The organism is Actinomycetota bacterium (genome assembly GCA_035765775.1).
Lineage (GTDB): Bacteria > Actinomycetota > CADDZG01 > JAHWKV01 > JAOPZY01 > DASTWV01.
The window spans coordinates 1-55,957 of sequence record DASTWV010000062.1 but is presented as its reverse complement, the minus strand read 5'-3'; the positions used below and the strand labels follow the sequence as shown (position 1 = coordinate 55,957).

Here is a 55,957-nt window from a genome sequence, read left to right as displayed (position 1 = left end):
TCTCGGGGTCGGCCTCGAAGGCGCTCAGGCAGTCGATGAAGCTGGTGCCGGGTACCGGGTCGCCGCCGATGCCCACGCAGGTGGACTGCCCGATGCCGATCGCGGTGAGCTCGTGGACGATCTGGTACGTGAGGGTGCCCGAGCGGGAGACGAGGCCCACCGGGCCGGGGGTGCAGATCTCGCCCGGGATGATGCCCAGGTTGGTCTGGCCGGGGGTGATGAGCCCCGGGCAGTTGGGTCCGATGAGCCGCACGCCGGTACTCCGGCGGAGCTGGGCGCGCACCCGGGCGGTGTCGGCGATGGGGATGCCCTCGGTGATGCACACGATGAGCGTCACCCCGGCGTCGGCCGCCTCCAGGATGGCGTCGGCGGCCCCCCGGGCGGGCACGAAGATCACGGAGGCGCCGGCCCGGGTGGCGGCGACCGCCTCGGCCACGGTGTCGAAGACCGGGATCCCCTCCACGGCACTGCCCCCCTTGCCCGGCGTCACCCCGGCCACCACCGAGGTCCCGTAGGCCCGGTTGCGCAGGGCGTGGAAGGACCCCTCCCGGCCGGTCAGGCCCTGGACGAGGACCTGGGTGGAGCGGTCGGCGAAGATGGGCATCGGTGGGGTGGCGGGTGGCGCCGCTCAGGCGAAGGCGACGCTCGCCAGGTCGTCCAGGCCCTCAGCCACCCGGTCGAAGGACTCGCCGCCGTCGTTGGAGTACCACAGCTCGCCGGTGGTGGTGCCGAAGGCCGCCTCGGAGGGCACCCGGGGGTTGATCACCAGCGCCCGGCGGCGCACCGCCCCCTTGAGGTCCTTGACGACGGTCCGGAAGCGCCGGCCGGCATCGGTGGACAGGTAGACGTCGCAGTGGGCGTGCGCCTTCCAGGTCCCCGGCGGGCCCCCGGTGGCCGAGATGATCACCCGGTCGGGCTCCGTGGGATGGGCGGCGAGGCCCATGGTGTACTGCCGCCGGTTCGCCTCCCCCATCGCCCGCCAGGAGATCCCCTCGTCGTCCGAGCAGAAGGCCCCGCACCCGGTGGGCTGGCAACCCCCGGTGGTGATGTACACCCTCTCCGGGCGGGCGGTGGAGAGCTGGATCGAGTGGACGTCGGCGCTGGGGATGCCGAGGTTGAACCAGCTCTTGCCCCCGTCCCGGGAGCGGTACACACCGCCGATGTTGATCCCGACGTAGAGCGTCTTGGCGTCTTTGTGATGCGCCCCGACGGCGCTGACCGAGGCCGGGAGCTTGCCGGCCTGGGCACCATCGCGCTCGGGGGCGCCCCACCAGGTCTCTGCGCCCGGGCTCGTCGCCAGGCTCCGGAACTCGGTCCACGATTCGCCCAGGTCCTTGGCCCGCCACGCCGCCACCGGCAGGCACCCGGCCAGCAGCCGGCCGTTGCGGGCCAGCGCCAACGCGGTCACCGACTCGCCCAGGTCCTTGGCCAGTACCTTGGCCTCGCCCGAGCCCGACCACGACACGATGGTGCCCGACTGGGTCCCGGCCAGGACGTCCCCGTCGGCGGCCCGCACCAGGCACAGCACGCCGGCGATGTCGAGCCGGGTAACGTCGCCGTCCTCATAGAGCGCCAGGCCGTCTGCCCCACCCAGGAAGAGCCTCATGCCGCCGCCCGCTCCCGGGCCGCCTGCACCGCGCCCGCCGCCGCCTCCATCATCCCGGCGGCCGTGCGGATCCGGGGGTGGTTGGCCTCCGCCAGGATGGCCCGCCCCTCGGCGGCGTTGGTGCCTTCCAGCCGGATCACGATGGGGACCTCGGTGGGCGTGCGGGCCAGCGCCTCGAGGATCCCCCGGGCGACGAGGTCGCAGCGGGTGATACCGCCGAAGATGTTGACCAGCACGGCATGCACCGCCCCCGGGGGCCCCGCCAGCACCACCCCGAGTGCCCGGGCGAGTTGTTCGGCGCTGGCCCCACCGCCGACATCGAGGAAGTTGGCCGGTGCCCCGCCCGCCTGCGCCACCACGTCCAGGGTGGACATCACCAGCCCGGCGCCGTTGCCGATGATGCCGACGTCGCCGTCCAGCTTGACGAAGTTGAGGCCCGCCTCAGCGGCCAGCGCCTCCTGCCGGTCCGGGCGGTCCCCCTGGTAGGCGGCAAGGTCCGGGTGGCGGAAGAGCGCCGAGTCGTCGATGGTGACCTTGGCGTCCAGCGCCACCAGCCCGCCGGGCGTCAGCGCCAGGGGGTTGACCTCCACCAGGGTGGCGTCGCTCTCGGCGAACACCCGGTAGAGCTTGGGCAGCAGCGCCAGGGCGCCCCCCCGGGCCCGAGGATCGATCCCGGCGCCGAACACCAGGGCGCGCACCTGGAAGTCCGCGAGGCCCAGCAGGGGGTCGATGCGGGCCCCAGCCATCGACGCCTCGCCGCCGGCCTCCACCTCCACGCCACCGCGGGCCGAGAGGAGGAACAGGGCGCCTCCCGAGCGCCGGTCGAACGTGATAGCGGTGTAGTACTCGGCCTCGATCGTGGCGGCGGGTTCGATGAGCAGGCGCTCCACCACCTCAGAGCCGATCGTCATCCCGAGGATCGTGCCCGCCGCCGCCCGGGCGTCGGGGCCGCCTGACACCACCTTGACCCCGCCCGCCTTGCCCCGGCCGCCGGTGCGAACCTGGGCCTTGATCGCCACCCGGCCCCCGAGAACCTCCGCCGCTTCTGCCGCCTCGTCGGGCGACGTCACCACGCGGCCCGCCGGGACGGGGATCCCGGCTCGGGCAAATAGCTCCTTGCCTTGGTGCTCCAAGAGGTCCACTCAGTTGACCCGCGAGGTGCCGCGCCGGTCCGGCCCCAGCGTGCGGTCGATCCACGCAATGATTTCGGCGGTGTTGGTCCCCGGGGTGAAGATCTCGGCAATCCCCGCCGCCTTGAGCGGCTCGACGTCCTCCCGCGGGATGATGCCTCCGCCGAACACCGGCACGTCACCGAATCCCTTCTCCTTGAGGAGCTCCACCACCCGGGGGAACAGCACCATGTGGGCACCGGACAGGCAGGAAAGGCCCACAGCGTCAGCATCCTCCTGAATGGCCGCCTCGGCGATCTGCTCAGGCGTTTGGTGCAGCCCGGTGTAGATGACCTCGATGCCCGCATCCCGCAACGCCCTGGCGACCACCTTCACCCCCCGGTCGTGCCCGTCTAGCCCCGGCTTGGCCAGAACGATGCGGATCCGATCCTCCACTCCTGGCACGGCTGCCCAGCCCCTCCCTGCCGAGACCGCTAGGGTAGTCGAATCAAGGTTGGGGCGCCGCTGGGCGCAGGCGGTACCCGGGCCGGACCGAGCGGGGGGATCAGTCTGCCGCCTTGATAGGGGCATACGCCAACAGGAGGCGCTTCTCCCCGATCCCGGAGAACCAGATGCTCGCCTCGGCCTTGGCGCCTGCCCCGGCCAGGGCCGTAATGACGCCGGCCCCCCAGCGCTCGTGCTCGACGGCCTGGCCCACCCGCCAGCCCGCCTGCGCCCGCACGACATCGGGGAACTGCGGGTTGCGGGAGGAGGACGACACCACTGCGTCGCCCAGCACCCGTATCACCTCGGGCGGGATTTCGCCCAGGAACTTCGACGGCGTGTTGTAGCCGAAGTGCCCCGACAGGTTGCGCTGCCGGGCGTAAACCAGGTAGAGGCGCTCCTTGGCCCGGGTGATGCCCACGTAGGCCAGACGGCGCTCCTCCTCCAGCTCGTCGGGGCTGCCGAGTGAGCGCATGTGCGGGAAGACGCCCTCCTCGAGCCCGGTGATGAACACGACGGGGAACTCCAGCCCCTTGGCGTTGTGCAGCGTCATCAGCGACACAGTGGACGACTCGTCGTCGTACTCGTCCTGCTCGCTCACCAGGCTCACCGAGGCCAGGAAGTCGGCCAGGGTCGCCTCCGGGACGGTCAGCTCGTACTGCCCGGCGGCGACGGCCAGCTCCTTGAGGTTCTCCACCCGGCCGAGGGCCTCGATGGAGCGGTCGGCCTCCAGTTCGGCCAGGTACCCGCTGCGCGCCCAGGCGGCCTCGATCACCCGGGTCGCCCCGGCCCCCTCGTGGATCAGGTCGCGCACCTCGCCGATCACCGCCAGGAAATCCCGCAGGCCCCCCAGGGCCCGGGTGGACAGCCCCTCGATGGCCCCGTTGGCGGCGTCCTCGAGGGCCTCGTACAGGGTGATGCCCTGGAAGGTGGCGTGGGCGTCCACCGCCTGCACGGTCTTGTCCCCCACCCCCCGGCGGGGCACGTTGATCACCCGCCGGATGCTGGCCGAGTCCGCCGTGTTCACCGCCACCCGCAGGTAGGCCAGGATGTCCTTGATCTCCCGGCGCTCGTAGAAGCGCAGCCCGCCGAGCACCCGGTACGGGATGCCGAACCGGGTGAACACCTCCTCGATGACCCGGGACTGGGCATTGGTCCGGTAGAAAACCGCCATGTCCCGGTAGCGGTACCCCTCGGTCTCCCGGAGGCGGTCCACCTCGACCGCCACAAAAGCGGCCTCATCGTGCTCGTCGGTGGCCAGGTACTGCCCGATCAGGTCCCCGGCGCCCAGGTCGGTCCACAGGTTCTTGGGTTTGCGCTGGCGGTTGTTCTCGATGAGGGCGTTGGCGGCCGAGAGGATATTCTGCGTGGAGCGGTAGTTGCGGTCCAGCGTGATGATGCGGGCCGTGGGGAAGGCCTGCTCGAAGGCCAGCAGGTTGCGGTAGTCGGCCCCCCGGAAGGCGTAGATGGACTGGTCCATGTCCCCGACGACGCAGATGTTGCCGTCCGGCGCCTTGAGTAGCGACACCAGCTCGAACTGGGCGGCGTTGGTGTCCTGGAACTCGTCCACCAGCACGTGCGCCCAGCGGGAGCGGTACACCGTCCGGACGTCGTCCATGCGCAGGACCCGCACGGCGTTGCCGATGAGGTCGTCGAAGTCCATCGCACTGGCCTGGGCCAGCTGGCGCTGGTACTCCCGGAACACCGGCGCCATCACCTGGAGCTGCCACTCGGAGCTGGCCTCCCAGTCGTCCGGGCCCAGGAGCTGGTCTTTGGCCCGGGAGATCCGATGGCGGATCTGGGAGGGCTTGAAGCGCCCGGCCCCCAGGGCGGACTCCTTCAGGATGTGGGTGACCAGGCGGTCGGAGTCCGCCGAGTCGTAGATCGTGAAGGAGGAGGCATAGCCCAGCCGGGGCGCCTCCCGGCGCAGCAGCCGGGCGCACATGGCGTGGAACGTGCCCACCCACATCGTCTTCACCACCGGGCCGATGAGCCCCTCCACCCGCTCCCGCATCTGCCCGGCGGCCTTGTTGGTGAACGTGATGGCCAGGATGGCGAACGGGTGGACGTCCCGGTCCCGGACCAGATGGGCGATGCGCCGGGTGAGGACTGCGGTCTTGCCGCTCCCCGCCCCGGCCACGATGAGCAGCGGGCCGTCTCCATGGGCGGCCGCCTCCCGCTGGGCGGGGTTGAGCCCGGCCAGGAGGTCCGGTCGGTCCGGGCGGTCCGGATGGCCGGCGTCGAGGGCGAGCCCGAGCTGGGCGGATTCCATCTATGGAATTATGCCGCGGGGGTGTGACAGCCGGAGCCCGAGACGGGGGCCGCGGGGGCGACCGTGGACTCCCACGCCGATGCCGTGGCGGACCTCACCCGGGATCGTTTGGATGTTCACGGGGATTGCGGCCCCGCCTGCGAGTGTCACCGCGATTCTGTGTACATCGGCCGCCACCTAGGACCCCTGGGTGTAGACAGAAACCGAGGCCTCTCCCGGCGGGCGCCTACTCCCACTCGATGGTGGCCGGGGGCTTCGACGAGATGTCGTACACCACCCGGTTCACCCCCGGCACCTCGGCCACGATCCGGCCCGCGATGACGTCGAGCACCTCGGGGGGGACCCGGGCCCAGTCGGCGGTCATGGCGTCCTCGGACTCCACCGCCCGCACCGCCACCACGTTGCCGTAGGTGCGCTCGTCGCCCATCACGCCCACCGTCCGCACCGGCAGCAGCACGGCGAAGGACTGCCAGATCTGGCGGGACAGCCCCGCCCGGTGCAGCTCGCCCACCACGATGGCGTCCGCCGCCCGCACCATCGCCAGGCGTTCGGGGGTGACCTCGCCCAGGATGCGCACCGCCAGGCCCGGCCCGGGGAAGGGCTGGCGCCACACGATCTCCTCCGGGAGGCCCAGCTCCTCGCCCACCTTGCGGACCTCGTCCTTGAACAGGTCCCGCAGCGGTTCGACCAGCTCGAAGGCCATGTCGTCGGGCAGGCCCCCGACATTGTGGTGGGTCTTGATCCGGGCGGCCACACCGCTGGCACCACCGGACTCGATCACGTCGGGGTACAGCGTGCCCTGGACCAGGAACGGGGCAGCGGCCTCGGAGCCGGCAATGTCGCGGGCCGCCTCCTCGAAGACCCGGATGAACTCGACACCGATCACCTTGCGTTTCTGTTCGGGATCGGTGACCCCGGCGAGGCGCTCCTGGAAACGGTCGGCCGCCTTCACGTGCACCAGGTCGATGTTGAGGTGGCCGCCGAAAGTGTCCACCACCTGCTCGGCCTCGCCCGCCCGGAGCAGGCCGTGGTCCACGAAGATGCAGGTGAGGCGATCGCCCACCGCCCGGTGGACCAGGGCGGCGGCCACGGCGGAGTCCACCCCGCCGGACAGGCCGCACACCACCCGGTGGTCCCCGACCCGGGCCCGCACCGCTTCCAGCTGCGCCTCGATCACGCCGGTGGCGGTCCACGAGGGCAGGCAGTCGCACGCCTTGTAGAGGAAGTTCTTCAGCACCTCGGTGCCGTTGGGCGTGTGGGCCACCTCGGGATGGAACTGCACGCCGAAGAGGCCCCGGGCCGGGTCCTCCATGGCCGCCACGGCCGCGCCCGGGCTGGAAGCGGTGGCCCGGAATCCCTCCGGCGGGGTGACCACGCCGTCGTTGTGGCTCATCCATGCGGTCTGGGCCTCCGCCAGGCCCTCGAACAGCAGACCGCCGGTGAGCGACACCGACGTCCGGCCGTACTCGCCCGCCTGGCCCCGGGCCACCTCGCCGCCCAGGGTGGCGGCCATCAGCTGGTGCCCGTAGCAGATGCCCAGGACCGGGATGCCCAGGTCGAAGAGGCCGGGGTCGGCCTGGTAGGCACCGGGCTCGTAGACGCTCTTGGGCCCCCCGGAGAAGATCAGGCCCTTGGGCGCCCGGCGGCGGACCTCGGCGGGGGAGATCGAGGCGGGCACGATCTCGGAGCGCACCCGGCACTCCCGCACCCGGCGGGCGATGAGCTGGGCGTACTGCGCGCCGAAATCGACGACCAGGACGGTGTCGAAGGCTTCGGGCGCCATCTCAGGCGCCCTGGCCCACTCCCTGCTGGCGCTGCAGGAACTTGCCCTCGCTGGTGATGGCCGGGGCGATCACGATCTCGGCCTTCTGGAACTCCTTGATGGAGGCGTAGCCGCAGGTGGCCATGGAGAACTTGAGGGCGCCGAAGAGGTTCATGGTGCCGTCATTGACCTTGGCCGGGCCGTAGAGGATCTCCTCGAGGCTCCCCGCCATGCCCGACTCCACCCGCACCCCGCGGGGTAGCGAGGAGTGGAAGCTCGCCATCCCCCAGTGGTAGCCGCGCCCCGGGGCCTCGGCGGCCCGGGTGAGCGGGGAGCCGATCATGACCGCATCGGCGCCGCACGCGATGGCTTTGGCGATGTCGCCGCCGGTGCGCATGCCGCCGTCGGCGATCACCTGCACGTAGCGTCCGCTCTCGTCCAGGTGGCGCATCCGGGCGGCGGCCACGTCGGCGATGGCGGTGGCCTGCGGTACCCCGATGCCCAGGACCTGGCGGGAGGTGCACGCGGCACCGGGGCCGACGCCCACGAGGACGCCGACCGCTCCGGTGCGCATCAGGTGCAGCCCGGCCTGGTACGAGGCGCATCCGCCGACGATCACCGGCAGGTCGTAGGTGGCGATGAACTTCTTCAGGTCCAGGGGCTCGGTGTGCGCCGAGAGGTGCTCGGCCGACACCACGGTGCCCTGGATGATGAGGATGTCCAGGTCGGCCTCGGTCACCAGCGAGGCGTACTTCGTCACCGCCTGGGGCGTGAGGCTGGCGGCGGCGATGACGCCCGCCTCTTTGATCTGGCCGATGCGCTTGTGGATCAGCTCAGGCTTGATCGGCTCGGTGTAGAGCTCCTGCATGCGGGCAGTCGCCGTTTCCTTGGGGGCGGCGGCGATCTCTTCCAGGACGGTGTCCACGTCCTCGTAGCGGGTCTGCAGGCCCTCGAGGTTCAGCACGGCGAGCCCGCCCAGCCGGCCGATCTCGGCGGCCGAGGAGGGCGACACGACGGCGTCCATGGCGGCGGCCATGAGCGGGAGGGTGAAGCGGTAGGCGTCGATCTCCCAGCTCAGGTCCACGTCGTCGGGATCCCGGGTCCGCCGTGAGGGCACGATGGCGATGTCGTCGAATCCGTAGGCCCGCCGGGCCGTCTTGCCAATGCCGATCTCGAGATCCATGTGTGGTGGCTCCTGTAGTGGTCGGTGGGCTCTTTTATACCAGGTGTGGTAGGTCAGACTGCGCCTTACCGGACTGCGCCCTACCCCATGCCGATGCCCGTCATGTAGCCCCGGATCAGCAAGCCGGTGACGAAGAGGGACGCGACGCCGAACACCGCCCACTCGACGCCGGTGAACCTCTTGGCCACCCGGTGGGCGACATAGAGCACCAGCACCGTGAAGCCGCCGTAGGAGTAGTGCAGCCAGGGCCGGCGGTTGCCCAGGAGCAGCAGAATGATCCCGGCCACCACCTGGATCCCGATGGCCACCTGGCCCACCGCCAGCAGGCCCCAGAAGCCGGGGCCGGGGTCCTTGTTGCGGATCCAGAACAGGGTGCCCCACACGAACAGAACGAAGAAGATCGCAATGAGGGCCCCGCCGATCAGCTTGTGGAATGTGGGCACGCGCAGACCACCTGACGGGAAGCGCTGACTGAGGCCGGGGAGGCTATCACCTTGACAGGGCTCGCGGCGCGCCGCTACCGTGGCTCCCGCATGCAGCCCCACGGCGTTTTCGCGCGCCCATCTGGGCGCCTTCCCGGGCCCACGCGGGCATTCCTCCGGACGTTGACGACCTGGTCGGTCGCCATTGCCCTGCTCGGCCTGGTTGTGGTGGCTGCGCCCGCGGGCGCCAGCAGCGGCAGTGACCAGAGCCAGCTGGACCAGACTCGGGCGCAGCTCGCCGCGATCGAAAAGAAGCTGGCGGCGTCCAAAGGCAAGCAGTCGGTGATCCAGTCGCAGGTCGCGGCCCTGAACAAGCAGATCGACACCCTGAACCGCCAGCTGGGGGTCAACACCCAGTCGGTGTACAACCTGAAAAGCGACATCGCCACTGACAACGCCCAGATCGCCCAGCTCCAGTCCCAGGAGCAGAGCGCGCAGGCGGCGGCTGACACGCGTGCCCGCAGCATCTACGAGGCGGGCCCGGCCCAGACGCTCACCTCATTGCTGTCCGCCCGCTCGATCGGCCAGCTGGAGCGCCAGACCGTGGTGTGGCAGATCGCCTCGCAGATCGATGCCAAGGTGATGATCCAGACCCGGCGCCTGAAGGACGCCATCGGCGTGGAGCAGGCCGATCTGCAGGCATCCGAGAGCGCCCTGCAGGCGAAGGAGGGCGCCCTCAGTGCCCGGGGCGACCTGTTGAACGGTGCCAAGGCCCAGCGCCAGGCCGCCCTGGACGCGGTCAACGCCGAGATCACCCAGGAGTTGAAGGACGAGCAGGAGCTCACCCAGGAGTCGGTCGACCTGACCAACGCCCTGGAGAACGACGCCTCGCTCTCGCACGGCTCGGGCGCCGTCTCCGGGGCCGGCCTGGCCTGGCCGGTGCACGGGCCGATCACCTCGCCCTTCGGCCCCCGCCGGGGCGGCTTCCACTACGGGATCGACATCGGCGCGTCCACCGGCACGCCCATCCATGCGGCCAAGGACGGGACGGTGCTGAGCATCTCGTGCGGGACCGGATACGGGATCTGCTCGATCATCGACAACGGCAATGGGGTATCGACCCTGTACGCCCACATGAGCCGCAAGATCATCGACGGTGGCCACGTCAGCCAGGGCGAGGTGATCGGCGACGTGGGCTGCACCGGCTACTGCACCGGGCCGCACCTCCACTTCGAGGTCCGCATCAACGGCGTGCCCAACAACCCGATGAACTACCTGCCGTAAGGCGGCCCGGCCGCCGGGCCGGCCCCACCGACGCTCCGGGGCCGGCCGGCGACCGCCCGTGCGCTACCCGGGCAGATCCACGCAGAGGATGGGCTGGAACACCAGCGTCGGCTGCCCGTTGGGCGTGGTTATGGCGGCGCCCGACCCCATGTGCACGTTGACGTACCAGCCGGTGGCCGGCGGGGCGGTCATGACGCCGGTCACCGTGGAGCTGCCCGTGGCGTTGCCCGTGGCGTCCGCCATCAGGTCACTCAGCATGTAGACCACCGGGCCCTGGGCGGCGCACGATCCGGAGTGGACGTGGGCGGCGTGGGCCGTGCTGGTGGGCAGCCCGGTGGCGTTGATGTTCACGGTGAGCGTGTGGGCAGTGGCGTCGTAGTGGTCACTGACGGTGCCCTGGGGGTGCTGGCCGGGCTGGGGGAGGGCCTGCATCGTGAGCGTGATGGGTCCGGTCTTGGAGCTGGTCGACGCCGTGCTGGTAGGCCTGGCCGTGCTGGTAGGCGTGGCCGTGGAGGTCGAGGACGAGGTGGAGGTCGGGGTCGCCGTGCCCGTGGCCCCCGTGGCCCCCGTGGCCCCTGTGGCCCCTGTGGCGGTGCTGGTCGGCAGGTCGGCGCAGGCGATGGGCGTGAAGCTCGTCGAGCCCGGGCTCCCCAACTGGGCGCCGGGCGCCAGGTGGACGTTCAGGTAGCCGCTGGCGGGGATCCCGCCGGCCACCGCGGTGGACTTCACCGTCTCGCTCACTGCCCCGGCTGCATTCGCCGTCAGGTCGGGGAAGGGGATCACCGGCGGGTTCACCTGGTTGAGGCAGCTCCCGGTGTGGATGTGCATGGCGTGGGCGCTGCCGGGCGTGAAGCCGACCATGTTGACCGTTGCGCTGATCACCTTGGTGGTCGGGTCCCAGGTCAGGGTGGCGGTGCCGGTGGGCATCTGCTGTAGCGTGAGCGAGGCGGCGGTGGGCGTCGGGCTCGGGGGCGGGGCGCTGGAACTCCCCGGTGAATTGTTCGTCGAGGTCGTGGACTTCGAACAGCCAGCCAGTACCATCCCCACCACCACGAAGAGCACCAGACGATGCCGCACAGGCCCACTCCTTTCACCCGGGGGCCGCGACCCGGCCCCTCCGTTGCGGCGTGGCTGTGCTCGCGCGCGACCACGCCTGATGAGCGATATTCCCATCCGCTGAAGAGTTCAATCTCGGCGCATTGCGCGGGCGAGGCAGACCGGGCCGCACCGGAGACGCGAAAAGGCCCCGCCGGAGCGGGGCCTTCAACCGAGCAGCTGGGTCGTGACGGTTAGCTGATCACCCCGAGGATGTCCCGCTCGGACAGGATCAGCAGGTCCTCGCCATCCACTTTCACCTCGGTGCCGCCGTACTTGGAGAAGATGACCTTGTCGCCTTCCTTGACGTCCAGCGGGATCCGCGTGCCCTCGTGGTAGGCGCCCGGACCGGCCGCGACGATGACGCCCTCCTGGGGCTTCTCCTTGGCGGTGTCTGGGATGACCAGCCCGGAGGGCAAGGCCTGCTCGGTGTCCTCGACCCGGACCAGTACCCGGTCGCCTAGTGGCCGCAGCTTCATTCCGTACCTCCTCTTGGTATTCGAACCCTGTGGTGTCGGTTAGCACTCAAACCTCCAGAGTGCTAATGGCATGCTACCGGAGGCACCCCCGAGCGTCAAACCCGACCTCAGAAGGGCGCGGAGCGCGAGCGGAGCTCAGACGATGGGCAGGTTGGGGTCCGGGCTGACGTCCAGCGAGGCCCGCACCCCCCGGCGGTAGCGATGGTACCCGCAGCCGGCCACCATGGCGGCGTTGTCCGTGCAGAGCCCGGGCGACGGGTAGAACAGGCGCAGGTTGGCCTGCTCGCAGCCCACGCCGATGGCCTCCCGCAGCCGGGAGTTGGCCGCCACGCCGCCGGCGATCACCACCGTGGGGACCTCCCGCTCCCGGGCCGCCTTCAGGGTCTTGGTGACCAGGCAGTCCACCAGGGCCTCCTGGAACGAGGCGCACAGGTCGGCGGTGTCGGGCTCGTTGCCCGCCCGGCGCTGGCCCTCGACGTAGGTGAGCACCGCAGTCTTGAGGCCGGAGAAGGAGAAGTCGTAGCCCTCCCGGAGCATCGGGCGGGGGAAGGCGATGGCGATCGGGTTCCCGCTGGCCGCCATCTTGTCCACCACCGGCCCGCCCGGGTAGCCGAGGGCCAGGTAGCGGGCCACCTTGTCGAAGGCCTCGCCGGCGGCATCGTCCAGCGTCTCGCCCAGCAGCTCGTACTCGCCGTGGGCGGGCATGTGGACCAGCATGGTGTGGCCCCCGGAGACGATGAGGGCGATGAGCGGCGGCTCGCACGCCGGGTGCTCCAGGAAGTTGGCGTAGATGTGGGCCTCCAGGTGGTTGACCCCGACGAGAGGCACCTCCAGGAGGGCGGCGAGCGACTTGGCCGCCGCCACACCGACCACCAGGGACCCGATGAGGCCGGGGCCTATGGTGACCGCGACGGCGTCGAGGTCCCAGAAGGTGACATCGGCCTGGCGCAACGCCTCGGCCAGGGCCGGGTTGATCGCCTGGACGTGCGCCCGGGAGGCCAGCTCGGGCACGATGCCGCCGTAGCGCTCGTGGAGAGCCGACTGCGAGGACACGACATTGGCCAGGAGCTTGCTCTCGCCCTGGAGCACCGCCACCGAGGTTTCGTCGCACGAGGTCTCGATGGCCAGGATCAGGGTCTCCTGTTGGAGGTCGCCCAATACCTGGCGCTCGGGCAGGGGCTCGACCCCCAGGCCTTCGGGGTCATCCGGCCCCAGGTCGAGGTCGCTGCGCAGATCCTCCCGCACCGGGACCTCGACGATCCCGGCCACCGCGGACTCGGAGGAGCGGCTAGGAGGCACCGGCATCACCCCCGCCGACGTGGGTGATCGTGGCCCGGTGGCGGTCGAGGACCTCGCCGTACTTCGGCAGGTCCACCCCTTCCACCCACATGACAATGGCGTCCTCGCCGGTCTCGACGTAGTAGCCCCGGCGCACGCCCACCGGGCGGAACCCGAAGGCTTCGTACATCTTCTGGGCCCCGAGATTGGACTTGCGGACCTCGAGCGACACCGAGCGGCACCCCCGGTTCGTGGCGGAGTCGATGAGGCCCAGCATGAGCTTGGTCCCGATGTGGTTGCGGTGGTAGCCGGGATCGACCGCGATCGTGGTGATGTGGGCTTCCGGCGGGGCGATCATGACGCCCCCGTACCCGATCACCTGGGCGTCGTAACGGGCTACCAGGTAGGCCCGGTCGGTCTTGCGGCTCATCTCCTGCAGGAAGAGGGCTGCGCTCCACGGCCGGGGGTACACCTGTGACTCGATGCGCAGCACCTGGCGCAGGTGGCGGCGGCGCATGACCACCAGCTCGACGGCCTGCGGGTCGATCTGGGGCGGGTGGGGAAGGGCGCTCATCGGGAGGTCACCGGAGGCTGCGGGCGTCCCAGTTGATTTCGGCCTGGGTGCGCCGCATGTACATGGGCTCGATATCGAACAGGCGGTCGAAGTCCTCCCGGACGAGGCGGGGCAGGGCGAGATCGATCAGTGCGGCCGACCGGGGGAATGCATGCGTCATCGTGCCCAACTCCACTCTCTCCGCCACCTCCAGCTTAGCCCGGTACAGCAGGGCCCCATTCCCGATGGCGAGGACCTCGGACCCCTGGGCGTCGAACTCGGCGGCGAGGCGCTCGGGCGAGCCGACCTGGTACTCGCTGACCCGGGTGATGCCTCCCGGGACCTGGCGGTAGAAGGCGAAGAACACCTCGCCCCGCTTGGCGTCCAGCACCGGGCAGATCACCTTGGCGGTGTAGCGGGCGTCGAAGGCGAGCAGATCAAGGGAGGGCACCCCGACGATGGGCACCGAGAGCGCCTGGGCCAGGGTCTTGGCGGTGGCGACGCCCACCCGCATGCCGGTGAAGAGCCCCGGCCCCAGGCCGATCGCCAGGGCGGAGAGCTGGCGGTAGGTGAGCCCCGACTGGCGCATGAGGAACTCGACCGCGGGCAGCAGGAACTCGCCGTAGGCCGCCCCTCGGGAGATCGTGCAGGAGCCGATGATGCCCTGCTCGGAGCCGATGGTGACCGACGCCTGGGGGGTGGAGGTCTCGATGCCCAGCACCAGCATCTAGCGGCCCTCCCCGCGCGGGTGGTCGGGGCCGTCATCGGGGCCCGGACTGGGTGAGACCACGCCCTCGACGAGCACCTGGGCGGTCTGCATGCGCTTCTCCCACAGCGCCCCGTGGGGCCGGAGCGAGATCTGGCGCACGGTGTCCCGGGACGGGCCGAACGGATCGCCCGCCGCGCCGTAGCGCATGTGGATGCTGAGGTGCTCCTTGGGCAGCAGCGGCTCCACCATGTCCCCCCACTCGACCACGACGATGTGGCCCGGGTCCAGGAATTCGTCGTAGCCCAGGTCCACCACCTCCTGCATCCGCTCCAGGCGGTAGACATCCATGTGGATCAATGGGTACCGGCCCCCAAGGTACTCGCGCATCAGGATGAAGGTCGGGCTCGTCACCCGGTCCGGGATCCCCAGCCCGGCCGCCAGGCCCTGGACGAAGGTGGTCTTGCCGGCGCCCAGGTCCCCACCCAGCGCCACAACGTCGCCCGGGTGCAGCAGCGGGCTGAGCGACATCGCCAGGCGCCGGGTCTGCTCAGGCGACCCGGACTCCAGCTCCAGAGACCGGTGGTTGGACGAGGCGCCGGGGAAGCGGCCCGGGAGATGCCCGGGTGGGAAGGGCGGCATCAGAAGAGGGCGTCCTGCTCGTAGGGCTCGAGCTCCGCCGCCTCACTCCCGTCGGCCCGCCGGGCGGGCGCCTCGGGGGGCTCAGGCGGGGCGGGCGGGGCGGGGGGCGGCTCGGCCAGGATGGCTGCGATCAGGGCGAAGTCGTCCCGCAGGGCGGTCATCTGCGGGGAGGCGCCGCCGCCCCCGTGCAACACGGCGGCGGGGTGGAACGTGGGCACGACGGTGGCTCCGCCGATGGTGAAGCGCTGCCCGCGCACCCGGGAGATCGACACCTGGCGGTCCAGGACGAACCGGGTGGCGAAGTTGCCCAGCGTGACGATCACCCGGGGCTTGATGAAGCCCAGCTGCGCCGAAAGGTAGGGGCGGCAGGCGTCGATCTCGTCCGGCATCGGGTCCCGGTTACCCGGCGGCCGGCACTTGAGGACATTGCAGATGCAGCACCCGGTGCGGTCCAGGCCGATGGTGGCGAGCATGCTGTCCAGCAGCTGCCCGGCGGCGCCGACGAAGGGCAGCCCCTGGCGGTCCTCATGGAACCCGGGGGCCTCCCCGACGAACATGAGCGACGAGTCAGGGTTGCCGTCCATCCAGACCACCTGGGTGCGGCCGGCTGACAGGCGGCACCGGGTGCAGCCGAGCGCCTCGGCGCGAACCTCGGCCAGCGTCTCCCAGGTCACCGCCCCTCCCCTCGCCGAGATGGCGCTCCGCCTCCGGCTCCGCCGTTTGCCGAGCCCGTGCACCGCTCGCCCCACCCGGCTCTGGGCGGCACGCGCGGGCAGTCCCTGTGGTGCTTCCTCACGGTCATGATACCGGCGGGGGGGGTTGACGAACCCAGTGCGGGGACGGGCTCTAGGAGTCCACGTAAAGCCGCGGAACCCGGGCGCTGAGGCCGCAGACCACCTCATAGGGGATGGTCCCCAGCCGGGTGGCCACCTCCTGGGCGGTGATCGCGTCGCCCTCCTGCCGGCCCAGAATGGTGACCTCGTCCCCCGGGGCCAGCTCGTCCTCACCGGCGTCCACCATCAGGTGGTCCATGGTCACGGTGCCCGCCACCCGGTAGCGCCGCCCCCGGATCAGCACCTCGCCCTGATTGGTGAGTGCCCGGCGGAACCCGTCGGCGTAGCCGCACGGGATGCTGGCCACGTGGCCCTCGGCCGGCATCACGTAGCGCTGGCCATAGGACACGGACTCCCCGGCGGCCAGGGTCTTGGTGAACCCCACCCGGGTACGGAACGACATCGCCGGCTCCAGCTCCAGGCGGTCGGCGAGGCCGGGGTCCGGGTGGATGCCGTACACCGCGATGCCGGAGCGCACCATGTCGAGGTGCGCCTCGGGGAAGCTCAGCGTGGCGGCCGAGTTGGCCATGTGGCGGATCAGCCCGTCAGCCCGGCGCCCCAGGCCCTCGAGGACATCGGAGAAGGCCTCGAACTGGGCCTTGGTGTAGGGGTTGAGGACATCCTCGGCCACAGCGAAGTGCGACCAGATCCCCTGTAGATCGAGAGCGGGCTCATCCCGGAGGCCCTCCAGGAACCCGGGGACGGCGTGGGGCGGCACTCCGTAGCGGTGCATGCCGGTGTCCACCTTCACGTGCACAGGCAGCTTCGTCCCGGCCTGGCGGGCGGCGGCGGCGATCCGGCGGGCACTTTCCGCGGTGTACAGCGTGGGCGTCAGCCCCAGTGCCACCGCCTTGGCGGTGGCGCCCGCCACCGGCTCGGCCAGCAGCAGGATGGGAGCGGTGATCCCGGCTTCCCGCAGGGCCTCACCCTCGTGGACCCGGGCGACGCCCAGCCAGCCGGCACCCCCGGCCAGGGCAGCGCGGGCGACCGCGATCGCTCCGTGGCCGTAGCCGTCCGCCTTGACCACCGCCAACAGTTCGGTGCCCGGGCTGAGCAGGCCGCGCAGGCGCTCGGTGTTGCGCCGGATGGCGCCGACGTCCACCTCGGCCCAGACGGTGAGCTCGTCGCGGTCCAGGTTCACGGCCGCCTCCCCCTCGGAAGTTGTCTGTGAGTGCCTGGGGGTGCCATGCGGGCCTCAGCACTCACAGACTCGCCGCAGGCCCAGCCGGCGGGGCGGTCATAGCGCATGCACACAGCATTCCCCTCCCTGGTCACCATGCCCCCTCCAGCTCGCGCAGCACCCCTGCCACCGCGTCGGGCAGGTCGCCGGCGAGCGTACCCCGGACGCCGATGCGCTGGGCGAGGACGTCGCCCGCCCGGCCGTGCACCCAGGCCGCCGCCCAGGCCGCAGTGAACGGGGCGAGCCCGGCGGCGAGGAAGGCCACGGTCACGCCGGTCAGCACATCGCCGGTCCCGCCGGTGGCGAGGGCCGGGCCGCCGGTGGTCACCACCGCCACCTCGCCCCCCGGGGAGGCCACGATGCTGCGGTAGCCCTTCAGCACCACGACCGCATGCAGGAGGCGGGCCGCCGTGGTGGCCGAGCCGAGGCGGTCGGCCTGGATGGCGGCGGTGGAGGTCTGCAGGAGGCGGCTGAGCTCCCCGGGGTGCGGGGTCACGACGGTGGGGGCCAGGCGGGCGGCGAGGATGTCGGTGTCGCCGGCAATCGCATTGAGCCCGTCGGCGTCGAGGACGAGCGGGCGGCCGAGCTGCTGCGCCAGCGCCCGGACGGCCTCCGCCGTCTGCGGTGCGGCGGTGAGCCCGGGGCCGATGGCCACGGCCGACACCCCCTCTGCCCGGGCCAGCACCGGTGCGACGGACCCCGCCCCCAGCGTCCCTTCTGCGGTCTCGGGCAGGCCGAGGGTGGTGGCCTCCAGCACACCGAGGTCCTGAGCCGAGGCCACCGAGCGGATCGTCGCCAGCGCCGCCAGCCCGGCCCCCGCCCGCAGGGCTGCCCGGGTGGCGAGCGCGGCGGCGCCCATCATGCCCCGGGACCCGGCTACCACCAAGACGGTGCCCACGCTGCGCTTGTGGGCGTCGAGCGGGCGGGGGCCGAGGGCGGCGGCCACGTCGCCCTCCTCCGGCATGCCCGCCACCGCGGGCGGGGACGGCATGGCGATGCCGATGTCCACCACCTCGATCCGCCCCGCAGCAGCCGATCCCGGGTACAAGAGCAGGCCCAGCTTGCGGGCCGCCATGGTGACGGTGACATCGGCGTGGATCGCGGGGCCGGCGATCTCGCCGGTGGCGCCGTTCACGCCGCTGGGGATATCGACCGCCAGGACGGGGCGGCGTCGGGCGTTGATGGCGTTGACGGCGTCGGCGGCCGGCCCGGTCAGCGACCCCCGGAAGCCGGTCCCGAAGAGGGCATCGACCACGAGATCGCACTGGGCCAGCTCACGGGCGAACCTGATGGGCTCGGAGCGGAAGCGGCGGATGTTCTTGAGCTTGTGGAAGTTGGTGAGGGCGTCGCCCGAGAGCTCGTCGGGGCCGTGGAGGCAGGCGACCACGGGATAGGCCCCCCAGTCCGCCAGCAGGCGGGCGGACACGAAGCCGTCCCCGGCGTTGTTGCCCCGCCCGCAGACCACGAGGATGCGGCGCCCGTAGGCTCCACCGGCCATCCCCACGGCCACCTGGGCCACTGCCCGCCCGGCGCGCTCCATGAGGGAATGGGAAGGGGTACCGGCGGCAATCGTGGCCCGGTCGGCCGCCCCCATCTCTTCCGGGGTCAGGACAGGCTGCACCGGGCCATTCTAGGCGCCGCACGGCTGGCGCCAGCCCCCAGCCCGCGCCGAGCCGAGCGGTCCTGGCCTTACTCGGCCGCCGGTCCGCCGGTCTCGGCGGGCTCATCGGCCCGCTGCTCGGCCCGCTCCACCTCCCGGACTGCCGCCCGGGGCGTCCGGGCCCGCGTGTCCTTCAACGACCCGCCCCACGGCACCCGGCGGGCCCCGTCGGGGTCATCCGGGGTCCGGTCCAGCAGGCGGACCGGCGGGATGGGATCGGTGGGGTAGCGGCGGGGCCCCGACCACAGGGACGGGGGGGCATCGATCCCGTAGGCGAGGGCGTAGACAATGGACTCGTAGTTCACCCGCCACCCCTGGAAATGGACCCACACCTCGTCCACCGGCCGGTTGATCGGGTACCCGTAGGCCTGCATGCGGGCGATGCCCACATCGAACTCCTCCCGGGTCAGCCGGATGCCGTCGTCAGGCCGGGGGTCGGGGTTGTAGGGGATCCCGACCGTCGAAGCCAGCTGCTGCAGGCAGCCGAACCCCATGCGCAGGAAGAGGCGGGCCTGCAGGGCCACCTCGCCCGAGATGGCGGCCTGCAGGGCGGCGGCATCCAGGGTGGCCAGCAGGGCGATCAGCCAGGAGGTGAGCGGCCTGGGGGACTGGAAACGCATGAGGACGGGGTAGCTGGAGTGGCTCTCGGACAGCTCGGCCGCCCAGCGCTCCCAGGTGGCGTACAGGGCGGGGAGCTCGGGCAGCCCCCCCATGAGCTGCGCCCGGGCAAGGAGCTCGGGACCCCAGGCCGGCGAGCCCGCCCGCACGGCGAGCAGGGTCACCTCGGCCTCCCGGCGGTTGAAGGCGGTGTACAGCGTGGGCAGGTAGGCGATCTGCAGGGCGATGACGATCAGCCCGGTGGCCCCGGCCGCCAGGTCCAGCGTCGTCGCCGGCCCGCCCCGGCTGGCGGCGAACCCCATCGTGAGCAACGATGACCCCGACTCGCGCAGCGCCGCACCAAACCCGTGGAGGACCGGCCAGAGCAGCAGGGCGAAGGCGAGGCCATAGAGCGCCAGCCAGGTCCACAGCTGGGTGGCCAGGATCAGGGGGGCATGGACGGCCCGGAACCGGCTGCGCCGCTCGTGGCCTTCCACGAAGTGGGCGATGCCACGGAAGATCCGGTCGGTGGCGTCGTCGATCCAACGCAGCAGCAGCCCCGCCCGGCTGCCCGGCATCAACAGCGTGCGGGCCACGCTGCGGGAGGTCAGCACGATGAGCGCGCCGCCCGCCAGGTCGGCAGCCCAGGTCTCCGCGCCGGTCATGCGTCCACCGCGCCCGAGCGTACCCCCAGAGGGATCGTCGCAGGGCGGCCTGAGGTCAACATCAGCATTCCCTGTGATCTGCCTGTGGAACCCCGCCTGGATGCCATCGCCGCCACTTCCGGAGCTTCCTGTGACGCTGAGCCACCTATATACGGTGGTTCATGCTCCCAAGAATGCGGCTGGTGGCCCAATCTCCGCACCCACTCTGGGCGGGGCCGGCGGCACGTTCATCGGCACCGCCCGCATGCCATGCTCGATCTTGGCCAGGGCCGAGGCGAGGGCCTCGCCGTCGCCGATGAGCGGTTACTCCACCGTGACGGACTTCGCCAGGTTCCTCGGCCGGTCGGGGTCCAGCCCCCGCTGGGTGGCCACGTAGTAGGCCAGGAGCTGCAACGGCAGCAGGTCCAGCATGGGCGAGAGGAGTTCGGCGGTCTGGGGCACCACGAAGACCTCCTCGGCCACGCCCAGCACGCGCTCGTCACCCTCCTGGGCGATGCACACCACGGCCGCCCCCCGGGCCCGTGCCTCCTCCACGTTGGAGATCAGCTTGCCCAGCACCCGGCTGTGGGTGGCGATGGCCACGACGGGCACCCCTTTGTCGATCAGGGCGATGGGGCCGTGCTTCATCTCACCTGCGGCGAAGCCCTCGGCGTGCAGGTAGGAGATCTCCTTGAGCTTCAGGGCCCCCTCCAGCGCCAGCGGGTACCCGACCCCCCGCCCGATGAACAGCCACCCGGTGGCGGAGGCGAAGCGCTCGGCCACGGCCCGCACCCGGGAGTCGTCCACCAGCACCGCCTCCATAAGCTCGGGGATGCGCCACAGCTCGCGCACCACCTCGGCGGCGTCGTCGCCGGCCATCGACCCGATGGCCTGGGCGAACCACAGGCCGAGCAGCCAGAGGGCCACGATCTGCGTGGTGAGCGTCTTGGTGGCGGCCACTCCGATCTCCGGCCCGGCGTGGGTGTAGAGCACCCCCTCGGCCTCCCGGGACAGGCTGGAGCCCACGACGTTGGTGATCACCACGGTGCGGGCGCCCTGCCGGCGGGCGTAGCGCACCGCGGCCAGGGTGTCGGCGGTCTCCCCGGACTGCGAGATCCCCACCACCAGCGTCTTGGTGTTCAACACCGGGTCCCGGTAGCGGAACTCGCTGGCGACGTCGATCTCCACCGGGATGCGGGCCCAGCGCTCGAAGGCGTACTTGGCCACCAGCCCGGCGTGGTAGGAGGACCCGCAGGCGACGATGAAGATCTTGTCCACCCCCGCCACATCCTCCGGGCTCAGGGCCAGCTCGGTGAGGCTCAGCTCGCCGGTGGGCTCCGCCCGGCCCCGCAGCGTGTCCCGCAGGGCGCCGGGCTGCTCGTGGATCTCCTTCAGCATGAAGGTGTCGTAGCCCGCCTTCTCGGCCGCCTCCCGGTCCCAGGCCACCTCGGTGGAGGTAGGGGGATGCTCGGCGCCGTCGATACCCACGATGCGCACCCCGCTCGGGGAGAGCTGGGCCACCTCGCCGTCGGCCAGCCAGACCACCTTGCGGGTGTAGCGCAGCAGCGGGGCGACGTCGGAGGCCAGGAAGTACTCGCCGTCGCCCAGCCCCAGCACCAGCGGGGCATCGACCCGGGCACCGACGATGGTGCCCGGCTGGCGGGCGTCGATGGCCACGATGGCGTACGACCCGTGCAGCTGGGCGGCGGCCCGGCGGACCGCCTCCAGGAGGCTGCCGGCTTCGGCCAACCGGGACTCGACCAGGTGGGCCACCACTTCGGAGTCGGTGGCCGATCCGAAGGTGTGCCCGGCGGCGATGAGCTCGGCCCGCAGCTGGAGGTGGTTCTCGATGATGCCGTTGTGGACGATGGCGAGGTTGCCGCTGCAGTCCCGGTGCGGGTGGGCGTTGGACTCACTGGGCTCGCCGCAGGTGGCCCAGCGGGTGTGACCGATGCCCGAGTGTTGGCCATTGGCCAGCCCGGTCGTGGCGGCCACCAGCTCATCCACCTTGCCGGCGCGGCGCACCACCTCGAGGCCTGGCCCGCCCCCGTGGGCGGGCAGCGCCACCCCGGCCGAGTCGTAGCCCCGGTACTCCAATGATTTCAGGCCCTCGAGCAGTACCGGGAGGGCAGACCGGTCACCTACATAGCCGACAATGCCGCACATAGCGGAGACACACTCCTTTACCTACGCAAGAGAGCACACGTGGGTCCGCGCGGCGAAGTTGCGCTACGTCGGTGCCGGTTTGTCACGTGGGATCGCTCCCACGGTTTGTCGGCACCGTTACGACCGTAGCCAGCCGGAGGTCACCCGCCGAATGTTTCGAGATCCCTCTCCTCGTCAACTCGGGGCCGCTGTGCTACCGGCCGGCCGAGTCCAGGCGCTGGTTGTGTTGCTCCAGCAACGCTCGCCGCTGGTTCCGGGTCAGAGTCCCCCAGTCGCATCCCCCCTTCCTTGCTACCTGCTAAGTATCGGATACGAGGGCTGAAACTTGAGCTTACGCCCCCGGCTCCCCCAGCTCCCGGAGGACGACGTTGACGATGGTGGACGCCGCCTCGTTGGCGGTGACCGAGTCGGCCGCCTCCACCATGACCCGCACCAGGGCCTCGGTCCCCGACGGGCGCACCAGCACCCGGCCCAGGTCGCCCAGCTCGAGGCGGATCTGGGCGACGGCCTCCCACACGCCGATGGCCTCGGGCAGCGCGTCCCGGTCCTTCACCGGCACGTTGACCAGCACCTGCGGGTAGCGCTCCACCACCTTGGCCAGCTCGGCCAGCGGGGCGCCGCTGGACGCCATCCGCCCCAGCAGCCGGAGGCCGGTGATCAGCCCGTCGCCGGTGGTGGAGCAGTCGGCGAGGATCACGTGGCCGGACTGCTCCCCGCCGATGCCGGCGCCGTGGCGGCGCATCGCCTCGATCACGTAGCGGTCGCCCACCGCAGTCTCCACCAGGTCCATCCCGGCGTTGGTCATCGCCAGCCGGAAGCCCAGGTTGGCCATCACCGTGGTGACGACGGCGTTGCCCGGCAGGCGGCCCTGCTCCCGCAGCTCCAGGGCGAGGATGGCGATGATGGCGTCGCCGTCCACGGCATTGCCCCGGGCATCCACCGCCAGCACCCGGTCGGCGTCGCCGTCGTGGGCCAGGCCCACATCGGCCTGGTGGCGCACCACGGCCTCGGCCACCGCCTCCAGGTAGGTGGAGCCGCACTCGACGTTGATGTTCATGCCATCCGGCTGGACGTTGATCGCGATGACCTCCGCCCCCGCCTCGGCGAGCGCCCGCGGGCTGGTCTGGTAGGCCGCCCCGTGGGCGCAGTCCACCACCACCTTCAGGCCCTCCAGGCGCCGTCCCTCGAGCGAGCGCAGCGCATGTGCCACGTAGCGGTCCTGGGCATCGGGCTCGGTGGTGACCCGGCCGATCGCCCCGCCGATGACCCCCTCGCCCTCCTGGCCCACGAGGGCCTCGATGGCATCTTCCTCGGCATCGGTCAGCTTGTAGCCGTCCCGGCCGAAGAACTTGATCCCGTTGTGCTCCGCCGGGTTGTGGGAGGCCGACACCACCGCCCCGGCATCGGCCCGGAGGTCGGTGGCCAGGAAGGCGGCCGCCGGGGTGGGGAGTACGCCGCACAGGGTGACATCCGCCCCGGCGGAGAGCAGTCCGGCGGACAGGGCAGCCTCCAGGAGGTCACCCGAGCGCCGGGTGTCCCGCACGATCAGCACGCTGGGGCGCTGGTGGCGGGCGCCCAGCGCGGCGGCCGCCGCCCGGCCGAGCGCCAAGGCGATCTCCGGGGTCAGCTCGACGTTGGCGATGCCCCGGACGCCGTCGGTCCCGAACAGCCGGCCCATGGCGGGCTAGCGCTTGGAGTACTGCGGGGCCTTGCGCGCCTTCTTCAGACCGTACTTGCGCCGTTCCTTGGCCCGTGCGTCCCGGGTCAGCATGCCGGCCCGCTTGAGCGGCACCCGCAGCTCCGGGTCCAGCTCCACCAGCGCCCGGGCGATCCCGTGGCGGATGGCGCCCGCCTGGCCGGTGGTGCCGCCGCCCTCGAGGAGCGCGAACACGGTGTAGGCCTTCTCCCGGCCGACCACCCGCAACGGCTCCAGGATGGTCATGCGCACCGCCAGGTTGGGGAAGTAGTCCTCGAGGCTGCGACCACGGTTGATGTCGAAGTTGCCGTCGCCGGGCGCCAGGCGCACCCGGGCCACCGCTTCCTTGCGTCGCCCGGTCGCCCGGGCCAGTTCGCTTACCGCCATGGTCGCTCTATCCCTTGTGCTTGCCGGACGCCGGCTTGGTGGGCTTGATCGCCAGCGGCTGCGGCTGCTGGGCGGCGTGGGGGTGGGTGGGGCCGGTGTAGACATGCAGCTTGCGCCCCATCGCCCGGCCGAGGCGGTTGTGCGGCAGCATGCCCTTGACCGCCTTCTCGACGGCCACGTCGGCCCGCTCGCCGAGCAGTTTGCTGTAGCCGATGGCCTTCAGGCCGCCCGGGTACCCGGAGTGGCGGTACCACACCTTCTGGTTGACCTTGTTGCCGGTCATCCGCACCTTGGCGGCGTTGACGATCACCACGAAGTCACCGACGTCGTGGTGCGGCGCCCAGGACGGCTTGTGTTTGCCCCGGAGCACATGGGCAACCTGCGCGGCGAGACGGCCGAGAACCTGGTTCTCGGCGTCGACCACCCACCAGACGCGCTCCTCGGGAGAGGCTGTCACGGGGACTGGTCCCACAGGGGGCGAAGCGAGCTCGCCCGCAGACGTAGTCAAAGCTGAGACAGCCTAGTGGGGATGGGCCGAAGCGTCAACCAGTGGGCGGCCGGGGCAGGCATCGCGGTCGATTCGCCCCCGAAAAGCGGGCAAAGTGACCTCATTCCCGCTCCCAGTCGACCGGTTCGTCGCCCTCGGGGGGATACTCGACCCCCACCAGGAACAGCCCGTGGGGGGGCGCCACCGGGCCCGCCGCCGCCCGGTCCCGAGCCTCCAGCACCTCGCCGACCCACGATGCCGGGCGCGCCCCGTCGCCCACCCGCACCAGCGTGCCGACGATGGAGCGGACCATCTGCTGGATGAATGCGTTGGCGGTCACCGCCACGGTGACCAGGTCCCCGGTGCGCTCCACGGCGATCGAGCGCAGGTCCCGCACCGGGCTGCCGCCCTCGGGGACGCGCCCGAAGGACGAGAAGTCGTGCGCTCCCACGAGCGCCTGGGCGCCCTCGTGCATCGCCGACTCGTCCAGGGGGCCAGGGTGGTGCCAGGTGACGAACCGGGAGAAGGGGTCGACGACCTCTCGGGTGAAGATGGCGTACTCGTAGCTGCGCGCCAGCGCCGAGAAGCGGGCGTCGAAGCCCTCGGGCGCCTCCTCGAGGGCCAGCACGGCCAGGGCAGGCCCGCACATGGCGTTCACCCGCCGCAGGACGACCTCGGAGGGCTCCGCCGGCTCCGGGGTGGCAAACGACACCACCTGCGCCAGGGCGTGCACCCCGGCGTCGGTGCGCCCGGCTCCGGTCGTGGTGACCGGGACGCGCAGCACGGCAGACAGGGCGTCCTCCAGGGAGCCCTGCACAGTGCGGAGGTCAGGCTGGCGGGCGAAACCGTGGTACGGGCGCCCGTCGTAGGCGATCAGCAGCCGGTAGGTGGGCAGCTACCCGTCCGTCGAGTCCCCGGTGTCCTCAGTCTCGTCGGCCGCAGCCGCTGCCTCGACCTCGCCCTCGTCGGCATCGTCGTCGGCCGCCTCGATCTCCACGTCCTCGGCGTCCTCCGCCCCGGCAGCCGTGGCCCCCCGGGCCCGGCGGGCGGGCTTCTCCTCGGCCTCCTTCGACTCGCCGGCGGCGCGGGAACGGCGGCGCAGCAGGCGGCGCCGGCGTTCCTCCTCGGTGGGTGCCGCTTCGGGTGCCGCGCCCTCCACCAGCTCGATGAGCACCAGGGGGGCCGCATCGCCCTTGCGGGGTGCCAGCTTGATGATGCGGGTGTAGCCCCCGTTGCGGTCGGCGAAGCGGGGTGCGATGTCGGCGTACAGCTTGTGGATGACGTCCCGGTCCTCGACCACCGCCAGCGCCCGCCGGCGGGAGGCGACCGTGCCTTCCTTGGCGGTGGTGATCAGCTTCTCGGCGACCGGCCGCAGCCGGCGGGCCTTCGTCTCGGTAGTGCGGATCCGCTCCTCCCGGAAGAGGGCGGCCGCCAGCCCGGCCAGCATGAGTCTCTCGTGGGCGGGCCCCGCTCCCAGGCGGGAACCCTTGGGGGGCTTCGGCATCAGATCAGGACCAGTCCCGCTGCTTCAGGCCCAGGTTCATCTCGGCAAGCTTCTGCTTGACCTCCTCGATGGACTTCTGGCCGAAGTTGCGGATGTCCAGCAGGTCCTCCTCCGAGCGCTCGATGAGCTGCCCCACGGTCGTGACGCCCTCCCGCTTCAGGCAGTTGTACGAACGCACCGAGAGGTCCAGGTCCTCGATGGGGGTGAGGAGGTCGGCGCTGCGGCCCCCCTCGCTCGGCTCGGGACCCAGGCGCAGGCCCGGGCCCTGGGCCAGCTCGGCGAAGAGCTGGAACAACTCGACCAGGGTCCCACCGGCGGCCGACAGGGCCTCCTTGGGATCCAGGCTGCCGTTGGTGGTGATGTCCACCACCAGGCGGTCGTAGTCGGTCTTCTGCTCCACCCGGGTGGACTCCACAGTGAAGGTCACCCGGCGCACCGGCGAGAAGATCGAGTCGATGGGGATGACGCCGATCGCGGCGCCCACCGGCTTGTTGCGGTCCGCCTGCACGTAGCCGCGGCCCCGCTCGACGGTCATCTCCAGGTCCAGCCGGCCCCGCTTGTTCAGCGTGCAGATCAGCAGGTCCGGGTTCAGGATCGTGATCTCCGGGGGCACCTGGATGTCGGCGGCCCGGACCTCCTTCGGCCCGGAGATCGACACCCGCATGGTCACGGTGTCGTCGGTCTCGGAGCGCAGGACCAGGTCCTTGATGTTCAGGATGATGTCGGTGACATCCTCCTTGCAGCCCGGAATGGCGGAGAACTCGTGGGCGACACCCTCGATGCGGACGGTGGTCACCGCTGCTCCCGGGATCGAGGAGATGAGCGTGCGCCGCAGCGAGTTGCCCAGCGTGTACCCGAAGCCGGGCTCCAGGGGCTCGATGGCGAATCGGCCGCGGCGGTCGGAGACCTCCTCGACGGTGATCTGGGGGCGCTGCACGATCAACAGGCTGGATTCCATCGACACTGCGGACCTCTCCTCTCCTCTTCCTGCTCTGGGTGGGCCTGGTCGGCCTCTTGTTGGCGAGCTGGCTTACTTGCTGTAGAGCTCGACGATCATCTGCTCCTGCACAGGGATGTCGATGAGCTCCCGGGCGGGCTCGGACATGACGGAGATCTTGAGCTCGCCCGCCTCCAGGAGCAGCCAGTCCGGGATGTGGCGGCCGGCGGCGAATGCCGCTGCCTCCACGATACGACCGACCGAGCGGGACCTTTCCCGGACCTCCACCACGTCGCCGGACTTCACCCGGTACGAGGGGATGTCCACCTTCTTGCCGTTGACCTGGAAGTGGCCGTGGGTGACGAACTGGCGGGCCTGGTCCCGGCTCATGCCGAGACCACCCCGGTACACGACGTTGTCCAGGCGCAGCTCGAGGATCTGCAGCAGCCGGGTGCCGGTGACGCCCTTGGAGCGGGCGGCCTCCTCGTAGTAGCGGCGGAACTGCTTCTCCAGCACGCCGTAGATGCGGCGCGCCTTCTGCTTCTCACGCAGCTGGACCAGGTACTCGCTCTCCTTGATGCGCCCGCGGCCGTGCTGGCCGGGTGGGTAGGGGCGCCGCTCGATGCCGCACTTGGGGCCCATGCAGCGGGTGCCCTTCAGGAACAGCTTCATGCGCTCCCGCCGGCAGAGCCGGCAGACGGGGCCGGTGTAACGCGCCATGGCTAGACCCTCCGCCGCTTGCGGGGGCGGCACCCGTTGTGTGGAACCGGCGTGGCGTCCATGATGCCCAGGATCTCGAGCCCGGAGGCCTGCAGCGACCGGATGGCGGTCTCCCGGCCGGCGCCCGGCCCCTTCACGAACACGTCCACCTTGCGCACCCCGTGCTCCTGCGCCCGGCGGCTGGCCGCCTCGGCGGCGAGCTGGGCGGCGAACGGCGTGGACTTGCGGGAGCCCTTGAAGCCGACGTTGCCCGCCGACGCCCATGACAGCGCGTTGCCCGCACCGTCGGTGATGGTGACGATGGTGTTGTTGAACGTCGACTTGATATGCGCCTGCCCATGGACGATGTTCTTTTTCTCTTTGCGCTTGGGCTTCTTGGCCTTTGGCATCGGTGGTCTCTACTTTCCCTTCTTGCGCTTCACGCCGACGGTCTTCTTGGGGCCCTTGCGGGTGCGGGCGTTCGTGTGGGTGCGCTGGCCGTGGACCGGGAGGCTGCGGCGGTGGCGGAGGCCCTGGTAGCAGCCGATCTCGACCTTGCGCTTGATGTGCTGGCTCTCCTCGCGGCGGAGGTCGCCCTCGACTTTGAAGTGTGCGTCGATGAAGCCCCGGAGGCGCACGATCTCGTCCTCGGACAGGTCCCGCACGCGGGTATCCGGGCTGACCATCGCTCCCCGGGCCACTTCCTTGGCCCGGGTAGGGCCGATCCCATAGATATAGGTGAGGCCGATCTCCAGCCGCTTCTCCCGGGGGAGGTCGACACCGGCGATGCGCGCCATCTAGCCCTGCCTCTGCTTGTGGCGGGGGTTGGAGCAGATCACGATGACCCGCCCGTGGCGGCGCACGATCTTGCACTTCTCGCACATGCGCTTGACGCTGGGCTTCACTTTCATGGTTTCTCCTGGTGGTGCGTGGTCGGGCGGTGCGGGTCGGGTGCGGGTGGTCGGGCGGGGCTAGCGGTAGCGGAAGATGATGCGGCCACGGGTGAGGTCATACGGGGAGAGCTCGACGAGAACCCGGTCCCCGGGCAGGACCCGGATGTAGTTCATCCGCATCTTGCCGCCGATGTGGGCGAGGACTCTGTGGCCCCCCGGGATCTCGACCCGGAACATCGCGTTGGGGAGGGTCTCGATGACCGAGCCCTCGACCTCAATGACGTCCTCTTTGGTCGACTTCCCCTTCGCCATACGCTCCCCGTGCTCCTCTAGGCCCACCCCCCATGCGCGCGCCAGCCGTGTTCCCGGTACCACGCGCGACAACCATCCCGGAAGCAGGGCGAACGGCCACTATACCAAAGCCCACCCCGGGCAGGTAGGCGCCGTGCTGGCTTTGCCCAGGCGTGCCCCAAAACGATCGTGCGGGCCGGGTCACGCCGGTCCGGTTGAGCCCCTTAGAAAATTTTAACTCAAGTTCGCGGCCGCTTTCCCCGACTGAGTGAGGGTACCAACTACGTACTTCGGGCTCACCCATGGGGACTAGGTCATCCCCCGGAGTGGAGGAGCCGGGGGCACGTGGTGCTGGATCAAGTGTAGGGGGGTTGGCGACCCGCAGACCGGGGGGGCCTGGTCGGCGGGTCGGCACTGGGGATCGAGGGGGTCTCGGATGCCGCTTGGTGACACGTGCTCACGGTCGGACACTCGTGCTCGCCTCATTTCCCGGCAATTCCGCCAGATTGCTGCACCCCGGGTTGGTTGCTAACTGCTCGTTCAACGACGCGCTGGGTGAAGGAAGGTACGTCCGTGAGGGGAAGCACTTGGCAGGTCCGAATCGCTGACAGAGGACCCGGGGGGGGACTGTTCTCGTGGCTATGATTTCGAATCGTCTGCTGTTCTTGGCACCGAAGCGCAGGTCCCGTGTCCAGGCCGAGGCCTTCGACACCGCGGCCCTCGACCACGCACTGGAGACCACCACCACTTCGGCCCACACGCTCATGGCCGAACTGATGGCGGAGCGGGAGCTCCTGGAGGACATCGACAAGGTCATCGCCCTCGACGCTGGCCCCGAGGCCAGTGGGCGGCAGGCCGCCGGCACCCTGGTGCCGGGCCCCCAGGTGGACTCGCTCGACACCGAGTGGAGCGACCTCGACGGTTACCCCCGGCTGGTCAGCCTGCCGACGGTCAGCGTGATCATCCCCACGCTGAACGAGGAGGCCAACATCGGCTGGGTGCTGCAGCGCATGCCCACCTGGGTGGACGAGATCCTCATCATTGACGGGGGCTCCCGGGACCGCACCGTCGAGGTGGCGCAGGCTGTCCGCCCCGACGTACGCATCGTCACCGACCTCCGCAAGGGCAAGGGTGTGGCGCTGCGCACCGGGTTCGCCGCCGCCACCAAGGATGTCGTGGTGATGATCGACGCCGACGGCAGCATGGACCCCCAGGAGATCGAGAGCTACGTGCGGGCAGTGGACGCCGGCTACGACCTGGTCAAGGGCTCCCGGGCCTGCCCGGGCGGCGGCTCCACGGACCTGACCCCCACCCGGCAGCTGGGCAACTACTGCCTCCGGGGCATGGTGAACCTGCTCTTCGCCGCCGACTTCACCGAGCTGTGCTACGGCTTCATGGCCCTGCGGCGCTCGTCGATCCCGGCGATGCGCCTCGACGCCGACGGCTTCGAGATCGAGACCCAGATCGTGGTCAACTCGCTGCGCCGGGGCCTGCGGATCGCCGAGATCCCCTCCAAGGAGGCCGAGCGGCTGAACGGCACCTCGCACCTGCACCCGGTGCGGGACGGCCTGCGGGTCCTCAACACCATCTTGCACTCCCGCTTCACCCGCCTGGCGTCCGCCGAGACGGGCGCCTGAGCGGTAAGAACCAACCCAGGCAACACTGCGACCGGGCCTCCAGGGCCCGGTCGTTTTGTTACGGGGATCTTGCTGGCTGTGCCCCTGCGATTCCCAGCGCAGCAAGGTTGGAGGTAGAGGGATAAGCCTCGCCGGCGGGGCCGGACCCAAACGCGATCAATAGATTCTTGGTTGCCTGCAGGATGCGCGGGTCGGGGTGCGTGCGCGGGTCCTGCACGCAGGAAGCGGTCAGCTCGCAGACCCATCCCGTCGTGCCCGTGGCCAGCACCCCGGCACCGCTGGGGGCGGCGTAGTAGGTCATGTCGGAGTCACTAGCCCCCACCCCCGGGCAGGTGACCGGCGAGTGCATGAGCACCTCCAGGTTGGGTGGCGTCGGGTAGGCCAGGTTCACCCGGTCGTACCAGGGACCGATGAGGTTGGGCAGCGCGTCGCCGTTGGCCAGGCCGGTGTCGGCGAAGAGCCAGGCGCCGGCGTCCACCACGACCCCGGGCGCCTGCGTGGCCGGGTTGCACTCGAACAGCTGCCCGATCACCGAGCTCTCGGGCTGGCTGACCGGCGGGTCACGCCAGTTGACGGTGACGTGGGCGTCGTCCTTGCCGTTCAGGGGGTCCTCGGATGCCACCTTGTAGTCGACGATCTCCCGGTCGGCGGGGCCGGACGGCGCCGCCTGGAGGCGGATCTGGCGGAACATGGCGTTCGCCCCCAGGAAGGCCAGGTTCACCCCTTTGGCCAGCGCCCCGGTCACCGCCGAGCGCATCCCGGCCGTCCAGTACTCGTCGTGGCCCAGGGTGATGATCCCGGCGTGGCGGCTGGCGAGCTGGGCGCCGTGGGTGTCCAGGTCCACGTCGGTGAAGTAGGTGACGTTGAGGCCGTAAGACTCGGCGAAGTAGACGAGGGGGAACTCGTCGCCCAGGAAGTCGCCCGAGCCGTCACCCACCGACCCGTCCTGGGCGTCGGACGCCGAACCGGCGCTGGCGTAGGGCCGGTCGAAGGACACGATGCGCGACCGGCTCGCGAAGGACTGGTCGGGGCCGTTGTAGAGGTTGTACTGCCCCCAGTTGTTATAGGCCTCCCAGGTGGTCACGGCGTTGACGACCAGCAGGGGCGCCCGGCTGGCGTAGTCCACCACCGTCAGCGGGACATAGCGCTGCTGACCCCCCTTGCCCACCAGCTTCAGCAGGTAGTCACCCGGCGTCCAGGCGGCGTCGATGTGCACGGTCAGCGACGCCCGCCACGCTGCGGTCACCATCTTGGTGCCGTTCTGGACGGTCGGGGCAGCCTGGAGGCTGCCCTTCTCCGGCGGGGACTGCCACACGAGCCGGGCGCCGAGGCCGCCGTAGTAGCCCATACGGTAGGCCTGGACGGTAAAGGAGGCGGCGGACGTCGAGACATAGAGGGTGACGGCGTCGCCTTTCTGGGCGCTGACCTGGCTGGCGTAGCCTTCGATCCCCGCCGAGGCGGCGATGTTGGTGATCCTCCAGTCCGTGGTGCCCAGTTTCTGGTTCTCGGCCGCGATCGGGTTGACGCCCGGGCTCTGGGGCGGCGGGGTCGTGGTCCGGGGGGTGGCCTGGCCCCCGGTGACCTTGGCCAGGGCCACCCCGGCCCCCACGAGGATCGCCAGGATCACGACGGCATCGACCGCCAGGCGCACCGGGCGCGGGAGCCGGCTCATATGGGCGGGAGCCTACTCCCGTGGGCCGTGCCGCCCGGGCTCAGGGGCTCAGCCGGATGAACGCGGCCTCTGGCACGCCCGCTATGTTCTACAGGTGCAGCGAGGCCATGGAGCTGGCCAGGGACGGCCACACCACGAAGGCCCCCACGCTGATCACCGCGTGCGCCAGCACCACGCCGATGATGGAGTCGCTGCGCTCGGCGCACCACCCGAAGAATGCCCCCACGGCGAGGGCGAACAGCACGAAGGCGGCCGAGCGGGTGCCGATGTAGGCGGCGGCGAAGAGGAGCGAGCTCACGTACAGGCCCAGCGGCCCGAAGGTGGCCCTCGCCGCGCTGTGGAGCAGGCCGCGGAACAGGAGCTCCTCGGTGAGGCCCGAGAACACCACCAGCGCGGTCACGGCGGTGATGACATTGGAGAGTGTCGTATGGCCGTTGCCCGAGAAGGTCACCACCGTGGTGGGCTTCAGGAGCTTGTAGGCGGCATAGGAGAGCGGGACCCCCAGCAGGCCGATCACCAGCTGGACGGCACCCGAGGAGGGCTTGTCGGGCAGCGGCCCCCCGATGCCGGGATAGCCCAGCAGGCGCATCGCCAGGACAGCGGCCAGGAGAGCCGGGACGCCGATGACCGCCAGGCGGTTGGCCAGGTGGCCGCCGGACAGGGGGGTGAGGGCCAGGACGCGGTACAGGCACACCACCGCCATGGCCAGCAGCAGCGGCTGGCGCTCGTCCCGCTCCGACATGGCGTAGTGATTGATCAGCACGACCAGCAGGACGCCCTGGCAGACGCCGCTGAGCAGCGGGTCCCGCAGGCCGACCAGCTCGGCCAGGATGATGGCGACGGCGTAGCCCAACTCGATGGCGTGGGACCCGCGGCGCCGGGGGCGCGGCTCGGCAGGATCCAGGTCGCCCTCCGGGGAGAGCAGGTCGGTGCTCACGTTCCGGTCACCCGATCACCCGGAACCGCTGGATGACCACGATCGCCAGCGTGAGGAGCAGCGGCAGGGCGGCGACATCGAAGATCCGCCGGGCGGAGGGCGGGCCGGAGCGCACGACCGCCCGGACGGCCTCCTTCTCCACCAGCAGGATGATGAGCAGCGTGAGCACGACGACGGCCACCCACCCCGAGGCCCGGACAAAGCTGTGGCTGCCCAGGAAGGTGAGCGTGGTCTTGGTGAGGGCCGAGCTCACGCCTGCTCCCCGGTCTGGTAGCGGGGCCTGGCCTTCAGGCGGCGCACCTGGCTGGCCTGCACGAGGCACCCGAGTGCGCTGACCGCCATCACCAGGAACAGGCCGTTGGTGGGCGACCAGTGGTGCAGCAGGATCATGCCCATGGCCAGCAAGGTGTCGATGGCGAGGCTGAGCGCCAGCGCCAGGCTCAGCTCCAGGACCATGTCGTCCACCCGCAGCACCCCCATGATGGCCAACCCGGGGCCGAAGCCCATGAGCAGCAGCGTGAAGGTCCCGCGGATGGCGCCCAGGCTGCTGCCCGTGACCGCCCCGTGGAAGGCAAAGGCACCGGCGACGAGGATGGCGACGGTGGCCGGCCGCCAGTAGCCGCCCAGCGGCCCGAGGCCCGCCGCGGCCCGGTGGGAGGTGCTCACGGTCGTTCCCGGGCCCGCCGGTAGAGGGCCATGCCCCGCCGTGCCCAGCGCCAGCCGGTGGTCTGCAGGTGCTCCCGGGAGGGCGCCAGCCGGGTGGTCCGGCCGCTGATCATGGCGTCCACGTTCTCCAGGCTGTGGCCTGCCTCGATGGTCAGCCGGGCGATGGCGAACCGGTCGTCGGCCGGGTGGCTGAGGGCGTTCTTCACGGCGCACGCCGAGGTGTAGCCAGCGGTGGCCACCATGCGGCGCACCGCCGCACTCGAGTACCCGTGCGGGTAGGCGAAGCTGCGCACCGGGGCCTGGAGGGCCTGTTCGATCAGGTCCTTGGACCCGGTGATCTCCGCCCGGGCGGCCTCGGCCGGCAGGGTGTCCAGCATCGGGTGGCTGTGGGTGTGGGCCCCGATCTCCATGCCCCGTTCGGCCAGCTCGCGCAGCTCATCCCAGGAGAGCATGGCGTCGCCCGACCGGTTGACCCCCCGCCTGCCCCCCTTCCCACCGTCGCCCATGAAGCCGGTGGTGGCGTACAGCGTCGAGGCGAACCCGTGGCGCTCCAGGATGGGGAGCGCCTCGGTGAGGGTGTTGGCGAACCCGTCGTCGAAGGTGATCAGCGCGGGCCGGGCCGGAAGTCCGGCGGGGTTGCCGTGCAGGGCGGGCAGGAACTCCGAGACCGTCAGGGTGGTGTAGCCCTGCTCGGCGAGCATCGTCATCTGCTGGTCGAAGGCCGCCGGTGACACCGTGAAGCGGCGGAGCTCGCTGGACGCATCGGAGCCGACACCGTGGTACAGGAGGATGGGGACGGCCGTCCCCGGCAGGAGCCCGTTGGCGGCTCCGTTGCCGGCTGTGTCGCCCTGCGTAGCATCGAGGGCGGGCCGCCTCACAGGAACCTCTTCGGTGCCAGGCGGCCGAGACCGTAGCCGAGGGTTGCGATGCTCACCCCGGCAACGATAGCGCCCGCCCGGGCAAATCCGTAGCGATCGCCCCGGATTCCCGCCGCCAGACCGGCCAGCACCCCTTTGGGAAGGGTCACGGTGCTGTAGCGCCGCTCGGCGCTGAGGCCCTGGTCCGCCCCCACCAGGTCGGCCACCGCCGCCTTGGACAGCCCCTCGGCGTAGCAGCGGGCCCGGAAGTACTTCCAGGTCCCCCGGCCGGCGGGGACGTTGTGGTGCACCACGGCCCGGGGGTCGAAGAGGATCACCGCCCCCGGATTGTGCTGGCTGAGGCGGATGCACAGCTCGGTTTCCTCACAGCCCACCGGTCGGGTCCCGAGGCGGCCGATGGCGGCGTTGAACCCGCCCAGGCCGTCGAACACCTCCCGGCGGAACGACATGTTGCAGCCCACCATGTTGCGCACCGCGGCGGCGGTGGTGGGCATCCCGAGGTAGGTGCAGCCCACCACCCAGTCGAACTCCTTGGGGAACCACGCCGGGCGCCCGGCCAGCCAGGCGGGCTGGGCGAAGCCGCCGACGCCCAGGACGGCGGGATCGGCATAGCCCTCCGCCAGCAGCGCCAGCCAGCCCGGCTCGGCGACGGCGTCGTCGTCCAGGAAGGCCACGATGTCGGCGTGGGCGGCATGGAGGCCGGCGTTGCGCGCGTCGGAGAGGCCTTGCTTGCCCTCGTTCTCGACGCAGATCACACCGGCAAGCTCGGCGCGGGCGCGCGCAAAGAGGTCGGGGTTGTGATCAACCACCAGGACGATTTCGGCGGGGGGGTGGGTCTGGTCCCGGAGCGACGCCACGGCCGCCACGATCTCGTCCCAGCGTTTCTCGGTGTAGGCGCACACCACCACCGAGAAGCTCAGCGCGTCGGTACTCACTCGTCCTCCATGTGGGTGTCCGGCACGGTAGCGATCCCGGGCCGCTCTGCCCCCCGGCATGCACGCTGCCCGTTAATTCCAACTCCTTTCTTCGGCAACCCGGGATCGAAACTTTATAGCCACTCGGAAAGAATTAGGGTGCATCGCAATTATACGAAGAGCCGTCTACTCCGTGGTTGACACACTCGCTTTGGCGAGGTGTAATCAATGTGCCGGAGGAGCTGCGGTCGATCGCGCCCTCACTGTCCGATTCGCCAGAAAGGCCGGTTGGAAGTCCATGCAGGCCCCTGCCCGGGTGCTCGACGTCGAGCTGTCCGAGCCCCTCCCCACGCTGGACCCGGGCGCGCCCGGTGACACCGCCGCCCGCTCCGCCCTGGTCCTCGTCCGGCTGCACGGCGTGCCCCTGGGCACGCTGGAGATCGATCTCGCCCAAGGCCCGGTCCCGCCCGCCGCCCTGGCGGAGGCAGCATGGGCCGAGCTGCGCGGCCCCCTCCTGGGGCACCTGGCCCACGACGGGCTGGACCCGGTGGAGTCACTCGGCACCCGCGGACTGGTGACGGGGACGGCGGGCGGCACCCGGCCCCCCTGCCAGCGCCACCCCGATGCCGAGTTCCCCTTTGCCTCGGTGGTCATCTCCACCCATGAGCGCCCCGGCCCGGTCTGCGAGTGCGTCGCCTCGGTCCTGGCGGCCGACTATCCGTCCCTCGAGGTGATCGTGGTGGACAATGCCCCCAGCTCCTCGGCCACCCGGGACGCCATCGCCGAGCGCTTCGGGAACGACCCGCGGGTGGCCTACGTGGTCGAGACCACGCCGGGAGCGTCCGCTGGGCGCAACCGCGGCCTGCGCGAGGCCACCGGTGGCGTGGTGGCCTTCCTGGACGACGATGTGGTGGTGGACCGCCTGTGGCTGCGCAGCCTGGTACTGGGCTTCCAGGCCGCCCCGGGGGTGGCGTGCGTCACCGGCATGATCCTGCCCGCCGAGCTGGAGACGCCCGCCCAGATCTGGATCGAAGAGTTCGGCGGGTTCGACAAGGGGTATGAGCAGCAGGTGTTCGACCTGGGTGAGTACGCGCCCGACGACCCGCTCTACCCGTACTCGGTGGGGCGCTTCGGCTCCGGGGCCAGCGCCGCCTTCGACCCCGCCATCCTGCGTGCGCTGGGGGGGTTCGACACGTCGCTCGGCCCGGCCACGCCGGCGAAGGGCGGCGAGGACCTCGACGCCTTCCTGCGCATCGTGCTGGCCGGGCACCGGCTGGTCTACGAGCCCCGCTCGCTGGTCCGCCACCGCCATCGGCGGGAGTACGACGACCTGCGCCGCACGGTCCGCGGCTACGGCATCGGGCTGGCCTCCGTGCTCACCAAGACGATGGCCACCTCGGGGCACCGCCTCGACATGCTGCGCCGGATCCCCCGGGGGGCGCTGTACTTCCTCAACCCGGGGTCGGCCAAGAACGACAAGAAGACCTCCACCTTCCCCCGCCAGCTCACCCTGACCGAGATGGGGGGTGTGCTCCTCGGCCCGTGGTGCTACCTGCGCAGCCGGGTGCGCACCCGCCGGACCCAGCGGAGCCGGGGCTAGCCGGCCATGGCCGAAGTCGCCGCCCCGCCGGCTCCTCCCGTCAGCCTCCTCCGCCACCCCGTGCGCCGGCTGCTGGCCGACTGGCGGGACCCGCTGCTGCGCAACGGCTACGCCCTGGTGGTCAACGTGGGTCTCACGTCCGTGCTGGGCTTCGCCTACTGGATCCTGGCCACCCACCTCTACAGCAAGACCAACGTGGGCCTGGGCGTGGACGCCATCAACCTCATGCAGCTGCTGGCCGGGGTCGGCGGGCAGCTCACCTTCCAGGCGGCCCTCACCCGCTTCATCCCGCACGCCGGCACCGGTTCCCGCCGGCTGGCGGTCATCTCGTACGGATTCGCCGGGGGGGCGGGCGCGCTGGTCAGCCTCCTCTACCTGATCGGCCTCCACATCCCGAGCCTCGGGCTCCCGGCGGTGGTGGGGCGGGGGTGGGGCCTCGGGCTCCTCTTCGGTGCGTCGGTCACGGTGTGGTGCGTGTTCGCCCTGCAGGACGCGGTGCTGACCGGCATCCGGCAGGCGGTGTGGATCCCGGTCGAGAACGGCCTGTACGGGATCGGCAAGATCGTCATGCTCGTGGCCATCGCCCACGTTCTGCGCCACTATGGGATCTTCTTCTCATGGATCGTCCCGGCAGCCATCGCCCTGGTGCCCGTCAACCTGTTGATCTTCGGGCACCTGCTCCCCCGTCACGTGGCCCGGGAGCGGGTCTCGGCCAGCGCGCACACCGCCCCGGTCACCTTCGCCACCATGGCCCGGTTCATGGGCGGGGACTACCTGGGCACCGTCTTCTTCATGGCGATGGGGACCATCCTGCCGCTGCTGATCACGGTCCGGCTCAACGCCGCCAACGCCGGCTACTTCGGCGTGGTGTACGTGATCATCTACGCCCTGGACCTGGTGACCGTGAACCTGGGGGTGGCGCTCATGGTGGAGGGGGCCATCGACCGGGCGTCGCTGCGCCAGCAGGCGGCCGTGGTCGTCCGCCGCATCCTGGCCATCATCGTTCCGGCCGAGGTGATCCTGGTGGGCTTCGCCCCGCTGATCCTGTCGGTGTACACCCGCCCCTACGCCGTCCACGCCTCCACCCTGCTGCGGCTGCTGGCGGTGGCGGTGCTGTTCAAGGCGGTGACCTCGCTGTACATCGCCCTGTCGCGGGTGGAGCGCAAGGTGAGCCGGATCGCCCTGGCCCAGGGGGCGCTCTTCGTCTCGATCACCGGCTTCTCCTGGATCCTCATGGGCCACCTGGGCCTGAGCGGCGTGGGGGTGGCGTACCTCGCCAGCCAGATCGTGGTGGCCGCCGCCGTCCTCCCCTCGATCCTGCGCATGCTGGCCCACCCCGCCCCGGCGCCCGCCGGGGTGCACGCGCCATGACCGGGGCGAGGGCCTGATGGCCACCGGCGAGCGCCAGCGCCTGGCCGGCGCCCCACCGCAGCCCGGCGGGGGCTACAACGGCCGCGGGGCAGGCGTGGTCCTGGAGGACGAGCCCCTAGAGGTGCTCCCGCCCCGCCGGGTCGGGCTGAGCACCGGCCAGATGGCGCTCATGACCGTCGCCGCACTGATCATGGCCACACTGGCCCTGCTGCGGGTGGACTCCTCCAAGCTGGGCGACCTCGGCCTGATCACCGTGGCCGGCCCCACCTACTTCGTCGCCATCGGCCTGGTGATGCTGAGCTTCGGCTTCGCGCTGGTGCAGCGCCCGCTCCGCCGCCCGCTGCTGGCCTTCCAGATCTTCGGTTTGGTGCTGCTCCTCGACGGTCTCGGGCCGCTGGTCGAGCCCCACGCCTCGTTCGCCACCGCCTGGCTGCACGCCGGGTTTGCCCAGCAGATCGCCACCACCGGCCACACGCTGCCCACCCTGGACGCCCGGTTCAGCTGGCCGGGGTTCTTCGCTCTGGCGGCATTCCTGTCGAAAGCCGCCGGGCTCAGCTCACCGCAGGCCTTCCTGCGCTGGGCTCCCCTGGTGTTCAACCTGATGTACCTGGCGCCGCTGTACGCCATCTGCCGGGCGATCACCCGCAACGAGCGGATCTGGTGGATGAGCCTCGCCCTGTTCTACCTGGCCAGCTGGGTGGGGCAGGACTACTTCTCGCCCCAGGCGCTCAGCTTCTTCTTCTTCCTGGTGATCGTCGCCGTGGCACTGCGGTGGTTCCGCCCGGCGATGCCCGACCCCGGCCGGGGGACCCGGCTCCAGCGCGCCCTGGGCCGGGCCATGCGGGTGGTCGGGGGGCGGGGCGAGGAGCGGATCACGGTGCGGTCCACGCCTGCCCAGCGCGGCGTCCTCATCGCCGCCGTCATGGTGATCTTCACCGCCATGGCGGTCAGCCACCAGCTGACCCCCTTCCTGCTGATCGGCGGCCTCATCGCCCTGGCGATCTTCGGGCGCACCAACCTGCGGGGGTTCCCGGTGCTCTTCGGCGCCATCACGGTCGCCTGGATCAGCCTGGGAGCAGTGCCGTTCTGGTCCGGGCACCTGAGCTACATCTTCGGTGGCGTCGGCCAGCTGGGGGCCAACGTGAACACCAGCCTCACCGGCCGGATCCAGGGGAGCGCCGGCCGCCTGGAGGTGCTGGACATCCGCATCGCCCTGGCGGGCGCCATCGCCCTCCTCGCGGCCGTCGGGGCCATCCGCCGCCGGCGGCTGGGCTACGGCGACTGGAGCATGGTCCTGCTGGGGGCGGCCCCCTTCCCGCTGCTGGTGGTGCAGAGCTACGGCGGCGAGGCCCTGCTCCGGGCCTACCTGTTCGCCCTCCCCTTCGTGTGCATCATGGCGGCGATGGCGTTCATGCCGTCCTCCGACCCGAACAAGGTCATCGGCCCGGCGATCCTCTTCTGCGTGGTGGCCACCGCATTCGCCCCCGCGTGGCTGGTGGCCCGCTACGGCAACGAGCGGTTCGACCGGGTCTCGAGCGCCGACCTCGCCAGCGTGCAGTACCTCTACAAGGTGGCCCCCGAACACTCCACGCTCATCTCGCTGTTCCCGCAGATCCCCTGGCGGTACGAGAAGGTGAACCTGTACGACTACGAGTCGGTCCAGAACACGGTGGACCCGCCCAGCGTCAAGGGCGTCGAGGACGTGGCCGCCGACCACGGCCTCGGCCGGGTACCGGTGTACGTGATCATCACCCGGGGCCAGGAGGCGGCCGGGGAGGCCCTGGACTCGCTGCCCAGCAACTGGTCCTACCAGCTGGGCCAGACCATGGTGAACAGCGGCGTGGCCACCGAGTTGACCCACAACGCCGACTCGATGGTCCTGCAGCTGATCCCGCCGTCGTCGTCGCCCAACACCGGGAGGGCGGCGAAGCCCCAGCCGGCGGCGCCGAACCCGGCCACCTCGTAGGCGCCCGGGGGCACGCGTCAGACCCGGCGCAGCACCGGTTCCAGGTTGCGCCCGGTCCAGACCCAGTTGCGGGCGTCGCCCGGGTGCTGCAGCAGGTTGTAGGCCACGTGGCGCAACCACACCAGCAGCAGGACATCCCGGCCCGGGCCTGCCTCGCCCGGGGCGATGACGCCACCGGCCTCCAGGACGGCGGTCTCCGGTGCGGTCCAGGCGGCCCCCTCCAGAAGGGCGGCCACCACCGGGCCGAACTCACGGCCGGTCGCCCGCATCCGGGCCTGGATCAGCAGGTAGCACAGGTCCTGGGCGGGCAGCTCCTGCGGCGCTGCCCACTCCCAGTCGATGATGCCGGTCACCGCCAGGGTGACCGGTTCGAAGAGCACGTTGGCGGGCCAGAAGTCGCCGTGCACCCAGGAGACCACCGCCTCGCGGCCCTCCCAGGCTCCCCGGAGCAGCGTGCCCAGGCGCTCCAGGAGCGCCGGCTGGCGCACCGCCGGGGACAGCGCCGCGACCCGTTCGTCCACCCAGCGGCCGAGCAGGTCGGCGCCGACAACCACCGGCTCACCGGTCGCCCGGTGCCAGTCCGTGATGACCGCAGCCGCCGAACCGGCGAGGGCCTGGTTGGCGCCGGCACCGGTCATAAGTGCATCGCCGGGCACCCCGGGGATGGCCTCCTCGGCCACAAAGCCGCGCCCGCCGACCGTGCCTTGGGCCAGGCGGCGGGGGATCCGGAAGGGGCCGGGCAGGCCGGCGAGTGCCTCCAGGACCGTCCCCTCCCGGGCTTGGCTGGCGAGGCCATCGGCCGTGGCGGGCACCTTCAGCACGGCGACGGGGGCGCCGCCCTGGGGGCCGACCATCATGACCACCACCTGGGTACCGGAGAGGGCCGAGCGCAGCACCACCCAGCCCTCGGCGGGCAGGCCGCTCTGGCGGGCGACCTCGGTCAGGATGGCCGGGACGAGCGCCGGGGCCGATGCCAGGGCTTCCCGCCCCACCCGGGCCCGGCGCACGCGGCCCTGGACGAGCCCGAATCCCCGCGACAGGGGGACGCTAGCCTTCGGCTTGGCCATCGTCGGCGCCCCGGAGCGGGCGACCGGAGCGGCGCCGGGCATAGGCCCGCCAGATCCGGTTGGTCGCCTCGATGCGCACCTCGTCCGGGGTCCCCTCGGCGGGCACCACCTCGGCGTGCGGCAGGCGCCCGGCCAGGGCCAGGTACTGGTCCCGGAGGCGCCCGAGCCGGCCGGGATCCTCGTCCGGGCGCCGGCGCGCCGCCACCTCGGAGGGCACGTCGAGCACCAGGGTCAGCTGCGGCCCGGGGGCGGAGTGGGCGAGGAACCCGAAGAAGACCCGCTTGGCCGCCACCAGGGGGGGCTCGGGCGGGAGCAGGGCGTCGTACACGTGCCGGTCGAAGATCACGATGCGCCCCCGGGCCCGGTGGTAGCGGCTCTCCAGGTAGCGGCGCCAGACTTTGAGCGGGCGCTTGGCGGTGGCGAGGCCGGCCTGTGCGATCGACCGTTCTTGGCCCTCCTCGCCCTGCCACAGCCCCATGTACACCAGCCGGGCAGGCACCCCGAGGTGCTCGACCAAGCCGCTCGACAGCGTCGACTTCCCCGACCCGTCCGGCCCCAGCAGCGCCACGCTGAAGCCCCGGCCACGCCGCATGCGGGCGGCGGTGGCCCCCAGGCGGCCGACCCCCTGGGCGAAGCCCGTCGCCCGGCTGGCGACCGGATGCCGGGCGGCGGCCCGGCGGGGGATCTCGGCCCCGAGGGCCACCAGGGCGTCCCACTCCCCGTTCCTGGCCGCCCCGATAACCCGGGCGGCATCCCAGCCGGGTGGGCACGCCAGACCGACCCGGCGCCCGATCTGGCCGCCCGGCGTGGCCTCGGCGGCCAGCTCCATCAGGCGTCCCCGGTGGCGTTCGGCCACGGCCCGCTTGTCCACGATGCAGTGCAGGAGGAGCGTCCAGAAGGCGTCGTCGGGGTCCAGCACCCAGACCCCGCCCACCTGCCGGCGCCGAGCGAGGCACCCCGGGCCGGCGTGGGTCCGCAGGGCGGGGAGCAGCCAGTTGACCAGGAAGCTGGCCTGGGGACCGTAGTCGAGGTCCGGCTCGGCGTCGAGCTCGATCCAGCGGTCCGTCCCCGGGTCGTAGCCGAAGAAGAGCCGATGGGAGCCCCCCCAGCGCTCCACGGGGACGATGGCCAGCGGGGCGAGAGCCGACTGCATGCGGTCGAGATCCTCGGGCGCCACAAGCAGATCCACATCGCCGGAGGGATCGGCGAGGCGGGCCTCACCCCGGAGGAGGGCCCAGCGCACCCCGGCCTCGTCGAGAGCGCCGAAGGCGGCACGTAGGAGCGGGTGGATGGGTGCGGGCGCGCTCATAGGGATTCCATTGTTATCGGCATTGCGCCCTGCGGGCCGGAACCAGCGCCCTGCGGGCCGGACCCAGTGCCCTGCGGGCCGGACCCGGGCCCGGGCCGGGCGAGCTGGGGTCGGTCGAGTTTCCCTCGAAGGGGATGAACCCGTCCGTGGCGACCGGGAATGATGCTTCTATAGATAGTCAAGCCGCAGGGGCGACCGGTTGCGGGGTTTTGGGCAGCAGGGCTGCGAAGGGCGCCGCCGTCAACATCATTTCGAGGGACATTTGTCCCACTGCCCGGGACGAATGTCCCCGACCTCAGCGGACTCGGAGCGGGACCGGGGCCGGGCGGGCGGAAGGGCGGCGAGCTAGCGGCCCGACCTCCACGGCCGCCGGAGGCGCCGGGCGCAGCGCAGCCACACCGGCGCCGGCAGGGCGGCGTAGGCCCGCCAAACCTGGGCGGTGACCTCCCGGCGCAGGCGGTCCTCGCCCGAGCGGGCCTCCACGCACAGGGCGTCCGGGAGCCGCAGGGCGAGGTCAAGGTATTGCCGCCGGCGCACCGCAAAGGGCACCTCCACGCCGCCCGGTCCCCGGGTGCGCCGGGGCCGCAGGGCCGCCGGGGCGTCCAGGATGACCGCGAGGTCGGGGGCCGGGCAGGCCCGCCCAAGCACGATGCGCTGGAGCCGGCCCAGACCCCGCACCGGGGTGAGGGGCGGGATGCGGGCGTCATAGGTGTAGCGGTCGAACAGGACCAGGCGCCCCTTGGCCCGCCGGAGCGAGCCTGACGCCCAGCGACGCCAGAAGGTGGTCAGGGTGCGCAGGAATCCCGCCCGGGTGAGGCGCCGGCTCCGCCCTGGCCGGCGGGGAGCCGCGCCCATGCGGATGTAGCTCACCGGCAGGTAGAAGGTCTCCCCGAGTTCGCTGGCGAGGACCCCTTTCAAGGCGGGGTCGGGCGCCAGGAGTGCCACGGACAGGCCCCGGGAGCCGCTCAGCAACCCCCCCAGCAGCCGCCGTGCCCCCACCCGGGAGGCGAAGCGTGCCCCTGCGCCACGCCGGCGGGCGGCCCAGGTGCGGGAGGCGAGCCACTCCGACTCGACCGTGGGTGCGAGGCGGGCCAGGACGTCCCACTCGCCCTCCCACACGCAGTCCACCAGGTGCTGGGGCTCCCAGCCCGCCGGGAGGAAGCCGCCGATGAGGCGGGCGATGGGGCTGTCGGTGCGGGCCTCCACCACGAGGCGCTCAAGCCGGCTGAAGGCCAGCGGGTCCGGGGAGGCGGGTAGGGGCACACCGGGTGGGTGGTCCAGCAGCATGCCGACCAGCAGCGTCCAGAAGGCATCGTCCTGGTTGAGGAGGAAGACGCCGCCCTCCCAGCGCCGCCGCTCCAGGCAGCCCCGCTCGGCGCCGGTCTCCAGGGTGGCGAACGGGCCGTAGGCCAGGCGGGTGACGAGGAGCAGCGTGACCCAGCAGTCGCTCTTGGGGTTGTAGCCCACGAAGCGGTGGGTGCCCTCGCCCTGGGGGGCGCGCTGGGCGCCCTCCCGGGGCTGGTCCCAGATCGGCACGGCGGCGAAGCCGTTCGCCCGCAGGATCCGCTTGGCGCTGCCGAGCGCCGGCGGGTCCACGAGGGCGGTCACCACTTCCTCCCGCAGACCCCGGGGGTCCCGGGATCCCTCGGGCAGACCCAGCAGGCACCACCGCACGCCGGCCTGCTCGAAGTCCCGGAACACCGGCCCGCACAGTGGATCGACCGGAAAGATGGCCGGAGCGAGGCGGATGGATGGCTCGCGGGCCACAGCTGAATTAACACCGAGGGCCGCCGCCCCCGAGACCGCATCGGCTACCCCGAGATCCTCAGGGAAGACCAGCTCCAGCGGGTCAACGTCGTCGACTTGGTCCATCACACGTGGGGAAGCTCGGGGAAGCTCGTGCTGCGGCCGTAATTACAGGGGCACGAAGCTTACCTCTTCGCGAGGTCGAATTTCCTGTTCGCCCCACCGTGCGCCCGCAGACAGGCCCGCGACGCCGCGGCCGCTCCACAAGCGCGGGAGAAAGCCCTTCGATTCGGCCGTGGTGAACCGGGCGCCCGCCGGAGCCGGTCGACTTAAGCGGCTCGCCCCACGGGCGTCATGTTTGCGAACATCTATTGATATCTGGCATGCCCGCCGCGGCTAGCGGCTCACCGAGGAGGATGCCGGCAGCCGGGTGAGCACCAGCGGCCCGGCCGGGGTGACGGCCACCGTGTGCTCGAAGTGCGCCGACAGGCTGCCATCGGCGGTCACCACGGTCCACCCGTCGTCCAGGGTGCGGGTACGCCAGCCGCCCACGTTGACCATCGGCTCGATGGCGAACACCATGCCGGGCTCGATCAGCGGCCCCCGGCCGGGCGGGCCGAAGTTCGGGATCTGGGGGTCTTCGTGCAGGTCACGGCCGATCCCGTGACCGACGAACTCCTTCACCACGCTGAAACCGGCCTTCTCAACCACTCGCTGGACGGCGTGGGAGATGTCGGTCAGCCGGTTCCCGGGCCGGCACTGGGCGATGCCGGCCTCCAGGGACGCCTGGGTGGTGTCCAGCAACCGCTTGGCCTTGGCCGACACCGTCCCGATGGGGTAGGTGTAGGCGCTGTCGGCGTGCCAGCCGTCCAAAATGAGGCCGCCGTCCACCGACAGCAGGTCGCCATCCCGCAGCACGGTCCCGTCCGGGATACCGTGGACGATGACGCTGTTGGGTGAGGCGCAGATACTCCCCGGGAAGCCCCGGTAGCCGAGGAACGAGGGGACCGCCCCCCGGTCACGGATGAGGCGCTCGGCCAGGGCGTCCACTTCGAGCAGCGTGATGCCGGGGGCCAGCACCTTCGCCAGTTCAGCGATGACCTCCGCCAGCGCCTGGCCGGCGTAGAGCATCTTCTCAAGCTGTTCTGGCGTCTTCTTGCTGATCACGTAGCACCTCCCACCCCGTTGCGGTGCAGGCCCACCACCTTGGCGAGACGCTCGTAGACCTCGTCGGGCGTCCCGATGGCATCGACCTCGTCCAGGATGCCACGGGCGGCATACCAGTCGTAGAGCGGCTTGGTCTGCTTGCCGTAGACCTCCAGGCGGCGCAGGACCGCCTCTTCGGTGTCGTCGGGGCGCTGCACCAGGGGGGTGCCGTCGAGGTCGCACAAGCCGGGCACCCGGGGTGGGTTCGACCGCAGGTGGTACGTGGCGCCGTCCACCGGGCACACCAGCCGGCCGGCCAGCCGGGCGATGATCTCCGGGCCGGTGATCATGAGCTTCACGGCCTTGTCGATGGGGCGGCCCTGGGCTTCCAGCTCGGCGTCCAGCACCTTGGCCTGCTCGGTGGTGCGGGGGTAGCCGTCCAGGAGGAACCCGGGCTCGGCATCCGGCTCCGCCAGGCGATGGGCGACGATCTCGTTGGTCAGCTCATCGGGGACCAGCTCGCCCCGGTCCATGTAGGACCGCAGCCGGTCGGCCAGCGGGGACTGCTGCGTGTCCGTCGAGCTGCGCATCGCCCGGAAGATGTCGCCGGTGGCGATGTGGGCAATGCCCAGATCGGAGGCCAGGCGGCTGGTCTGGGTACCCTTCCCCGCTCCGGGCGGGCCTAGGATGACTAGGCGCACCGCATCAGGTCAGGAAGCCCTCGTAGTGACGCATCATGAGTTGCGACTCGAGCTGCTTCATCGTCTCGAGCGCCACACCGACGGTGATGAGGATGGAAGTACCGCCGAAGGGGAAGTTGGTCACCTTCAGCAGGGCGAGGGCGATGGACGGCAGGATGGCGACCGCCGCCAGGAACAGGGACCCGGGCAGCGTGATGCGGGTGAGGATGTAGTCCAAGTGCTCGGCGGTGGCCCGCCCGGGCCGGATCCCAGGGATGAACCCACCGTACTTCTTCATGTTGTCCGCCACCTCGATGGGGTTGAAGGTGATGGCCGTATAGAAGTAGGTGAAGAACACAATAAGGAGGCCGTAGAGCGCGATGTGGAAGGCGGCCCCCTGGTTGACCACGTCGTTGTTCAGGAAGTTGGTCAGCCACGTCCACGGCACGACTGTGGAGATCAGGGCCGGGAAGTACAGAACGGAGGCGGCGAAGATGATGGGGATGACCCCGGCCTGGTTCACCTTCAGGGGGATATAGGTCGAGGTGCCGCCGTAGAGTTTTCGGCCCACCACCCGCTTGGCGTACTGCACCGGGATGCGGCGCTGGCCCTGCTCGACGATGACGATGGCCACGATGATGCCGATGCCCAGCGCCAGGATCAGCGTGAACCAGCCCCAGCCCCGCTGCTGCTGGATGCCGAGGCCCTCGGAGGGGAGTTGGGCGACGATGGCGGCGAAGATCAGGATCGACATGCCGTTGCCCAGGCCGCGGGTGGTGATGAGTTCGCCGAACCACATGATCACGGCGGTGCCCGCGGTCAGCGTCAACACGATGAGCGACACCCGGGCGACGGTGAACTTCGGGATCAGGTCCACCGGGTTGCCGCTGGCGTTGGTCAGGCCACCCCGGTGGAAGAGGAACGCCAGCCCGGTGGACTGCAGGACGGCCAGGCCCACGGTCAGGTAGCGGGTCCACTGGGTGATCTTCTTCATCCCGACCTCGCCCTCTTTCTGCCAGGCCTCGAGCTTCGGGATGACCACCGCCAGGAGCTGCATGATGATGCTGGAGTTGATGTAGGGCATGATCCCCAGGGCGAACACCGCCAACTGGGTCAGGGCGCCGCCCGAGAAGAGGTTGAGGAGCCCCAGCGCCCCGCCGTTGACATTGGTCAGGCTGCGGGCGGTCTTGACATCGATGCCCGGCACCGGGATGTGGGAACCCAGGCGGTAGATGGCGATGATGGCCAGCGTGAAGAGAAGCTTCTTGCGAAGATCCGGGACCTTGACAGCGTTTACGAAGGCGTCGAGCATCTCGTCACCTTAGCCCCGTGCCGTTCCTTATCCGCTGATACCGGAGCCACCGACCCCGGCGGCGCCACGCGCCCCTTCGAGCACCTCGGTGGCCCCGCCGGCCGCCTCGATCTTGGCCACCGCGGAAGCGCTGAAGGCGTGCGCCCGCACCCGGAGCACCTTCGTGACCTCGCCATTGCCCAGCACCTTCACCGGCCCCTTCTTGCGCACGAGGCCCTTGCCCCGCAGCGTGTCGGGATCGATCAACTCGCCGGCGTCGAAGGCGTCGGCCAGCGCGCCCAGGTTGACGACGGTGAACGGCACCCGGTTCGGCGAGCGGAACCCGGGCAGCTTCGGCAGCCGCATCTGCAGGGGGATCTGCCCACCCTCGTACGTGCGGTGGATCTGCCCCCGGGCCTTGGCACCCTTGGTGCCCCGGCCCGCGGTCTTGCCGCCGTCGCCCGCCCGGCCGCGGCCGACCCGCCGGCGCGGCTTGCGGGAGCCCGGTGCGGGTGCCAGGTCGTGCAGCTTCATTGGCCTCTCCTCTTGCGGTCGCCGGGCTGGAGCCCGGTCGTCGGCTCGACGGTCACCAGGTGGGCGACCTTGGCGATCATGCCCAGGATCTCGGGCTTCTCCTCGTGGACCACCGAGGCGCCGATGTGGGTGATGCCGAGGGCGCGCAGGGTCCGTCCCTGGTCGGCATGACGGGAGACGGAACTCTTCACCTGGGTGACGCGGACGTTGGCCATGACTTACTCCTAGAGCGCTCCTCGATTATCCCTCGGCGCTGGCCGAGTGCACCGCCGGGACCGGCTTCAGCAGGTAGGCGGGCGCCACTTCCTCTACCGGCTTGCCCCGGCGCCGGGCGACATCCTCCGGGCGCTGCAGGGACCGCAGGCCGTCGATGGTGGCGTGGACGATGTTGATGGCGTTGGACGAGCCGAGCGACTTGGACAGCAGGTCCTTGATCCCGGCGGCCTCGACGACCGCCCGGACCGGGCCCCCGGCGATGACGCCGGTCCCCGGTGACGCCGGCTTCAGCATGACCACCGCGCCCGACGCCTCGCCCAGCACCTGGTGCGGGATGGTGGTGGTGATCAGGGGCACGTCGAACATCGCCTTCTTGGCGGCCTCGGAGGCCTTGGCGATGGCGGCGGGCACCTCACGGGCCTTGCCCTGGCCCACACCGACCCGGCCCTTGCCGTCGCCGACGACCACGACCGCACTGAACGAGAAGCGCCGGCCACCCTTGACCACCTTGGCCACCCGCCGGGGTCGCCCGACGATGCGCTCGATGTAGCCGGGGCGGCCCTCGTCGTCGCGCCGGGGCCCGCCGTCGCGGCGCGGACCACCGTCGCGGCGCGGCCCACCAGGCCCACCAGGGCCGTCACGCCGACCGCCGCCGGGGCCTCGGCCCCGATTGCCTGCGGGAGGTGGTGGCATGCGCTCAGAACTCCAATCCGGCGCTGCGTGCGCCATCGGCCAGGGCCTTCACGCGGCCATGGAAACGGAAACCGCCGCGGTCGAAGACCGCCGAGGTGATGCCCTGGGCCAGCGCCCGCTCGCCGAGGGCTTTGCCCACGGTACCGGCAGCCTCGACCGGCGAGCCCGCCCCGGCGGTGAGCCCCGACTCCAGGGAGGAGGCAGCGGCCAGCGTGCGCCCGGCCACGTCGTCGATGAGCTGGGCGTGGACGTGGCGGTTAGACCGGTACACCGACAGGCGCGGGCGCCCGGGCGTGCCGGAAACCTTCTTGCGCACGCGGGCGTGCCGGCGGACGCGGGCTGCGCTGGTGTTGCCGCTCACTTGGACGCCTTTCCGGCCTTCTTGCGGATCCGTTCCCCGGTGTAGCGGACGCCCTTCTGCTTGTAGGGGTCCGGCTTGCGCATGGCCCGGATCTCGGCGGCCACCTGGCCCACCTTCTCCTTGTCGGCTCCCTTGATGATGATCCGGGTAGACGACGGTACCTCGAAGGCGATGCCGTCGGGGGCCGGGTAGCGGATCGGGTGCGAGTAGCCCAGCGCCAGCTCGATGCCCTCCGGTTTGGCGATGCAGCGGTAGCCCACACCGTGGATCTCGAGGGTCTTCTCGAAGCCCTGGGTGACGCCGGTGACCATGTTGGCCACCAGGGTGCGGGTCAGCCCGTGCAGCGAGCGGTGCTCGCCCGACTCCGAGGGTCGCTCGGCCACCAGCACGTTGCCGTCGCGCCGGAAGGTGATGTCCTCGGGGAGGGTCCGCTCCAGCGACCCCTTCGGGCCGGTGACGCGGGCGAACCCAGGCTCGAGAGTCACTTCGACCCCAGTCGGGACAGTGATGGGCATGCGTCCGATCCGGCTCATCTCTTGGCTCCTAGTTGGCTACCAGACGAAGGCGAGGACTTCCCCGCCTACCCCGGCCCGGCCGGCCTCCCGGTCGGTCATGAGCCCCGACGAGGTGGACAGGATGGCAATCCCCATCCCGCCCAGCACCCTGGGCAGCTCGCTGGCCCGCGCGTGCACCCGGCCGCCCGGCTTGGAGATCCGCCGGATCCCCGCGATGGTGCGGGTACGGCCCTTGCCGTACTTCAGTCGGATGCTCAGCTCCGGGTGCCCGCTGGGGCCGGTCCGGGAAGAGTAGTCCTGGATGTACCCCTCGGACTTCAGGATCCGGGCGATGTCGAGCTTGATGCGCGACAGGGGCATGTCCACGGTGTCGTGCTCGGCGCCCTGGGCGTTGCGGATGCGGGCGAGCATGTCGGCAATGGGGTCGGTCATTGACATTGCAGGCTCCTACCAGCTCGCCTTGGTGACTCCGGGGATCTCGCCCCGGTGGGCGAGATCTCGGAAGCACAGCCGGCACATGGCGAATTTGCGCAGGTAGGCGCGCGGCCGCCCGCACCGCTTGCAGCGCTCGTATGCCCGGACCTTGTACTTCGTCGGCCTGCTGGCCTTGATGACCAGTGCTTTCTTTGCCATGTACCTCGCCCCTCTTACCCCTCTTTACCTGGCGCCGTGGTTCCGCTGTGCGCGGGACCCTAGATCCTACTAGCTGGCGCGGAACGGGAACCCGAGCGCCCGGAGCAACCCGCGCCCCGACTCGTCATCGGTTGCCGTCGTCACCAGCGTGATGTCCATGCCCCGGATGTGGCCGATCTTGTCGTAGTCGATCTCCGGGAAGATCAACTGCTCGGTCACGCCGAAGGTGTAGTTGCCCGCGCCGTCGAACCCCTTGGGCGACAGCCCGCGGAAGTCCCGGATCCTGGGGAGCGCCACCGACAGCAGCCGGTCCAGGAACTCCCACATCCGGTCGCCCCGCAGGGTCACCTTCGCCCCGATGGCCACGCCCTCGCGCAGCTTGAAACCGGCGATCGACTTGCGGGCCCGGGTCACCATCGGCTTCTGGCCGGTGATGATCCGCAGGTCGGTGACCGCCTCGTCCAGCAGCTTGGAGTCCCGCGCCGCCTCGCCCACACCCATGTTGACGACAATCTTGGTGAGGCGGGGCACCGCCATGATGTTGGCGCCGCTCTCCTGCATCAACCGGGGCCGGATGTCGTCGCGGTAGACCCGCCTCAGGCGGGCGTCGTAGGCCGGTGCTTCTACCGTGTCAGCCATCAGGAGATCTCCGTCTCGCAGCCGCGGCAGATGCGGACCTTGGTGCCGTCGTCGCCGATCGAGTAGCCGACCCGGGTGGCACCACAGCTGTTGCAGATCAGGGTGACGTTGGAGAGGTGCACGGGCAGCTCCTTGGTGACGATGCCACCCTCCTGGGCGCCCGTGCGCTGCGAGGGCCGGATCTTCTCGTGGCGCTTCACCCGGTTGACGCCCTCGACCAGCACGCGGTTGGCCTTGGGGAACACCGCGATGACGCGGCCCTCCCGGCCGGCGTCCTTCCCGGCGAGCACCGACACCCGGTCGCCCTTGCGGATCCGAGCCATTACAAAACCTCCGGTGCGAGCGAGATGATCTTCATGAAGCGCTTCTCCCTGAGCTCCCGGGCCACCGGCCCGAACACCCGGGTGCCGCGCGGGTTGTGCTGGTCGTTGATGATGACGACGGCGTTGTCGTCGAAGCGGATGTAGCTCCCGTCCGGGCGCCGCTTCTCCTTGGTGGTGCGCACCACGACCGCCTTCACCACATCCCCCTTCTTCACCGCCTGGTTGGGCATGGCGTCCTTCACGGCGCAGATGATGATGTCGCCCACAGCGGCATAGCGGCGCCGGGAACCACCCAGCACCTTGATGCACAGGACCTCCCGGGCACCGGTGTTGTCCGCCACCCGGAGGCGGGATTCTTGCTGGATCACTGGGGTTTCCTCACTTTGCGCGCTCCAGCACTTCCACCACGCGCCAATGCTTCAGCTTGGAGATCGGGCGGGTCTCCATGACGCGGACCCGGTCGCCCACCCGGACGTCGTTGGCCTCGTCATGGGCGTACAGGTTCTTCCGGCGGCGGTAGATCTTCGGGTACAGCGGGTGCCGGATGGTCTGGGTCACCTGGACGACCACCGTCTTGTCCATCCGGTCCGAGGTGACGACGCCCGTGCGGACCTTGCGCTGCCCGCGCTCCTCGCTGGATCCTTCCACGCTGCTGTCACTCATCCTCGGACTCCTCGTCGTCCTCGTCACTCGCCTCATCCTCGTCCGCCGCCTCGGCTACTTCTTCCTCATCCTCGTCCGCCCGGCCCCGGCGGCCGCGGCGCCGGCCGCGGCGCTCATCGGCTGCCGCCTCGGCGCGCTCCTCCTCCTCGGCCCGCCGCCGGCGGGACTCCTCGGCCTGCTCGGCCGTGGGCTCGTCGGAGATGCCGAGCGCCCGCTCCCGCTGCAGTGAGAGGATCCGGGCGACGTCGCGGCGCACCTGGCCCAGCCGGCCGTGGTTCTCCAGCTGCCCGGTGGCGTGCTGGAAGCGGAGGTTGAACAGCTCCTCCTTGGTCTCGTCCAGCCTGACGGCCAACTCGTCGGAGGGCATGTCACGGATCTCGGCGATCTTCACTGGCTCTCCCCCCCGGACCCTTCGCGCTTGACGAAGCGGCACTCGATGGGCAGCTTGTGGCCCGCCAGGCGCATGGCCTCGGTGGCGACCAGCTCGGGGACTCCGGCCAACTCGAACATGACCCGCCCGGGCTTCACGACCGCCACCCACCCCTCGGGGTTGCCCTTACCTGAACCCATCCGGGTCTCGGCGGGCTTCTTGGTGTACGGCTTGTCCGGGAAGATGTTGATCCAGACCTTCCCACCTCGCTTGACGTGGCGGGTGATGGCCACCCGGGCCGACTCGATCTGGCGGGCGGTGATCCAGCCCGGTTCGAGGGCCTGGAGGCCGAAGTCGCCGAAGTTGACGGTGGTCCCGCCCTTGGAGAAGCCGCGCATGCGGCCGCGGTGCTGCTTGCGGTGGCGGACGCGGCGGGGGCTAAGCACCTGACGACTCCTCCCCGGGCGGAGCGGGCGCGGCGGCGGGCGGCGCGGCTTCGGCCACCGGAGCCGGAGTGGGCTCCGCCGGAGCGGCGGGTGCGGCGGGCGGCGCGGCTTCGGCCACTGGAGCCACTGGAGCCACTGGAGCCACCGGGGCCACCGGGGCCACCGGGGCCGGCGGGGCAGCGGGGGCAGGCGGAGCGGCAGTGGGCGCCGGGGGCGCCGGGGGCGCGGCTTCGGTCACCTGAGCCGGAGTGGGCTCGGCCGGCGCGGGGGGTGCGGCAGGAGCGGACTCAACGGGCGCCGGGCCGGCGGCAGGCGTCTCGGGGGCTCGACGCGGGGCGCGCGGTTGCTGCTGGCCCGCCGGGCGCCCGGACGGCGGCTGGCGCCGGGGCCGGCCACTGGAGGGACGCTCGGCAGCCGCCGGTGCGGCGGCCTGCTCGGCCCCGCCCTCTTCGCCGGCGAGGCGCCGGCGGGCGGTGGACTCGCGCACGGGCACCACATCGCCCTTGTAGATCCAGACCTTGACGCCAATGCGGCCGAAGGTGGTGCGGGCCTCGGTGAAGCCGTAGTCGATGTCGGCCCGGAGGGTGTGCAGGGGCACCTTGCCCTCGTGGTAGCCCTCACGCCGGCTCATCTCCGCCCCGCCCAGCCGGCCGGCGCAGGAGATCTTGACCCCGAGGGCTCCCGCCTTGATGGCGGTGTTCACTGCCTTGCGCATCGCCCGGCGGAACGACACCCGGGACGAGAGCTGCTCGGCCACGGCCTGGGCCAGGAGCTGCGAATCCAGGTCGGGCGACTTCACCTCGATGATGTTGAGCTGCACCTGGATGTTGACGTCCTTGCCGGTCACCGCGCGGGCGGCCTTGGTCTCCATCTGCTCGAGGGCGGCGCGGATCTCGTCGGCCTGCACGCCCCGGCGCCCGATCACGATGCCGGGGCGGGCGGTGTGGACATCGACCCGGACGCGCTCCCGGGTGCGCTCGATCTCGATACGGCTGATGGCGGCGTGCGGCAGCAGGTTCTTCAGGTACTCCCGGACGCGGTCGTCTGCCAGGACGTACTGCCGGTACTGGTTGCCCTCGGCGTACCAGCGGGACTTCCAGTCGGTGACGATCCCGAGGCGGAACCCGTACGGATGGACCTTATGACCCACGAACTTCTCCTTTGGACTTCTTCTCGGTAGCCGTGTCAGCCTTCACGCCGCCTGCCTTGCCTGCGCCCCTGCCAGCACCCCTGCCCGCACCCTTCGGAGAACCGCCGGCCGAGCCACGCCCGGTCCGGGCGGCCGCCTCGGCCCGCAGGCGCTGCAGGCGGCTGGTCCGTGCCTCGGCGTCGCCGGCTTGCCCGGCACCGCGGCGCACCGGAGCCTCCGGCTGCCGGCGCTCGATCGTGATGTGCAGGTGGCTGGTCCGCTTGCGGATCCGGTAGGCCCGGCCCTGCGCCCGGGGGCGGAAACGCTTGAGGGTCGGCCCCTCGTCGCAGCGCACCTCCTTCACGAACAGCTCGTCGGCGGGCAGGTCGAAGTTGTGCTCGGCGTTGGCGATGGCCGCTTCCAGCACCTTCGTCAGTTCCCGGGCAGCTGCTTTCGGGGTGAAGGCGAGGATGCGCCGGGCCTCGTCCACGTGCTGGTTGCGGATCAGCGCCGCCACCTGGTTGAGCTTGGACGGGCTGATGCGCAGGTAGCGGGCACCGGCGGTGACGACACGGGAGGCTTCCTTGGCGCGGGGCATTACTTCAACCTCGAGGAGCGCTCGGTGTGGTGGCCGTGGGTACGGAAGGTGCGGGTGGGGGCGAACTCGCCCAACTTGTGGCCCACCATCGACTCGGTGACGTAGACCGGCACATGCTTGCGCCCGTCGTGCACCGCGATGGTGTGGCCCACCATATCGGGGATCAGCGTGGAGCGCCGCGACCAGGTCTTGATCACGCGCTTGTCCCCGCGCTTGTTCAGGTCGTCCACCTTCTTCAGGAGATGGTCGTCCACGAAGGGTCCCTTGCTCAGCGATCTCGGCACCGGTGTCTACCCCCCTCGCTTGGCGCCCCGGCGGCGCACGATGTGGGCATCGGAGTACTTGCCCTTCTTCCGGGTGCGGCCTTCCTTCTTGCCCCAGGGCGACGTCGGGTGCCGGCCACCGGAAGCCTTGCCCTCGCCACCGCCCATGGGGTGGTCCACCGGGTTCATGGCCACACCCCGGACGCTCGGCCGGTGCCCCTGCCAGCGGGCACGGCCCGCCTTGCCGATGGACACCAGCTCGGCCTCGGCATTGCCCACCTCGCCCACGGTCGCCCGGCAGGCCACGGGGACCAGGCGCATCTCGCCCGAGGGAAGGCGCACCGTGGCCATGGTGGTTTCCTTGGCCACCAGCTGCACGGAAGCGCCCGCCGAGCGGGCCAGCTTGGCCCCGCCGCCCTGCTTCAGCTCCACGTTGTGGATGACCGTGCCCACCGGGATGTTGCGCAGCGGCAGGGCGTTGCCCGGCCGGATCTCGGCGCCGGTCCCGCTCATCAGCTGGTCGCCCACCGCCACCTTGTCCGGGCAGATGATGTAGCGCTTCTCGCCGTCCACGTAGTGCAGCAAGGCGATGCGAGCGGTCCGGTTCGGGTCGTACTCGATCGTGGCCACCTTGGCGGGCACCCCGTCCTTGTCCCGGCGGAAGTCGATGATGCGGTACTGCTGCTTGTGGCCGCCGCCCTGGTGCCGGGTGGTGATGCGCCCGTGCGCGTTGCGGCCGGCCTTCTTCGGCTTCGGGACGGTGAGCGACCGCTCCGGCTTGGTCTTGGTCAGGCCGGAGAAGTCGGCGAACGACGCCTGGCGGCG

At 71.1% G+C, this 55,957-nt stretch carries 63 protein-coding genes and 1 pseudogene (1 of these 64 cut by a window edge); 5 read left to right on the top strand and 59 right to left on the bottom strand.

Translation table 11 applies throughout. The features are described from left to right. From sucD to VFW71_16885, 8 genes are all read right to left on the bottom strand, one after another. Positions 1-604: the 5' portion of a succinate--CoA ligase subunit alpha gene (gene sucD, locus VFW71_16920; GenBank protein ID HEU5004443.1), read on the bottom strand. 281 nt of this gene lie to the left of the window's left edge; the window shows 604 of its 885 coding nt (coding positions 1-604); the start codon lies at positions 602-604; its stop codon lies off the left edge, out of view. 24 nt (positions 605-628) lie between these two features. Next, complete coding sequence (locus VFW71_16915; GenBank protein ID HEU5004442.1) at positions 629-1,606, bottom strand: hypothetical protein; 978 nt, start codon at positions 1,604-1,606, stop codon at positions 629-631. Beyond that, entirely contained in the window at positions 1,603-2,748 is a 1,146-nt protein-coding gene (sucC, locus tag VFW71_16910) for an ADP-forming succinate--CoA ligase subunit beta (protein HEU5004441.1), read from the bottom strand. Before sucC ends, VFW71_16915 begins: the two co-directional genes overlap by 4 nt. After that, the gene (locus VFW71_16905; GenBank protein ID HEU5004440.1) at positions 2,749-3,171 is read right to left on the bottom strand and encodes a cobalamin B12-binding domain-containing protein; all 423 of its coding nucleotides are present in this window, start codon (positions 3,169-3,171) and stop codon (positions 2,749-2,751) included. It abuts the gene before it with no gap. A gap of 109 nt (positions 3,172-3,280) precedes the next feature. Next, on the bottom strand, positions 3,281-5,491 hold the full coding sequence (locus VFW71_16900) for a UvrD-helicase domain-containing protein (GenBank protein ID HEU5004439.1): 2,211 nt from the start codon (positions 5,489-5,491) through the stop codon (positions 3,281-3,283). 226 nt (positions 5,492-5,717) lie between these two features. Further along, on the bottom strand, positions 5,718-7,274 hold the full coding sequence (gene guaA, locus VFW71_16895; protein HEU5004438.1) for a glutamine-hydrolyzing GMP synthase: 1,557 nt from the start codon (positions 7,272-7,274) through the stop codon (positions 5,718-5,720). A 1-nt stretch (position 7,275) separates the two neighbouring features. Continuing rightward, on the bottom strand, positions 7,276-8,436 hold the full coding sequence (locus VFW71_16890) for a GuaB3 family IMP dehydrogenase-related protein (protein HEU5004437.1): 1,161 nt from the start codon (positions 8,434-8,436) through the stop codon (positions 7,276-7,278). 80 nt (positions 8,437-8,516) lie between these two features. After that, positions 8,517-8,879 (bottom strand): hypothetical protein, encoded by a 363-nt coding sequence (locus VFW71_16885; protein HEU5004436.1) that lies wholly within the window; start codon positions 8,877-8,879, stop codon positions 8,517-8,519. A gap of 162 nt (positions 8,880-9,041) precedes the next feature. Here VFW71_16885 and VFW71_16880 point away from each other — a divergent pair, with 162 nt between their 5' ends. Next, positions 9,042-10,142 carry a peptidoglycan DD-metalloendopeptidase family protein gene (locus VFW71_16880; protein HEU5004435.1) on the top strand — a complete coding sequence of 367 codons (1,101 nt, stop codon included), beginning with the start codon at positions 9,042-9,044 and terminating at the stop codon, positions 10,140-10,142. A 63-nt stretch (positions 10,143-10,205) separates the two neighbouring features. Here VFW71_16880 and VFW71_16875 read toward each other — a convergent pair whose 3' ends face one another. From VFW71_16875 to infA, 22 genes are all read right to left on the bottom strand, one after another. Further along, entirely contained in the window at positions 10,206-11,219 is a 1,014-nt protein-coding gene (locus tag VFW71_16875; GenBank protein HEU5004434.1) for a CHRD domain-containing protein, read from the bottom strand. 212 nt (positions 11,220-11,431) lie between these two features. Continuing rightward, positions 11,432-11,716, bottom strand: coding sequence for a co-chaperone GroES (gene groES / locus VFW71_16870; GenBank protein ID HEU5004433.1), 285 nt, complete (start codon positions 11,714-11,716; stop codon positions 11,432-11,434). A 135-nt stretch (positions 11,717-11,851) separates the two neighbouring features. Then, the gene (tsaD, locus tag VFW71_16865) at positions 11,852-13,015 is read right to left on the bottom strand and encodes a tRNA (adenosine(37)-N6)-threonylcarbamoyltransferase complex transferase subunit TsaD (GenBank protein HEU5004432.1); all 1,164 of its coding nucleotides are present in this window, start codon (positions 13,013-13,015) and stop codon (positions 11,852-11,854) included. Further along, positions 13,005-13,568, bottom strand: coding sequence for a ribosomal protein S18-alanine N-acetyltransferase (rimI, locus tag VFW71_16860; GenBank protein ID HEU5004431.1), 564 nt, complete (start codon positions 13,566-13,568; stop codon positions 13,005-13,007). The genes tsaD and rimI overlap by 11 nt, the downstream gene beginning before the upstream one ends. A gap of 7 nt (positions 13,569-13,575) precedes the next feature. Then, the gene (gene tsaB, locus VFW71_16855) at positions 13,576-14,274 is read right to left on the bottom strand and encodes a tRNA (adenosine(37)-N6)-threonylcarbamoyltransferase complex dimerization subunit type 1 TsaB (GenBank protein HEU5004430.1); all 699 of its coding nucleotides are present in this window, start codon (positions 14,272-14,274) and stop codon (positions 13,576-13,578) included. Continuing rightward, complete coding sequence (gene tsaE / locus VFW71_16850; GenBank protein ID HEU5004429.1) at positions 14,275-14,895, bottom strand: tRNA (adenosine(37)-N6)-threonylcarbamoyltransferase complex ATPase subunit type 1 TsaE; 621 nt, start codon at positions 14,893-14,895, stop codon at positions 14,275-14,277. Next, a complete protein-coding gene (locus VFW71_16845) occupies positions 14,895-15,569 on the bottom strand; it encodes a uracil-DNA glycosylase (protein ID HEU5004428.1) in 675 nt (224 codons plus the stop codon). Before VFW71_16845 ends, tsaE begins: the two co-directional genes overlap by 1 nt. Before the next feature lie 172 nt (positions 15,570-15,741). Beyond that, complete coding sequence (gene alr, locus VFW71_16840; GenBank protein HEU5004427.1) at positions 15,742-16,869, bottom strand: alanine racemase; 1,128 nt, start codon at positions 16,867-16,869, stop codon at positions 15,742-15,744. Between the two features lie 130 nt (positions 16,870-16,999). Next, positions 17,000-18,529, bottom strand: coding sequence for an NAD(P)H-hydrate dehydratase (locus tag VFW71_16835; protein HEU5004426.1), 1,530 nt, complete (start codon positions 18,527-18,529; stop codon positions 17,000-17,002). A gap of 68 nt (positions 18,530-18,597) precedes the next feature. Further along, the gene (locus VFW71_16830; protein ID HEU5004425.1) at positions 18,598-19,830 is read right to left on the bottom strand and encodes a hypothetical protein; all 1,233 of its coding nucleotides are present in this window, start codon (positions 19,828-19,830) and stop codon (positions 18,598-18,600) included. Positions 19,831-20,133: 303 nt separating this feature from the next. Continuing rightward, a complete protein-coding gene (gene glmS, locus VFW71_16825) occupies positions 20,134-21,975 on the bottom strand; it encodes a glutamine--fructose-6-phosphate transaminase (isomerizing) (protein HEU5004424.1) in 1,842 nt (613 codons plus the stop codon). Between the two features lie 331 nt (positions 21,976-22,306). Further along, positions 22,307-23,653 carry a phosphoglucosamine mutase gene (gene glmM / locus VFW71_16820; GenBank protein ID HEU5004423.1) on the bottom strand — a complete coding sequence of 449 codons (1,347 nt, stop codon included), beginning with the start codon at positions 23,651-23,653 and terminating at the stop codon, positions 22,307-22,309. Positions 23,654-23,659: 6 nt separating this feature from the next. Beyond that, on the bottom strand, positions 23,660-24,058 hold the full coding sequence (rpsI, locus tag VFW71_16815) for a 30S ribosomal protein S9 (GenBank protein HEU5004422.1): 399 nt from the start codon (positions 24,056-24,058) through the stop codon (positions 23,660-23,662). Positions 24,059-24,065: 7 nt separating this feature from the next. Next, on the bottom strand, positions 24,066-24,515 hold the full coding sequence (gene rplM, locus VFW71_16810; protein HEU5004421.1) for a 50S ribosomal protein L13: 450 nt from the start codon (positions 24,513-24,515) through the stop codon (positions 24,066-24,068). A gap of 151 nt (positions 24,516-24,666) precedes the next feature. Next, positions 24,667-25,419: a tRNA pseudouridine(38-40) synthase TruA gene (gene truA / locus VFW71_16805; GenBank protein ID HEU5004420.1), complete on the bottom strand. Its 753-nt coding sequence runs from the start codon at positions 25,417-25,419 to the stop codon at positions 24,667-24,669. Between the two features lie 21 nt (positions 25,420-25,440). After that, entirely contained in the window at positions 25,441-26,049 is a 609-nt protein-coding gene (gene rplQ / locus VFW71_16800) for a 50S ribosomal protein L17 (protein ID HEU5004419.1), read from the bottom strand. A gap of 4 nt (positions 26,050-26,053) precedes the next feature. Further along, entirely contained in the window at positions 26,054-26,995 is a 942-nt protein-coding gene (locus VFW71_16795) for a DNA-directed RNA polymerase subunit alpha (GenBank protein HEU5004418.1), read from the bottom strand. An 84-nt stretch (positions 26,996-27,079) separates the two neighbouring features. Further along, a complete protein-coding gene (gene rpsD, locus VFW71_16790; protein HEU5004417.1) occupies positions 27,080-27,706 on the bottom strand; it encodes a 30S ribosomal protein S4 in 627 nt (208 codons plus the stop codon). A 2-nt stretch (positions 27,707-27,708) separates the two neighbouring features. Beyond that, positions 27,709-28,095: a 30S ribosomal protein S11 gene (gene rpsK, locus VFW71_16785; GenBank protein HEU5004416.1), complete on the bottom strand. Its 387-nt coding sequence runs from the start codon at positions 28,093-28,095 to the stop codon at positions 27,709-27,711. A gap of 9 nt (positions 28,096-28,104) precedes the next feature. Continuing rightward, a complete protein-coding gene (rpsM, locus tag VFW71_16780) occupies positions 28,105-28,482 on the bottom strand; it encodes a 30S ribosomal protein S13 (protein ID HEU5004415.1) in 378 nt (125 codons plus the stop codon). Beyond that, positions 28,483-28,596, bottom strand: coding sequence for a 50S ribosomal protein L36 (rpmJ, locus tag VFW71_16775; GenBank protein HEU5004414.1), 114 nt, complete (start codon positions 28,594-28,596; stop codon positions 28,483-28,485). Between the two features lie 60 nt (positions 28,597-28,656). Then, positions 28,657-28,890 carry a translation initiation factor IF-1 gene (infA, locus tag VFW71_16770; GenBank protein HEU5004413.1) on the bottom strand — a complete coding sequence of 78 codons (234 nt, stop codon included), beginning with the start codon at positions 28,888-28,890 and terminating at the stop codon, positions 28,657-28,659. A gap of 620 nt (positions 28,891-29,510) precedes the next feature. Between infA and VFW71_16765 the strand changes: the two genes are divergently transcribed. Then, positions 29,511-30,506, top strand: coding sequence for a glycosyltransferase family 2 protein (locus VFW71_16765; protein HEU5004412.1), 996 nt, complete (start codon positions 29,511-29,513; stop codon positions 30,504-30,506). 58 nt (positions 30,507-30,564) lie between these two features. Here the strand turns inward: VFW71_16765 and VFW71_16760 are convergent, their stop codons facing one another. The 6 genes from VFW71_16760 to VFW71_16735 form a co-directional block, all read right to left on the bottom strand. Next, positions 30,565-32,178 (bottom strand): N,N-dimethylformamidase beta subunit family domain-containing protein, encoded by a 1,614-nt coding sequence (locus tag VFW71_16760; protein ID HEU5004411.1) that lies wholly within the window; start codon positions 32,176-32,178, stop codon positions 30,565-30,567. Positions 32,179-32,266: 88 nt separating this feature from the next. After that, complete coding sequence (locus VFW71_16755; GenBank protein HEU5004410.1) at positions 32,267-33,115, bottom strand: type II CAAX endopeptidase family protein; 849 nt, start codon at positions 33,113-33,115, stop codon at positions 32,267-32,269. 7 nt (positions 33,116-33,122) lie between these two features. Continuing rightward, a complete protein-coding gene (locus VFW71_16750) occupies positions 33,123-33,368 on the bottom strand; it encodes a hypothetical protein (GenBank protein ID HEU5004409.1) in 246 nt (81 codons plus the stop codon). Continuing rightward, positions 33,365-33,781 carry a hypothetical protein gene (locus VFW71_16745; protein HEU5004408.1) on the bottom strand — a complete coding sequence of 139 codons (417 nt, stop codon included), beginning with the start codon at positions 33,779-33,781 and terminating at the stop codon, positions 33,365-33,367. The genes VFW71_16750 and VFW71_16745 overlap by 4 nt, the downstream gene beginning before the upstream one ends. After that, positions 33,778-34,659, bottom strand: coding sequence for a polysaccharide deacetylase family protein (locus VFW71_16740; protein HEU5004407.1), 882 nt, complete (start codon positions 34,657-34,659; stop codon positions 33,778-33,780). Before VFW71_16740 ends, VFW71_16745 begins: the two co-directional genes overlap by 4 nt. Next, positions 34,656-35,594, bottom strand: a complete 939-nt coding sequence (locus VFW71_16735; GenBank protein ID HEU5004406.1) for a glycosyltransferase family 2 protein — start codon at positions 35,592-35,594, stop codon at positions 34,656-34,658. The genes VFW71_16740 and VFW71_16735 overlap by 4 nt, the downstream gene beginning before the upstream one ends. 277 nt (positions 35,595-35,871) lie before the next feature. Here VFW71_16735 and VFW71_16730 point away from each other — a divergent pair, with 277 nt between their 5' ends. From VFW71_16730 to VFW71_16720, 3 genes are read left to right on the top strand one after another with little or no spacing between them, the layout of a single operon-like run. Then, positions 35,872-37,173, top strand: a complete 1,302-nt coding sequence (locus tag VFW71_16730) for a glycosyltransferase (GenBank protein HEU5004405.1) — start codon at positions 35,872-35,874, stop codon at positions 37,171-37,173. A gap of 6 nt (positions 37,174-37,179) precedes the next feature. Continuing rightward, positions 37,180-38,544 carry a hypothetical protein gene (locus tag VFW71_16725; GenBank protein HEU5004404.1) on the top strand — a complete coding sequence of 455 codons (1,365 nt, stop codon included), beginning with the start codon at positions 37,180-37,182 and terminating at the stop codon, positions 38,542-38,544. A 16-nt stretch (positions 38,545-38,560) separates the two neighbouring features. After that, positions 38,561-40,510 carry a hypothetical protein gene (locus VFW71_16720; GenBank protein HEU5004403.1) on the top strand — a complete coding sequence of 650 codons (1,950 nt, stop codon included), beginning with the start codon at positions 38,561-38,563 and terminating at the stop codon, positions 40,508-40,510. Between the two features lie 17 nt (positions 40,511-40,527). Here the strand turns inward: VFW71_16720 and VFW71_16715 are convergent, their stop codons facing one another. From VFW71_16715 to rplB, 23 genes and pseudogenes are all read right to left on the bottom strand, one after another. Then, positions 40,528-41,577, bottom strand: coding sequence for an aminoglycoside phosphotransferase family protein (locus tag VFW71_16715; GenBank protein HEU5004402.1), 1,050 nt, complete (start codon positions 41,575-41,577; stop codon positions 40,528-40,530). Further along, complete coding sequence (locus tag VFW71_16710) at positions 41,558-42,886, bottom strand: hypothetical protein (protein HEU5004401.1); 1,329 nt, start codon at positions 42,884-42,886, stop codon at positions 41,558-41,560. Before VFW71_16710 ends, VFW71_16715 begins: the two co-directional genes overlap by 20 nt. Positions 42,887-43,231: 345 nt before the next feature. Further along, entirely contained in the window at positions 43,232-44,761 is a 1,530-nt protein-coding gene (locus tag VFW71_16705) for a hypothetical protein (GenBank protein HEU5004400.1), read from the bottom strand. A gap of 267 nt (positions 44,762-45,028) precedes the next feature. Beyond that, positions 45,029-45,799: a type I methionyl aminopeptidase gene (gene map, locus VFW71_16700; GenBank protein HEU5004399.1), complete on the bottom strand. Its 771-nt coding sequence runs from the start codon at positions 45,797-45,799 to the stop codon at positions 45,029-45,031. After that, positions 45,796-46,479 (bottom strand): adenylate kinase, encoded by a 684-nt coding sequence (locus tag VFW71_16695; GenBank protein ID HEU5004398.1) that lies wholly within the window; start codon positions 46,477-46,479, stop codon positions 45,796-45,798. The genes map and VFW71_16695 overlap by 4 nt, the downstream gene beginning before the upstream one ends. Before the next feature lie 4 nt (positions 46,480-46,483). After that, the gene (secY, locus tag VFW71_16690; protein HEU5004397.1) at positions 46,484-47,770 is read right to left on the bottom strand and encodes a preprotein translocase subunit SecY; all 1,287 of its coding nucleotides are present in this window, start codon (positions 47,768-47,770) and stop codon (positions 46,484-46,486) included. Between the two features lie 27 nt (positions 47,771-47,797). Next, positions 47,798-48,283, bottom strand: coding sequence for a 50S ribosomal protein L15 (gene rplO / locus VFW71_16685; GenBank protein HEU5004396.1), 486 nt, complete (start codon positions 48,281-48,283; stop codon positions 47,798-47,800). Then, a complete protein-coding gene (gene rpmD / locus VFW71_16680; protein HEU5004395.1) occupies positions 48,280-48,498 on the bottom strand; it encodes a 50S ribosomal protein L30 in 219 nt (72 codons plus the stop codon). The genes rplO and rpmD overlap by 4 nt, the downstream gene beginning before the upstream one ends. A 25-nt stretch (positions 48,499-48,523) precedes the next feature. Then, entirely contained in the window at positions 48,524-49,192 is a 669-nt protein-coding gene (gene rpsE, locus VFW71_16675; GenBank protein ID HEU5004394.1) for a 30S ribosomal protein S5, read from the bottom strand. 4 nt (positions 49,193-49,196) lie between these two features. Then, positions 49,197-49,553 (bottom strand): 50S ribosomal protein L18, encoded by a 357-nt coding sequence (rplR, locus tag VFW71_16670; protein ID HEU5004393.1) that lies wholly within the window; start codon positions 49,551-49,553, stop codon positions 49,197-49,199. Next, positions 49,550-50,086 (bottom strand): 50S ribosomal protein L6, encoded by a 537-nt coding sequence (gene rplF / locus VFW71_16665; protein ID HEU5004392.1) that lies wholly within the window; start codon positions 50,084-50,086, stop codon positions 49,550-49,552. The genes rplR and rplF overlap by 4 nt, the downstream gene beginning before the upstream one ends. Positions 50,087-50,104: 18 nt before the next feature. Beyond that, positions 50,105-50,506 (bottom strand): 30S ribosomal protein S8, encoded by a 402-nt coding sequence (gene rpsH, locus VFW71_16660; protein ID HEU5004391.1) that lies wholly within the window; start codon positions 50,504-50,506, stop codon positions 50,105-50,107. 9 nt (positions 50,507-50,515) lie between these two features. Next, entirely contained in the window at positions 50,516-50,701 is a 186-nt protein-coding gene (locus tag VFW71_16655; GenBank protein HEU5004390.1) for a type Z 30S ribosomal protein S14, read from the bottom strand. Positions 50,702-50,770: 69 nt separating this feature from the next. Further along, a complete protein-coding gene (gene rplE, locus VFW71_16650; GenBank protein ID HEU5004389.1) occupies positions 50,771-51,340 on the bottom strand; it encodes a 50S ribosomal protein L5 in 570 nt (189 codons plus the stop codon). Then, positions 51,340-51,663 (bottom strand): 50S ribosomal protein L24, encoded by a 324-nt coding sequence (rplX, locus tag VFW71_16645; protein HEU5004388.1) that lies wholly within the window; start codon positions 51,661-51,663, stop codon positions 51,340-51,342. The genes rplE and rplX overlap by 1 nt, the downstream gene beginning before the upstream one ends. After that, positions 51,663-52,031, bottom strand: a complete 369-nt coding sequence (gene rplN, locus VFW71_16640; GenBank protein HEU5004387.1) for a 50S ribosomal protein L14 — start codon at positions 52,029-52,031, stop codon at positions 51,663-51,665. The genes rplX and rplN overlap by 1 nt, the downstream gene beginning before the upstream one ends. 10 nt (positions 52,032-52,041) lie before the next feature. Next, positions 52,042-52,326, bottom strand: a complete 285-nt coding sequence (rpsQ, locus tag VFW71_16635; GenBank protein HEU5004386.1) for a 30S ribosomal protein S17 — start codon at positions 52,324-52,326, stop codon at positions 52,042-52,044. After that, complete coding sequence (rpmC, locus tag VFW71_16630) at positions 52,319-52,717, bottom strand: 50S ribosomal protein L29 (protein HEU5004385.1); 399 nt, start codon at positions 52,715-52,717, stop codon at positions 52,319-52,321. The genes rpsQ and rpmC overlap by 8 nt, the downstream gene beginning before the upstream one ends. Beyond that, positions 52,714-53,142, bottom strand: coding sequence for a 50S ribosomal protein L16 (gene rplP / locus VFW71_16625; protein HEU5004384.1), 429 nt, complete (start codon positions 53,140-53,142; stop codon positions 52,714-52,716). The genes rpmC and rplP overlap by 4 nt, the downstream gene beginning before the upstream one ends. Further along, positions 53,135-54,292: a 30S ribosomal protein S3 gene (rpsC, locus tag VFW71_16620; protein ID HEU5004383.1), complete on the bottom strand. Its 1,158-nt coding sequence runs from the start codon at positions 54,290-54,292 to the stop codon at positions 53,135-53,137. Before rpsC ends, rplP begins: the two co-directional genes overlap by 8 nt. Positions 54,293-54,464: 172 nt before the next feature. Beyond that, positions 54,465-54,869 (bottom strand): annotated as a pseudogene (gene rplV, locus VFW71_16615) (50S ribosomal protein L22). After that, positions 54,869-55,153 carry a 30S ribosomal protein S19 gene (rpsS, locus tag VFW71_16610; protein ID HEU5004382.1) on the bottom strand — a complete coding sequence of 95 codons (285 nt, stop codon included), beginning with the start codon at positions 55,151-55,153 and terminating at the stop codon, positions 54,869-54,871. The pseudogene rplV and the gene rpsS overlap by 1 nt, the downstream one beginning before the upstream one ends. 6 nt (positions 55,154-55,159) lie before the next feature. Further along, the coding region (gene rplB / locus VFW71_16605; GenBank protein HEU5004381.1) for a 50S ribosomal protein L2 at positions 55,160-55,957 on the bottom strand (798 nt) is incomplete at its 5' end.

Bases quoted from the DNA above. Each gene is read 5' to 3' on its own strand.
- VFW71_16900 (HEU5004439.1), bottom strand. From the start codon at position 5,491: ATGGAATCCGCCCAGCTCGGGCTCGCCCTCGACGCCGGCCATCCGGAC.
- rplQ (HEU5004419.1), bottom strand. From the start codon at position 26,049: ATGCCGAAGCCCCCCAAGGGTTCCCGCCTGGGAGCGGGGCCCGCCCAC.
- rpsH (HEU5004391.1), bottom strand. From the start codon at position 50,506: ATGTCAATGACCGACCCCATTGCCGACATGCTCGCCCGCATCCGCAAC.
- rpsQ (HEU5004386.1), bottom strand. From the start codon at position 52,326: ATGAGTGACAGCAGCGTGGAAGGATCCAGCGAGGAGCGCGGGCAGCGC.
- tsaB (HEU5004430.1), bottom strand. From the start codon at position 14,274: ATGCTGGTGCTGGGCATCGAGACCTCCACCCCCCAGGCGTCGGTCACC.
- rpsM (HEU5004415.1), bottom strand. From the start codon at position 28,482: ATGGCGCGCATCGCCGGTGTCGACCTCCCCCGGGAGAAGCGGCTGGAG.
- VFW71_16915 (HEU5004442.1), bottom strand. From the start codon at position 1,606: ATGAGGCTCTTCCTGGGTGGGGCAGACGGCCTGGCGCTCTATGAGGAC.
- VFW71_16715 (HEU5004402.1), bottom strand. From the start codon at position 41,577: ATGGCCAAGCCGAAGGCTAGCGTCCCCCTGTCGCGGGGATTCGGGCTC.
- groES (HEU5004433.1), bottom strand. From the start codon at position 11,716: ATGAAGCTGCGGCCACTAGGCGACCGGGTACTGGTCCGGGTCGAGGAC.
- VFW71_16760 (HEU5004411.1), bottom strand. From the start codon at position 32,178: ATGAGCCGGCTCCCGCGCCCGGTGCGCCTGGCGGTCGATGCCGTCGTG.
- rpsK (HEU5004416.1), bottom strand. From the start codon at position 28,095: ATGCCAAAGGCCAAGAAGCCCAAGCGCAAAGAGAAAAAGAACATCGTC.
- VFW71_16830 (HEU5004425.1), bottom strand. From the start codon at position 19,830: ATGACCGGCGCGGAGACCTGGGCTGCCGACCTGGCGGGCGGCGCGCTC.
- rplE (HEU5004389.1), bottom strand. From the start codon at position 51,340: ATGGCTGACACGGTAGAAGCACCGGCCTACGACGCCCGCCTGAGGCGG.
- VFW71_16890 (HEU5004437.1), bottom strand. From the start codon at position 8,436: ATGGATCTCGAGATCGGCATTGGCAAGACGGCCCGGCGGGCCTACGGA.
- VFW71_16720 (HEU5004403.1), top strand. From the start codon at position 38,561: ATGGCCACCGGCGAGCGCCAGCGCCTGGCCGGCGCCCCACCGCAGCCC.
- VFW71_16655 (HEU5004390.1), bottom strand. From the start codon at position 50,701: ATGGCAAAGAAAGCACTGGTCATCAAGGCCAGCAGGCCGACGAAGTAC.
- rpmD (HEU5004395.1), bottom strand. From the start codon at position 48,498: ATGGCCAACGTCCGCGTCACCCAGGTGAAGAGTTCCGTCTCCCGTCAT.
- rpsD (HEU5004417.1), bottom strand. From the start codon at position 27,706: ATGGCGCGTTACACCGGCCCCGTCTGCCGGCTCTGCCGGCGGGAGCGC.
- rplF (HEU5004392.1), bottom strand. From the start codon at position 50,086: ATGAGCCGGATCGGACGCATGCCCATCACTGTCCCGACTGGGGTCGAA.
- VFW71_16725 (HEU5004404.1), top strand. From the start codon at position 37,180: ATGGCCGAAGTCGCCGCCCCGCCGGCTCCTCCCGTCAGCCTCCTCCGC.
- glmM (HEU5004423.1), bottom strand. From the start codon at position 23,653: ATGGGCCGGCTGTTCGGGACCGACGGCGTCCGGGGCATCGCCAACGTC.
- rpsE (HEU5004394.1), bottom strand. From the start codon at position 49,192: ATGCCACCACCTCCCGCAGGCAATCGGGGCCGAGGCCCCGGCGGCGGT.
- rplO (HEU5004396.1), bottom strand. From the start codon at position 48,283: ATGAAGCTGCACGACCTGGCACCCGCACCGGGCTCCCGCAAGCCGCGC.
- rpmJ (HEU5004414.1), bottom strand. From the start codon at position 28,596: ATGAAAGTGAAGCCCAGCGTCAAGCGCATGTGCGAGAAGTGCAAGATC.
- rpsI (HEU5004422.1), bottom strand. From the start codon at position 24,058: ATGGCGGTAAGCGAACTGGCCCGGGCGACCGGGCGACGCAAGGAAGCG.
- rplX (HEU5004388.1), bottom strand. From the start codon at position 51,663: ATGGCTCGGATCCGCAAGGGCGACCGGGTGTCGGTGCTCGCCGGGAAG.
- VFW71_16730 (HEU5004405.1), top strand. From the start codon at position 35,872: ATGCAGGCCCCTGCCCGGGTGCTCGACGTCGAGCTGTCCGAGCCCCTC.
- tsaE (HEU5004429.1), bottom strand. From the start codon at position 14,895: ATGCCGCCCTTCCCACCCGGGCATCTCCCGGGCCGCTTCCCCGGCGCC.
- infA (HEU5004413.1), bottom strand. From the start codon at position 28,890: ATGGCGAAGGGGAAGTCGACCAAAGAGGACGTCATTGAGGTCGAGGGC.
- secY (HEU5004397.1), bottom strand. From the start codon at position 47,770: ATGCTCGACGCCTTCGTAAACGCTGTCAAGGTCCCGGATCTTCGCAAG.
- VFW71_16710 (HEU5004401.1), bottom strand. From the start codon at position 42,886: ATGAGCGCGCCCGCACCCATCCACCCGCTCCTACGTGCCGCCTTCGGC.
- guaA (HEU5004438.1), bottom strand. From the start codon at position 7,274: ATGGCGCCCGAAGCCTTCGACACCGTCCTGGTCGTCGATTTCGGCGCG.
- glmS (HEU5004424.1), bottom strand. From the start codon at position 21,975: ATGTGCGGCATTGTCGGCTATGTAGGTGACCGGTCTGCCCTCCCGGTA.
- rimI (HEU5004431.1), bottom strand. From the start codon at position 13,568: ATGAGCGCCCTTCCCCACCCGCCCCAGATCGACCCGCAGGCCGTCGAG.
- VFW71_16765 (HEU5004412.1), top strand. From the start codon at position 29,511: ATGATTTCGAATCGTCTGCTGTTCTTGGCACCGAAGCGCAGGTCCCGT.